Annotated in this window: 44 protein-coding genes and 1 pseudogene (2 of these 45 running past the window's edge); 28 read left to right on the forward strand and 17 right to left on the reverse strand. The window is 62.2% G+C overall.

Going from position 1 to position 57,671, the window contains the following annotated elements; genetic code table 11:
* Both BM438_RS11345 and BM438_RS11350 read left to right on the forward strand, forming a co-directional pair.
* A protein-coding gene (locus tag BM438_RS11345; RefSeq protein WP_093634363.1) for an HD domain-containing protein crosses the window boundary here: on the forward strand, nt 1-617 show its 3' portion. Its footprint begins 22 nt before the window's first position; only the last 617 of its 639 coding nucleotides appear in the window; its start codon lies beyond the left edge, outside the window; it ends in the stop codon at nt 615-617.
* A gap of 266 nt (nt 618-883) precedes the next feature.
* Nucleotides 884-1,177, forward strand: coding sequence for a hypothetical protein (locus tag BM438_RS11350; protein WP_093634364.1), 294 nt, complete (start codon nt 884-886; stop codon nt 1,175-1,177).
* 54 nt (nt 1,178-1,231) lie between these two features.
* Here the strand turns inward: BM438_RS11350 and BM438_RS11355 are convergent, their stop codons facing one another.
* Together BM438_RS11355 and BM438_RS11360 are read right to left on the reverse strand one after the other, a co-directional pair.
* On the reverse strand, nt 1,232-2,818 hold the full coding sequence (locus BM438_RS11355; protein WP_093634365.1) for a Na+/H+ antiporter: 1,587 nt from the start codon (nt 2,816-2,818) through the stop codon (nt 1,232-1,234).
* 971 nt (nt 2,819-3,789) lie between these two features.
* Entirely contained in the window at nt 3,790-4,515 is a 726-nt protein-coding gene (locus BM438_RS11360) for a GntR family transcriptional regulator (protein ID WP_093634366.1), read from the reverse strand.
* A 162-nt stretch (nt 4,516-4,677) separates the two neighbouring features.
* Between BM438_RS11360 and BM438_RS11365 the strand changes: the two genes are divergently transcribed.
* The 4 genes from BM438_RS11365 to BM438_RS11380 all read left to right on the forward strand — a co-directional run bounded on the left by BM438_RS11365 (nt 4,678) and on the right by BM438_RS11380 (nt 11,281).
* Nucleotides 4,678-5,898 carry a pyridoxal-phosphate-dependent aminotransferase family protein gene (locus BM438_RS11365; RefSeq protein WP_093634367.1) on the forward strand — a complete coding sequence of 407 codons (1,221 nt, stop codon included), beginning with the start codon at nt 4,678-4,680 and terminating at the stop codon, nt 5,896-5,898.
* A gap of 262 nt (nt 5,899-6,160) precedes the next feature.
* Nucleotides 6,161-7,447 carry an MFS transporter gene (locus BM438_RS11370; RefSeq protein WP_093634448.1) on the forward strand — a complete coding sequence of 429 codons (1,287 nt, stop codon included), beginning with the start codon at nt 6,161-6,163 and terminating at the stop codon, nt 7,445-7,447.
* 39 nt (nt 7,448-7,486) lie between these two features.
* Nucleotides 7,487-8,236, forward strand: a complete 750-nt coding sequence (locus BM438_RS11375) for a 2-keto-4-pentenoate hydratase (protein WP_093634368.1) — start codon at nt 7,487-7,489, stop codon at nt 8,234-8,236.
* A 24-nt stretch (nt 8,237-8,260) separates the two neighbouring features.
* Nucleotides 8,261-11,281 carry an FAD-binding and (Fe-S)-binding domain-containing protein gene (locus BM438_RS11380; RefSeq protein WP_093634369.1) on the forward strand — a complete coding sequence of 1,007 codons (3,021 nt, stop codon included), beginning with the start codon at nt 8,261-8,263 and terminating at the stop codon, nt 11,279-11,281.
* A gap of 27 nt (nt 11,282-11,308) precedes the next feature.
* On the opposite strand, the gene BM438_RS11385 is transcribed toward BM438_RS11380, so the two are convergent.
* On the reverse strand, nt 11,309-12,247 hold the full coding sequence (locus tag BM438_RS11385; RefSeq protein ID WP_408403270.1) for an AraC family transcriptional regulator: 939 nt from the start codon (nt 12,245-12,247) through the stop codon (nt 11,309-11,311).
* Between the two features lie 142 nt (nt 12,248-12,389).
* Between BM438_RS11385 and BM438_RS11390 the strand changes: the two genes are divergently transcribed.
* Nucleotides 12,390-13,289 carry a DMT family transporter gene (locus BM438_RS11390; RefSeq protein WP_093634371.1) on the forward strand — a complete coding sequence of 300 codons (900 nt, stop codon included), beginning with the start codon at nt 12,390-12,392 and terminating at the stop codon, nt 13,287-13,289.
* On the opposite strand, the gene BM438_RS11395 is transcribed toward BM438_RS11390, so the two are convergent.
* Complete coding sequence (locus BM438_RS11395) at nt 13,286-14,203, reverse strand: LysR substrate-binding domain-containing protein (RefSeq protein WP_093634372.1); 918 nt, start codon at nt 14,201-14,203, stop codon at nt 13,286-13,288. The genes BM438_RS11390 and BM438_RS11395 overlap by 4 nt on opposite strands.
* A 174-nt stretch (nt 14,204-14,377) precedes the next feature.
* On the opposite strand from BM438_RS11395, the gene BM438_RS11400 reads away from it, so the two are divergent.
* From BM438_RS11400 to scpB, 3 genes are all read left to right on the forward strand, one after another.
* Nucleotides 14,378-15,706 carry an MFS transporter gene (locus tag BM438_RS11400; RefSeq protein WP_093634373.1) on the forward strand — a complete coding sequence of 443 codons (1,329 nt, stop codon included), beginning with the start codon at nt 14,378-14,380 and terminating at the stop codon, nt 15,704-15,706.
* Nucleotides 15,707-15,820: 114 nt separating this feature from the next.
* Nucleotides 15,821-17,080 (forward strand): CaiB/BaiF CoA transferase family protein, encoded by a 1,260-nt coding sequence (locus BM438_RS11405; RefSeq protein ID WP_093634374.1) that lies wholly within the window; start codon nt 15,821-15,823, stop codon nt 17,078-17,080.
* 218 nt (nt 17,081-17,298) lie between these two features.
* Nucleotides 17,299-18,099, forward strand: coding sequence for a methylmalonyl-CoA decarboxylase (gene scpB / locus BM438_RS11410; RefSeq protein ID WP_093634375.1), 801 nt, complete (start codon nt 17,299-17,301; stop codon nt 18,097-18,099).
* A 519-nt stretch (nt 18,100-18,618) separates the two neighbouring features.
* Here scpB and BM438_RS11415 read toward each other — a convergent pair.
* Nucleotides 18,619-20,042: pseudogene (locus BM438_RS11415) on the reverse strand (MFS transporter).
* A gap of 127 nt (nt 20,043-20,169) precedes the next feature.
* Between BM438_RS11415 and BM438_RS11420 the strand changes: the two are divergent.
* Entirely contained in the window at nt 20,170-21,039 is an 870-nt protein-coding gene (locus BM438_RS11420; RefSeq protein WP_208620651.1) for a LysR family transcriptional regulator, read from the forward strand.
* 43 nt (nt 21,040-21,082) lie between these two features.
* Here the strand turns inward: BM438_RS11420 and BM438_RS11425 are convergent, their stop codons facing one another.
* Nucleotides 21,083-22,075, reverse strand: a complete 993-nt coding sequence (locus tag BM438_RS11425; protein WP_093634377.1) for a LysR family transcriptional regulator — start codon at nt 22,073-22,075, stop codon at nt 21,083-21,085.
* Nucleotides 22,072-23,499, reverse strand: coding sequence for an MFS transporter (locus BM438_RS11430; RefSeq protein ID WP_093634378.1), 1,428 nt, complete (start codon nt 23,497-23,499; stop codon nt 22,072-22,074). Before BM438_RS11430 ends, BM438_RS11425 begins: the two co-directional genes overlap by 4 nt.
* 86 nt (nt 23,500-23,585) lie before the next feature.
* On the opposite strand from BM438_RS11430, the gene BM438_RS11435 reads away from it, so the two are divergent.
* The 4 genes from BM438_RS11435 to BM438_RS11450 all read left to right on the forward strand — a co-directional run bounded on the left by BM438_RS11435 (nt 23,586) and on the right by BM438_RS11450 (nt 27,747).
* Nucleotides 23,586-24,251, forward strand: a complete 666-nt coding sequence (locus tag BM438_RS11435; protein ID WP_093634449.1) for a helix-turn-helix transcriptional regulator — start codon at nt 23,586-23,588, stop codon at nt 24,249-24,251.
* Between the two features lie 215 nt (nt 24,252-24,466).
* On the forward strand, nt 24,467-26,650 hold the full coding sequence (locus tag BM438_RS11440) for an NHL repeat-containing protein (RefSeq protein ID WP_093634379.1): 2,184 nt from the start codon (nt 24,467-24,469) through the stop codon (nt 26,648-26,650).
* Nucleotides 26,651-26,770: 120 nt separating this feature from the next.
* Nucleotides 26,771-27,028, forward strand: a complete 258-nt coding sequence (locus tag BM438_RS11445) for a hypothetical protein (RefSeq protein ID WP_093634450.1) — start codon at nt 26,771-26,773, stop codon at nt 27,026-27,028.
* 119 nt (nt 27,029-27,147) lie between these two features.
* Entirely contained in the window at nt 27,148-27,747 is a 600-nt protein-coding gene (locus BM438_RS11450) for a LysE family translocator (protein WP_093634380.1), read from the forward strand.
* 22 nt (nt 27,748-27,769) lie between these two features.
* On the opposite strand, the gene BM438_RS11455 is transcribed toward BM438_RS11450, so the two are convergent.
* The 5 genes from BM438_RS11455 to BM438_RS11475 all read right to left on the reverse strand — a co-directional run bounded on the left by BM438_RS11455 (nt 27,770) and on the right by BM438_RS11475 (nt 33,026).
* Complete coding sequence (locus BM438_RS11455; protein WP_093634451.1) at nt 27,770-28,993, reverse strand: winged helix-turn-helix domain-containing protein; 1,224 nt, start codon at nt 28,991-28,993, stop codon at nt 27,770-27,772.
* A gap of 179 nt (nt 28,994-29,172) precedes the next feature.
* Nucleotides 29,173-29,451, reverse strand: coding sequence for a hypothetical protein (locus BM438_RS11460; RefSeq protein ID WP_093634381.1), 279 nt, complete (start codon nt 29,449-29,451; stop codon nt 29,173-29,175).
* A 184-nt stretch (nt 29,452-29,635) separates the two neighbouring features.
* Complete coding sequence (locus BM438_RS11465) at nt 29,636-31,348, reverse strand: FAD-dependent oxidoreductase (protein ID WP_093634382.1); 1,713 nt, start codon at nt 31,346-31,348, stop codon at nt 29,636-29,638.
* Between the two features lie 93 nt (nt 31,349-31,441).
* A complete protein-coding gene (locus BM438_RS11470) occupies nt 31,442-32,437 on the reverse strand; it encodes a DedA family protein/thiosulfate sulfurtransferase GlpE (RefSeq protein ID WP_093634383.1) in 996 nt (331 codons plus the stop codon).
* Nucleotides 32,438-32,774: 337 nt separating this feature from the next.
* Entirely contained in the window at nt 32,775-33,026 is a 252-nt protein-coding gene (locus BM438_RS11475) for a hypothetical protein (RefSeq protein WP_035560791.1), read from the reverse strand.
* Nucleotides 33,027-33,736: 710 nt separating this feature from the next.
* Between BM438_RS11475 and BM438_RS11480 the strand changes: the two genes are divergently transcribed.
* Nucleotides 33,737-37,297 carry an ATP-binding protein gene (locus BM438_RS11480; protein ID WP_093634384.1) on the forward strand — a complete coding sequence of 1,187 codons (3,561 nt, stop codon included), beginning with the start codon at nt 33,737-33,739 and terminating at the stop codon, nt 37,295-37,297.
* A gap of 55 nt (nt 37,298-37,352) precedes the next feature.
* On the opposite strand, the gene BM438_RS11485 is transcribed toward BM438_RS11480, so the two are convergent.
* On the reverse strand, nt 37,353-37,754 hold the full coding sequence (locus BM438_RS11485; protein WP_093634385.1) for a RidA family protein: 402 nt from the start codon (nt 37,752-37,754) through the stop codon (nt 37,353-37,355).
* Nucleotides 37,755-37,936: 182 nt separating this feature from the next.
* The gene (locus tag BM438_RS11490; protein ID WP_054034747.1) at nt 37,937-39,337 is read right to left on the reverse strand and encodes a GntP family permease; all 1,401 of its coding nucleotides are present in this window, start codon (nt 39,335-39,337) and stop codon (nt 37,937-37,939) included.
* Between the two features lie 313 nt (nt 39,338-39,650).
* Between BM438_RS11490 and BM438_RS11495 the strand changes: the two genes are divergently transcribed.
* The 10 genes from BM438_RS11495 (at nt 39,651) to BM438_RS11540 (ending at nt 51,202) form a co-directional block, all read left to right on the forward strand.
* Complete coding sequence (locus tag BM438_RS11495; RefSeq protein WP_093634386.1) at nt 39,651-41,120, forward strand: sigma-54 interaction domain-containing protein; 1,470 nt, start codon at nt 39,651-39,653, stop codon at nt 41,118-41,120.
* Nucleotides 41,121-41,207: 87 nt separating this feature from the next.
* Complete coding sequence (locus BM438_RS11500; protein WP_093634387.1) at nt 41,208-41,468, forward strand: hypothetical protein; 261 nt, start codon at nt 41,208-41,210, stop codon at nt 41,466-41,468.
* Nucleotides 41,469-41,980: 512 nt separating this feature from the next.
* The gene (locus BM438_RS11505; protein WP_093634388.1) at nt 41,981-42,184 is read left to right on the forward strand and encodes a hypothetical protein; all 204 of its coding nucleotides are present in this window, start codon (nt 41,981-41,983) and stop codon (nt 42,182-42,184) included.
* Nucleotides 42,185-42,277: 93 nt separating this feature from the next.
* The gene (locus BM438_RS11510) at nt 42,278-43,477 is read left to right on the forward strand and encodes a serine hydrolase domain-containing protein (protein WP_093634389.1); all 1,200 of its coding nucleotides are present in this window, start codon (nt 42,278-42,280) and stop codon (nt 43,475-43,477) included.
* Between the two features lie 167 nt (nt 43,478-43,644).
* The gene (locus BM438_RS11515; RefSeq protein ID WP_054034751.1) at nt 43,645-43,935 is read left to right on the forward strand and encodes an H-NS histone family protein; all 291 of its coding nucleotides are present in this window, start codon (nt 43,645-43,647) and stop codon (nt 43,933-43,935) included.
* Between the two features lie 631 nt (nt 43,936-44,566).
* Entirely contained in the window at nt 44,567-45,091 is a 525-nt protein-coding gene (gene fae / locus BM438_RS11520) for a formaldehyde-activating enzyme (RefSeq protein ID WP_093634452.1), read from the forward strand.
* A gap of 82 nt (nt 45,092-45,173) precedes the next feature.
* Entirely contained in the window at nt 45,174-46,211 is a 1,038-nt protein-coding gene (locus BM438_RS11525; protein ID WP_093634390.1) for an aldo/keto reductase, read from the forward strand.
* Nucleotides 46,208-47,647, forward strand: a complete 1,440-nt coding sequence (locus tag BM438_RS11530) for an NAD-dependent succinate-semialdehyde dehydrogenase (RefSeq protein WP_093634391.1) — start codon at nt 46,208-46,210, stop codon at nt 47,645-47,647. Before BM438_RS11525 ends, BM438_RS11530 begins: the two co-directional genes overlap by 4 nt.
* 173 nt (nt 47,648-47,820) lie before the next feature.
* A complete protein-coding gene (locus BM438_RS11535) occupies nt 47,821-49,206 on the forward strand; it encodes an MFS transporter (RefSeq protein ID WP_093634392.1) in 1,386 nt (461 codons plus the stop codon).
* A gap of 394 nt (nt 49,207-49,600) precedes the next feature.
* On the forward strand, nt 49,601-51,202 hold the full coding sequence (locus BM438_RS11540) for a peptide chain release factor 3 (protein WP_093634393.1): 1,602 nt from the start codon (nt 49,601-49,603) through the stop codon (nt 51,200-51,202).
* 121 nt (nt 51,203-51,323) lie between these two features.
* Here the strand turns inward: BM438_RS11540 and BM438_RS11545 are convergent, their stop codons facing one another.
* Nucleotides 51,324-52,193, reverse strand: a complete 870-nt coding sequence (locus BM438_RS11545; protein ID WP_054034757.1) for a LysR substrate-binding domain-containing protein — start codon at nt 52,191-52,193, stop codon at nt 51,324-51,326.
* 362 nt (nt 52,194-52,555) lie between these two features.
* Between BM438_RS11545 and BM438_RS11550 the strand changes: the two genes are divergently transcribed.
* Nucleotides 52,556-55,051, forward strand: a complete 2,496-nt coding sequence (locus BM438_RS11550) for a bifunctional acetate--CoA ligase family protein/GNAT family N-acetyltransferase (RefSeq protein ID WP_093634453.1) — start codon at nt 52,556-52,558, stop codon at nt 55,049-55,051.
* A 106-nt stretch (nt 55,052-55,157) separates the two neighbouring features.
* Here the strand turns inward: BM438_RS11550 and BM438_RS11555 are convergent, their stop codons facing one another.
* The gene (locus BM438_RS11555; RefSeq protein ID WP_054034758.1) at nt 55,158-55,703 is read right to left on the reverse strand and encodes a hypothetical protein; all 546 of its coding nucleotides are present in this window, start codon (nt 55,701-55,703) and stop codon (nt 55,158-55,160) included.
* Between the two features lie 77 nt (nt 55,704-55,780).
* Nucleotides 55,781-56,569, reverse strand: coding sequence for an IclR family transcriptional regulator (locus BM438_RS11560; RefSeq protein ID WP_093634394.1), 789 nt, complete (start codon nt 56,567-56,569; stop codon nt 55,781-55,783).
* A 267-nt stretch (nt 56,570-56,836) separates the two neighbouring features.
* On the opposite strand from BM438_RS11560, the gene BM438_RS11565 reads away from it, so the two are divergent.
* Nucleotides 56,837-57,671, forward strand: the 5' portion of a protein-coding gene (locus BM438_RS11565; RefSeq protein WP_093634395.1) for a sugar ABC transporter substrate-binding protein. The gene runs 215 nt beyond the window's last position; 835 of the gene's 1,050 nt are visible here — the first part of the coding sequence; the start codon lies at nt 56,837-56,839; its stop codon lies off the right edge, out of view.

The raw sequence follows: 57,671 nt of genomic DNA on the forward strand, positions 1-57,671 counted from the left end.
AGATTCCCGACAGCATGATGGCGCGCGAAGCCACGCAGCTTGTGCGCGATACCGAAACCGAGTTGCTCTATCACCATTCGCGGCGCGTGTTCCTGTTCGGCTCGCTGGCCGGTGCGCGCAAGCAACTCAAGTATGACCCCGAGCTGTTGTACATTGGCGCGATGTTTCATGACATGGGGCTCGTCGCGCCGTATAGCAGCGAGCATGATCGCTTCGAGGTGGACGGCGCGAACGCGGCGCGTGATTTTCTGCAGCGCCACGGCATCGGCGAAGACGATATCGAGCAGGTGTGGAACTCGATAGCGCTGCACACCACGCCTGGGATTCCGCAATATATGAAGCCAGTGGTCGCGCTGGTGACCGCAGGCGTGGAGATGGATGTGCTGGGCCTCGCCTATGACGAATTCACCGAACACCAGCGCCATGAGGTAATCCACGCCCACCCGCGCGGCGCGCATTTCAAGGAAGGCATCATCGACGCATTCGCGCACGGCACGATCCACAAGCCGGAGACAACCTTCGGTAACGTGAAGGCGGACGTGCTGGCATTGAAGGACCCGCATTATCATCGCGAGAATTTCTGCACGATGATTTTGGGGTCGTCCTGGAAAGATTAATTAGTCGGCGTGTCGCGGCGAAAATGACAGCCGCGCAGAAGAAATATTATCGGCGCAATTTTCGTCCAGCATGTCATTTCCAGTCAGCGTTCGCGACTAAGCCCATGAAACACCCGGGCGATCGTGTGCAGCGGTCAGCCCAGGGTGTTGCATCCTCAGACCCGGTATGTGCAACGGATCGACCGCGGCAAGCCAGTCTGAGCACCTGAACGTCGCTTATGCAGCCCTTGTTGAAAGCGGGCTGCTCACGTAAGACTGGAGATGAAATGAAATCGATCCGAGCCGTACTGATGTGCGGATTGCTGCCGCTCGCGCTTGTAGCGGGTTCTGTGCAAGCACAGGGAATAGGACGCGCTGGCACTTATCTGATGCCGCCCGAGTACAGCATGATGATGGACAAGCTGACTCCTGAACAGCGTGCTCAGGCCATCGGCATCCAGCAAAAAATGATGCAGATGGACATGGAGTATCAGGACACGATGGCGCAGATGGAGATGAAGCACGCGCACGAGATGATGCAGATGCAAAATCAACTACTGGATATTTTCAAAGGCCATTGACGCCCACCGCGGTTCGACCGGTTCGCGTGTGGACTCACGTCAGGCGCGGCCCGGTCATCCCCTGCCATGCAACGCGGCGATCTCCTGCAAATCGAGATCCCGCTCCAGTTCGGTTAGCAGTTCATCGTGAATCATCCCCGACCGATGCATCCGCAACAACTCGCTGCGACCGGCCGCCACGGCGGCGAGCACAACGTCGTAATGCGCGACGCGAACGTCGGCGGGATATTCCGTCACGTGCTGGTAGGTGTCCGTCATCTGCGCCCGATAGCTGTATTGCTCCAGTAGGCGCGGATGAATTACTTGTCCATCGGCGTCGTGCACGAGTGGTTGGATGGCGGCGAATTGTGCCGCTTCGAGTCTCGCCCACGCCTGAGGCTCCGTCAAATGCTGTTCGTTGTGCTCCTTCACGCTATCCAGTTTGACCCAGCGAATCAGTGCACCGATCGTGGTCCCTTGTCCGAGCACGGTCACGAGAATCACCGCGAACGATGCCACCAGAATCAGATCGCGCCCCGGCATTGCCTCGGGCAACGAGAGCGCGATTGCCAGCGTCACCACGCCACGCATGCCGGCCCAACTCGTCACCGTCGACGAACGCCAGTCGAGCGCAATGTTTGCGCTCCGCGTCACCTTGCACACGAGTCCCTTCAACCATTCGACGGCAAACACCCATACGAAGCGCGACAGCACGACGGCTGCGATCACTGCGCCGACAGCGGGTGCGAACGCGGTCCACGCATCTCCGACGCCGCCCAGCCGCACGATCACGCCGCGCAGCGACAGCCCGATCAGAAGGAACACGAGCGCTTCCATCAGGAAGATCAGGACCTGCCAGAAAGCCGTGCCGCGCATGCGCACCGAGGCAGAGAAAACTTCGTGCTGGTGCCAGCCCAGCACCATCCCGCAACTGACGGTCGCGATGACGCCCGAGACGTCCAGCATGTCTCCTGCGATGTAGCTGAGCCACGGGGAGAGGGCGGATGCGGTGATGATGAGGTAGACGTCGTCGAGGTAGCGCAGCAGCCTGACGACCACGAAGCCGATCGCGATGCCCACTGCCACGCCACCCAGGCCGAGCACCGCAAACCGCTCGACCGCGTGTTGAGCGTTGAACGTGCCGGTCAGCGCGGCCGCGACGGCGAAGCGGAACAGCACGATGCCGGCGGCGTCGTTGAGCAGGCTTTCGCCTTCGAGGAGCACCATCAACCGGCGCGGCAGCGCGACGCGTTCGAGTACTGCCTTCGCGGCGATGGCGTCGGGCGGCGAGACGACTGCGCCCAGAGCGAAGCACGCGCTCCATGGCAAGGACGGCACGACCCAATGCACGACCAGACCGACCGCGAGGGTCGTGAAGGCGACGGCGCCGATCGCGAGCAGCAGGATGCCGCCGAAATTGCGCTTGAATTCGTCCCATACGGAGAAGTAGGCGCCGTCCATGAGGAGCGGCGGCAGGAACACGACCAGGACCAGCTCGGGATCGAGGTTGATGCGAGGGAGTCCAGGCACGAAGGCCATCGCGGCGCCACCGACCAGAAGTGCCGCGGCCGGAGGGAGTCGTAGCCGCTTGGCGAGCAGTTGAAGACCGATCATCGCGCCGAGCGACAGCAGGACGAGTTTGAAGCCCATGACGGAGGACATGCGGGAGCCTCGGCGGGTGGCTGGGGATTACTTTTTATCACAGAGCAAGGTCGTTGCCTGCAGTCCATTGCCTGCAGTCGAGCCGACAGACGATACAGCTATTGCATCAAGCACTTGAGGTGACTGTGCGCAGCTTGTCCACAGGTTTGCCAACAATTTGTGGGGACAAGTTTTTTGGATGCTCGGCGCTTGTTTTGTCAGTGTTCTTCGCGCTTTGGCCTTTCCTTGAATTGTTAGTGGTCTATTCGTGTTGCCCCTGTGCGGGGCGGCACTTACTTTCTTTGCCGCCGCAAAGAAAGATAAGCAAAGAAAGCGGCTAGAAGCCCCTGCTAAGTGGGCACCGTGGTTTGCCTGGGGTAGTGGTGCGACTGGAATCCGTGTTCTCGCACATTCGGCGTTAGTGACAAAGGAGTCATCAGCTCCCACTCCGCACTACGTGCGTCGCGGACGGGTATGCAGGGGAAACCACGGGCTTCGGTTGAGGTTTGTGGGAGCCGTCGGCTTCGCCTCGGCGAGGCGCTCATGCATTCACCCGGAACCCGTACCTCAAATGATATGGCGGTGCCCCGCAATCACGGTCGCGGCACGGGTGCCGTTGCCGTTCCAATCGCAGTCGCGATGCCGGGGAAATGATGAGGCCACGATTTGATGACGAGACGCGAGCGCCAAAACGCAGCGATCGGTTTTATGAACGACTCTTCGGCGCGCGCAGCGCCGCCGGAAGTATGACGCCCTTGTCACTGGCGTATGCACGGGCACGAACACAGATTCCAGATGCACCACTACCCGTAGCAGACCACGGTGCCCACTTAGCAGGGGCTTCTAGCCGCTTTCTTTGCTTACCTTTCTTTGCGGCGGCAAAGAAAGTAAGTGCCGCCCCGCACAGGGGCAACGCTAATAGACCACTACCAAAACAAGGAAAGGCCAAAGCGCCAAGAACACGGACAACAAGCGCCGAGCATCCAAACACCTTATGCCTTCAACACCGAAGCCGCCACGTCCTCCCGCGACTGCACCTGCAAAACCGCATCCCGCTTATCGAGCAAATGCTGCCGCAGAATCGCGCTCAACTTCTTCCCATCTCGTGCCTCGAGCGCCTTCAACATCTCATCATGATCATGAATCGCGCTATCCCACTTGGGGATCTGAAAATTCGACCGGAATCGCAACGCCTGCAAACGTCGATTAACCGCGACATAAGTCTGCCGCAGTGCTGAATTCCTCGCCGCCTCATTGATCTTGTCGTGAATCGCCTGGTTGCGGCTGTAGTACCCAGCCAGATCGTTCTGCGTCCGGCAAGCCAGCATCGCGTAATGCAACGCCTTGATCTCGGCGAGTTCCGCAGCCGTCATCCGCTCCGCCGCCAGTTCGCCGGAAAAAGCTTCAAGACCGCTCATCAGTTCGAAGGTCTCGCGCAACTCCGCTTCCGACATTTTCGACACCGACGCACCGCGATTCGGCGAAATCTCGATCAGCCCTTCGGCAGCCAGAACCTTCAGCGCCTCCCGCAACGGCGTGCGCGAAATCCCAAGCGTCTCGCACAACTCGCGCTCGTTCAGTTTCTTGCCCGGCTCGAGCACCCCTTCGACGATAAAGCGGCGAATGTGCTCCACCACCGTGTCGTGCAAACGCTGACGCTCAACCTTCGGCATCAGCGGAGAAGCGACCACACCCGCATCGAAATCCGAATTTTGCATACAAAAGCCCTCAACATCGTGTTAGGTACGATTTTATCGGAACCATGCAGATTAGTTAATAGCACGGGTAAACACCGGTATCAGCAGGCAATTTTCGCCTTGGGATCGTCACGGATCATCTGATATAGTTTTTTGCATGCAAAATTCAATCGGAGGAGCCCAATGCTCAAGCTAGACTTTCATCCCGCTGGCCGTCACTTTCTGCAGATTCCGGGTCCGAGCCCGGTGCCCGATCGCATTCTCCGTGCGATGAGCTACCCGACCATCGATCACCGCGGCCCCGAGTTCGGCGAACTCGGTCTGAAGGTGCTCGAAGGCATCAAGAAAATCTTCAAGACGCAGCAACCGGTGGTGATCTATCCGGCCTCTGGCACCGGCGCGTGGGAAGCGGCGCTATCGAACACGCTGAGCCCGGGCGACAACGTGCTGATGTTCGAAACCGGCCACTTCGCGACGCTGTGGAAAAAGATGGCGGAAAGCCTCGGGCTGAAGCCTGAGTTCCTCGGCCTGCCTGGTATTGAAGGCTGGCGGCGCGGGGTTCAGCCGGACATGATCGAAGAGCGTCTGCGCGCCGACACGCAACACGCGATCAAGGCCGTGTGTGTCGTCCATAACGAAACCTCGACGGGCGTCACCTCGGACATCGCCGCCGTGCGCCGCGCGATCGACGCAGCCGGTCACCCGGCACTGCTGCTGGTCGACACGATCTCGGGTCTCGCCTGCGCCGACTATCGCCATGACGAATGGGGCGTCGACGTCACTGTGTCAGGCTCGCAAAAGGGTTTGATGCTGCCGCCGGGTATCAGCTTCAATGCGATCTCGCCGAAGGCATTGGCCGCCAGCAAGCAGGCCAAATTGCCGCGCAGCTTCTGGGACTGGACCGACATCGTCGAGATGAACAAGACCGGTTACTGGCCGTACACGCCGAACACGAACCTGTTGTATGGGCTTCATGAGGCGCTGGAGATGATTCTCGGCGAAGGGCTCGACAACGTGTTCGCCCGTCACGAGCGTCTCGCCGAAGCCACCCGCCGCGCGGTCCGCGCGTGGGGTCTGGAGATTCAGTGCGCGGATCCCGCTGTGTATAGCCCGGTGCTGACCGGCGTGATGATGCCCGAAGGCATCGATGCCGACGCCGTGCGCAAGCTCATCTACGAACGTTTCGACATGTCGCTCGGTACGGGCCTCGGCAAGATGAAAGGCCGCATGTTCCGCATCGGCCACCTTGGCGACTGCAACGACCTGATGCTGCTGGCGACGCTGGCCGGTTGCGAAATGGGACTGCGGCTCGCGGGTGTGCCCCTCAAGGAAAGCGGCTTGCCTGCCGCTATGGAGTGGTTGAGCCAGCAGACCAAAGCCTCGGGGCTGAAAGCCGCGGCTTAAGCGATGGAGCGCCACGCGCATCGGTGCTCACCACATCGGTGCGTCAGCGCCTCTGCCTGACAGGCAGCAAATAGCAAGCAGCAAGCAGCAAGCAACAGGCATCTCGCAGCAAGGGAAGGCGGGGGCACTTCCCTTACGAAGCCGCACATAGAACGCGGCTCATGGACAACATGCGATGGACCCACAGCGCATGCCGCTGGCGGGCGACGACGCAGCGCGCCATTCCAGGCGCGCCGTCGATAGACTGCAATGGAGAGAGACGATGAAGCGGTTTCGTGTGAGCAGTGCGACCAGTATCGTTCTAGTGATGCTATGCATCATGTACTTCATCACTTACCTCGACCGCGTCAACGTCAGCACCGCGGCCGCAGGATTCGGCAAGGAATTCGGCCTCTCGCATACGGAAGTGGGCCTGGTGTTTTCGGCCTTCGCTTATCCGTATCTGATTTTCCAGATCATCGGCGGCTGGGTTAGTGACCGCTTCGGTGCAAAACGCACGCTGATTTTCTGCGGCGCTATCTGGGGCGTGGCGACGTTGCTGACCGGTTTCGCCGGTGGTCTCGTCTCGTTGCTGGCCGCACGCGTGTTGCTCGGTTTCGGCGAAGGCGCCACGTTTCCTGCTGCGACGTCCGCGATGGCGCGTTGGGTCGCGAAAGAAAAACGCGGCTTTGCGCAGGGCATCACCCACGCGGCATCGCGTATCGGCAATGCGGTTGCGCCTGGCTTGATCGTGCTGGTGATGGCGACCTGGGGCTGGCGCGAATCGTTCTATATCTGCGGCGTGTTCAGCTTGCTGTGGGTGGCGGTGTGGGCGTTCACGTTCACCGAACATCCGAAAGACCATCCGCGTATCACGACCGAGGAACTCGAAGTCCTCCCCGCGCCGAAGCCGAAAGCGGCCCGCGTGCCGTGGGGCAAACTGTTTCGCCGCATGTGGCCGGTCACGATCGTGTACTTCTGCTACGGCTGGACCTTGTGGCTGTTCCTCAGCTGGATTCCGCAGTACTTCCTGCACAGCTATCACCTGCAACTGCAAAAGTCGGCGATCTTCGCCTCGGTCGTGTTCTTTGCCGGCGTACTCGGCGACACGCTCGGCGGCATCGTGACCGACTGGATCTTCACGCGGACCCGCAGCCTGAAGCGCGCCCGGAGCTGGATGGTGTCGGTGTGCATGTTCTTTTGTCTGCTCTCGCTGATCCCGTTGATGTTCACGCACGATCTGTATCTGTCGATGGCGTGTCTCGCTTCGGGCTTCTTCTTCGCCGAAATGACGATCGGCCCGATGTGGGCGATTCCGATGGACATCGCGCCGGAATACTCGGGCACCGCGAGCGGCATGATGAACACCGGCTCGGCATTGGCCGCGATCATCTCGCCGGTGGTCGGCGGATTTCTGATCGACTACTTCGGCAGCTGGGAGTTGCCGTTCGTCGGCAGCATGCTGTTGATGGCGATCGGCGTGGTGCTCGCGTTCCGCATGCAGCCGGAAAGCAAGTTCGCGCTCAATGCGGCCGATGAAGCACACGCCACCACGGGCGTGGGTGCATAAGCAGACCGCGCACCGTTCCCTCTCTTCGCATTCAAAGCAATGACAACATCACTGAGTCAACGTCTCGCCGACGCGCGCCGCAATCACCTGACGCTCGATGCGTTGCCGCCTGAGCAAACGCCCGCCGACGGCACCGCCGCCTACGCGATCCAGCACGAGATCCTGCGCGTACTGGACGCACCCATCGGTGGTTGGAAGATCGGCGCGAAGTCCGACAGCGGCCCGATCCAGGGCGCACCGTTACCGGCGAATGATTTGCACGCCGACGGCGCACGATTACCGCGTGAAGCCTTCGCGCCACTAGGACTCGAACTGGAGATCGCATTCCGCTTCGGCCGCCGCTTCGAGCCGTCGACAACACCCTATAGCGAAGCCGACGTGCACGCAGGTATTGGCTCGATCGGCGCGACCATCGAGATTGTGGCGAGCCGTTACGCTGACTGGCCCAAGGTCGACAAGCTTGCGCAGCTCGCGGATTTGCAGAATCACGGTGCGTTGATCGTCGGCGAATTCACGCCGTATCGCGAGGATTTTCCGTTTGTGACGCCGTCGCTGCAGTTCAGCTTTGACGGGAGTGACGTGGTGGCGACGACACCCGCCAATCCGGCCGGCGATCCGCGGCGCCTGCTGACATGGCTCGTCAATCACGCCACCTCGCGCGGTATCGCGATCACGCCGGAGATGGTCGTCACCACCGGTTCGTACACCGGCATGTTTTTTCCGCAGAGCGCGGGCACAGCGAGCGGGCGTATTGAAGGGCTCGCGCCGATCAGCCTGACGCTGTACTAGCCCGCTTTCCTATAGGCCGACGATATGACGAACCCCACTTCCGCTTTACTCGTCAAGCCGATCCATCTGGTGCCGTCCGCCGCACGGTTGACGTCGCCGCTCGCGCAGCATCTGCGTAAGTCTTTGCGCGGCGACGTGTTGTTCGATGCGGCGAGCCGCGGCCGTTATTCGACCGATGCGTCCATCTATCAGATCACGCCGATCGGCGTGGTGGTGCCACGCAATCAGGACGATCTGCGCATCGCACTGGAAATTGCACGCAGCGAGAAAGTGCCGTTGCTCGCGCGTGGCGCGGGCACGAGCCAATGCGGCCAGACCGTTGGCGAGGCGCTGGTGATCGACACCAGCAAGTGGCTGAACAACATCGTCGAATTCGATGCCGACGCGCGCACAGTGACCGTCGAGCCGGGCGTCGTGCTGGATCATCTGAACGCATGGTTGAAGCCGCATGGCCTATGGTTTCCGGTCGATGTTTCGACGGCTGCGCAGTGCACGATTGGGGGAATGGCCGGCAATAACTCGTGCGGCTCGCGCTCGATCGAATACGGCAATATGGTGCACAACGTCGAAGCGATCGACGCCATTCTCGCCGACGGCAGCGAAGCGCGTTTCGCTTCATTGCGTGAGGCGCCGCAAGGCGCGCGTTTGCAGCAGATCGTCGAAGGTGTGAAGCGAATTGCTGAGCGGGAGCATGCTGAAATTGTCGAACGCGTGCCGAAAGTCTTACGTCGCGTTGCGGGCTACAACATCGACGTGTTCGATTGCCAGAACCCGCGCGCCTATACCGACGACGGCATCGCGAATCTCGCGCATCTGCTGGTCGGTTCGGAAGGCACGCTTGCGTTTAGCCGGCAACTGACGCTGAAGCTCGCGCCACTGCCGACACATAAGACACTGGGCGTGGTCAACTTCCCGACCTTCTGGCAGTCGATGGATCTCACGCAGCACATCGTCAAGCTGAAGCCGGTGGCCGTGGAGCTGGTCGATCGCACGATGATCGATCTGGCGATGAGCAATCCCGCTTTCCGTCCGGTGATCGAGAAAGCGCTGGTCGGCGAGCCGCAGGCCATTCTGCTGGTGGAGTTCGCGGGCGAGGACCGCGATCAGCAACTCGCGTCGCTCAAACAACTCACCGAACTGATGGCCGACTTGGGCTTGCCCGATTCGGTCGTCGAGATGCCTGCCGCGAACGAACAGAAAGCGCTGTGGGAAGTCCGCAAAGCCGGACTGAACATCATGATGAGCATGAAGGGCGACGGCAAACCGGTCTCCTTCATTGAAGATTGCGCGGTGCCGCTCGAACACCTGGCGGAATACACAAGCCGTTTGACTGAAGTCTTTCATCGCAACGGCACCGAAGGCACCTGGTATGCACATGCGAGTGTCGGCACGCTGCACGTGCGGCCGATTCTCGACATGCGGCGCGACGGCGCGGTGAAGATGCGCGCGATCGCCGAAGAGGCGGCGGCCCTGGTGCGCGAATACAAAGGCGCATATTCCGGCGAGCACGGCGACGGTTTGTGCCGTGGCGAATGGGTAGCGTGGCAATACGGGCCGCGTCTGAATCAGGCATTCACGGAGATCAAGGCGCTGTTCGATCCGGACAACCGCTTCAATCCTGACAAGATCGTGCGTCCGCCGAAGATGGACGACGCACGCAACTTCCGCTTCGCGCCAGGCTACGAAGCGCAGCGGATCGATACCGCGCTCGACTGGTCCGTATGGAACGTTGAACGCGATCCGCTGACGGGGCGGGAGACGCTGCCGGGCAGCGGCAACGACCTGTCGGGCGGTCTCGCGAAGGCCGTCGAGATGTGCAATAACAACGGCCATTGCCGCAAGTTCGATGCGGGCACCATGTGCCCGAGTTATCGCGTGACGAAAGATGAGCAACATGTGACGCGAGGACGTGCGAATACACTGCGTCTCGCGATCTCCGGGCAACTCGGCGAAGCAGGACTCGCTAGCGACGACGTCAAGGACACGCTCGACCTGTGCGTTTCGTGCAAGGGATGCAAGCGCGATTGCCCGACGGGCGTCGACATGGCGAAGTTCAAGATCGAAGCGCGGGCGGCGCGTGTCAAACGGCATGGGCTGCGTCTGCGTGACAGGTTGGTCGCCTTCATGCCGCGCTATGCGGCAACGGCGAGTCGCTTGCCAGGATTGATGGCATTGGCCGACAACGTGCCGGTGTTGTCGGCGTGGTTCAAACGCTCGGTCGGCTTTGCGCCTGAACGTACGTTGCCGCGTTTCAAGAAATCGTTCCTGGCGAGCGCGTCGGCGGCCAAACCACCTCAAGGTGGCGCGCTGAAAGAAGTGCTGTTGTTCGTCGATACATTCAACAACAACATGGAGCCGGAAAACGCGCGCGCCGCGCAGCAGGTGTTGGAAGCTGCGGGTTACACGGTGCACTTCAATGCGCGCCAGGGCGAGCGCCCGGTGTGTTGCGGCCGCACTTTCCTCGCGGCTGGTTTGGTCGATGAAGCGAAGCAGGAAGCGCGACGCATGCTCGATCTGTTCAAGCCGTTCGTGGAGCGTGGCGTGCCGATCGTCGGGTTGGAGCCGTCGTGTTTGCTGTCGTTGCGCGACGAGTTTCTGCACTACGGTTTCGGTGACGAAGCGCAACGTCTTTCGAAGCAGGCGTTTCTATTCGAAGAGTTTCTGGTGCGCGAGGAAAAGGCCGGGCGCTTGCAACTTGCGTTGAAGCCGTTGGCGAAAGAGCAGGCGCTTGTACACGGCCACTGCCATCAAAAGGCCTTCGACGCGTTCACGCCGGTGCAAACCGTACTGAACTGGATTCCTGAGTTGAAGGTGTCGACGGTCGAGTCGTCGTGCTGCGGTATGGCGGGTAGCTTCGGCTACGAAGCCGAGCATTACGCGACATCGCAGGCGATGGCGGAGCTGTCACTGCTGCCCGCGGTGCGCAAGATCGACGGCAATACGGTGATGGTCGCGGACGGCACGAGTTGCCGGCATCAGATTCATGATGGCACAGGCATCGACGCAATCCATGTGGCGCGTGTATTGGCGATGGCGTTGCAGTGAGGGAGGGTGGTTGGCCGCGGTTGGCCCTTATGCCGCGCCCACCACCTGCCGATACACCGTCGGCGCCACACCGACGCTCTCACGAAAACGATGGCTGAAATGGCTGGCGTTCGCATAGCCGCATTGTTCGGCGACCTGTGCGAGCGGCAGCCTGGTCGTGCGCAGCAGTGTGCGTGCACGTTCGAGCCGTTGCTGCGCGATCCAGGCAGCAGGCGGTAGTCCGAACGACGTGCGGAACATGCGCGCAAGATGAAACTCCGAGAGCGCCGCGACACCGGCAAGCTCACCGAGCGTGAGCGTTTGCTCGAGATGGTTTTCGATGTAGTCGCGCAAGCGCCGCCGGGTCGCAACCGACAGACCGCCCTTGAGCGACGTATCCGTGCGACGCACGCCTTGTGCGCGCAGCAGCAGACTCAACACCTCGTGCGCCGTCTCATTGGTCCGCAGCAGGCCATCAGGATCCTGCCAGTCTTCATTCGCGAGCGACTGACACAGGTGCGCGATGCGGGCGTCTTCGAAATAGGTGCGATCAGCCAGCGTCAGTTCGCGTGGCTCGCGATCGAGTTCCTGCACAGCGCGCTGCGTGAAGTGTTCGGGCAGGAAGTAAAGATGCATGAAATGCATATGGCCGCGCACCCACCAGCGCGACTCATGCTCGCCGGGCAACGCGCAAAGCCGCGACGGCGCGCCGTAGCGCCCGGGCATTTTCTGACGTTCGGTGCGATAGCCGCCGTCCAGATAGCACGACAGAGTGTGATGGCCGGGGCGGTCATAGACGGTCTCGGCTTCCTCCGTGTCGCGGGTCCAGACGGCAATGGCGAGCCGGTCGCCGAGCCACGCGAAGCGTTCGAGATTCGCGTTGGCGCTCTGCAGCGTGTGACAGACCGACTGAAGGCCGAACGGCGTTTCGGTGGATTCGATCACAGTGGCGGGCGGTCTGACGTTCACGGAACGAGCGGGATGCATTCGATGACAGGGTAAGCGTCAGTATAGGGCGAGCGATTGCCGGCCGCTCACGCCTCCGAAAAAGTGCGCAATCCTGGACAAGTGCCGCCGCCGCCGCTGCAGCATAGTTGGGTTTCCGCTTTTTGCTGCTGCAGGCGCTGCCATGAACCTTTCGCTCTATGCCGTCACCGTGCTGATCTGGGGCACCACTTGGATCGCCATCAAATGGCAACTGGGCGCGGTGCCGCCGCCAGTGTCGATTGCGTGGCGTTTCTGGATCGCGGCGCTGGTGCTGTTCGCGCTGCTGCGCATCATGCGCCGGCCTATCTGGCCGCCGCGTGCCGCGTGGCGCTTCCTCGCCGCGCAAGGCCTAGCGCTCTTCTGTCTGAACTTTCTGTGCTTCTACTATGCCGAGCAGGTGGTGCCGAGTGGCCTTGTCGCGGTGGTGTTTTCCACCGCGCCGCTGCTGAATTCGATCAACGGCCGGCTTTTCATGGGACGTCCTCTGCAACCGTCGGCGATTGCCGGGGCGGCGTTGGGGCTCGTCGGCATCGTGTGCCTGTTCGTGCAGCAGATGGCAGGACACCTGGGCGACCACACGGTATGGTTGGGACTCGCGATCGCGTTCCTTGGCACCTTGTGCTTTTCAGCGGGCAATCTGCTGTCGAGCCGGATGCAATCGATGGGCTTGCACCCGTTCGCCACCAATAGCTGGGCCATGCTGATCGGCGCCGGCGTCCTGACGGTGGGAAGCGCGCTGGCCGGCTTTTCGTTCTCTATCGAACCCGACGCGCGTTATCTCGGCGCGCTCGCTTATCTGGCGATCTTCGGCTCGGTGATTGGCTTTACCGCGTACCTGATGCTGGTTGGGCGCATCGGGCCAGAGCGAGCCGCTTACTGCACCGTGCTGTTTCCGATTGTTGCGCTGGCGGCGTCGACGGTATTCGAAGGCTACCGATGGTCCGCGTTGGCGGTGCTCGGCCTCCTGCTGGTGGTGGCGGGGAATCTGGTGGCGTTCGATCTCACACGGCGGCTCTTTGTGCGGCGGGTGAGGACATCCTAATCCGCGGCGGCCCACTCCGGCCGCTTTCCCATGCTGTCGAACAGTTCGAGTATCGTCGCTTTGACCTTCTGCACGGCGTTGCTGAGCAAGGCCGTGTCGTGCCAGCAGAGTGACAGATCGCGCGAGAACAACCGGTGATCGACCTTGGCAAGCTTGAGCTTGTGTTCATCGAGTTCGACGTGTGCAGCCGTCCACGGCAGGATCGTCACGCCTAGTTTTGCCATCACCGCCGCGAACAACAACGCGGTGGAACTGGCCTCGAACAGAATCTCGCACGGCAGCCCGGCTTCGCGCAGCGCCCACTCGACGCGGCTGCGAATCGTATTCGGCGCGCTCGGCAGGATCAGCGGCATGCGCGCGAGTTCGGCGATCGACACCGGCTCACGCGGCATCTGAAATTCCGGCCACGCAATCAGATAGAGCGCCTCGGTGAGCAACCTCTGCGCGGCCACCCCGCGAGTTTCGACTGCATCCACCACGACGGCCAGATCCACCCTCCCGCTACCGATCAGGCTGCCGAGCTCCGCGCTCGGTGCTTCGAGCAACTCCAGCGCGATGCCGGGGTAACGGTCGCGGATTGTGCGAGCAAGCGGGATCGCCATCATCCGCGCCGTGCTCGACGGCATGGCGACCGACACTCGGCCCTGCGGCAGCTCGGCGTCCTGGCGCAGGAGTTCGCGCGTGCTGTCGGCCTGGCGCAGCAACTCGACCGCGTGTCGGTAAAGCGTTTGCCCGGCGGCGGTGGGCGCCACGCCTTGCACGCTGCGCTCGAGCAACTGCATCCCCAGATCGCGCTCCAGATTGCGCATCTGCTGGCTGATTGCGGGCTGCGCGATATGCAGCGCCTCGCTCGCGCGGGTCACGTTCCCGCACTCCACCACTTTGACGAAATACCGCAGTTGCCGCAGGTCCATGCGCGTCGCTCGCTCCTTCATCCCATAACGAAATCCGATTGAGCTAGAGAAATATCATATTTTTCGATTATCGAGCGCATTCTTATACTCAAACCACAAAAACCGAAGCGTGCCCAGCGTGAGTTGTCTGGCGCCGCTTCAAAACGGCCGGCTGCTGCTGGTCAGGAGACGAGCATGTCGAAAGTGATCGATGCATCGACGCCCGGGCTCAAGCCCGGCCGCACGCCCCTCACCCGCGAGCAGATCGGCGGCTTCTGGGCGGTTTACTCGGGATGGGTGCTGGATGGTGTGGATTCCGTGATCTACGCGTTGGTGCTGATTCCGGCGCTCACCGAGTTGCTGCCCGTCTCGGGCATTGCCGCGACGCCCGGCAATCTCGGCATGTACGGCTCGATCCTGTTCGCGCTGTTTCTGATCGGCTGGGGGCTGTCGTTCATCTGGGGGCCGCTCGCCGACCGCTTCGGGCGGGTCAAGACGCTGGCCGCGAGCATCCTCATCTACTCGGTGTTTACCGGCGCCGCTGCGTTCGCGCACAACGTCTGGGAGCTGGCTGCGTTCCGGCTGATTGCCGGCATCGGCGTGGGCGGCGAATGGGCGCTGGCAGGTACCTATGTCGCCGAAAGCTGGCCGGAGGATCGTCGCAAGATGGGCGCGGGCTATCTGCAGACCGGCTACTACGTCGGATTCTTCCTTGCCGCTTTGCTGAACTACACGGTCGGCGCGACGTACGGCTGGCGCGCGATGTTCCTGTGCGGTCTCGCACCCGCGTTGCTGGCGATTTTCACGGTGCTCAAGGTGAAGGAGCCGGGGCAGTGGCGCAAGGCCACGCATGGCGTCGGTCAGACGAACGTCGCGGCGGTGACCAGGCGCCGTCCGCTGATGGAGATATTCGCGCCGGCTTATCGACGTCGCACGTTGACGAGTGCGAGCCTTGTGGGCGTCGCGATCATCGGCTTGTGGGCCGGGTCAGTCTACGAAGCGAGCGCGGTCGTGACACTGGCGACGCGCGCCGGCATCGACCGCGTCGGCGCTGTACGCCTTGCGTCGATCGGGGCGGCGGTGCTGTCGGTCGGGACGATCCTCGGTTGTCTTGCGGCGCCGTGGCTGGCGGAACGGCTGGGGCGGCGCACGGCGCTCGGGGTGTATTTCGCCGGCATGGCCGTGTCGATCGTGTTGGCTTTCGGCTGGGTCTTCTATTTGCCGAACGGACTCAACCTTTTCATGGTGTCGCTGCTATTCCTCGGCTTCTTCGGCGGTAATTTCGCGATCTTCTCGCTGTGGCTGCCGGAGCAATACCCGACGCGGATACGCGCTACCGCGTTTGCCTTCAATGCGTCGGTGGGCCGCCTGCTCGGCGCCGGTGTGAACTTCCTGCTGGCTGCCGCGATTCATTGGCAGGGTTCGCTCGGGCTGCCGATTGCGTGGACAGCGGCGGCTTTTGTGGTCGGCCTGCTGATCTTGCCGTTCGCTGTCGAGACCCGTCATCAGACCTTGCCGGAATAGTGCTGCGTTGAACGCATCGCTCGCGTTGCTGCCGTCTTTCGTTGGACGCGGCGGGTATGGCGCAAGCGCGTCACTTGGTTGTCCGCAACCGTCGTTAATTCGCTGGAGAAATGAATGCAAGCGTTACAAGGAATCAAGGTCGTTGAACTGAGCCGTGCGCTGTCGGGGCCGTTCTGCTCGATGGTGCTGGCCGATCTCGGCGCGGACGTCATCAAAGTCGAACCAGGCCCGGGTGGCGATATGAGCCGAACCTGGGGGCCGTTCGACCGGGGCGTGAGTACCTACTATCTCTCCTGCAACCGCAACAAGCGCGGCGTGTGCATCGACTTCCGCAATCCGGAAGGACTGGCCGCGATCCACCGGCTGATCGACGATGCCGACGTGGTGATCGAGAACTTCAAGCCTGGAACCATCGAGAGCATGGGACTCGGCTATGACGTGCTCAGCGCGCGCAATCCGCGGTTGGTGATGGGCAGCATCAACGCGTTTGGCGCCGATGGTCCGATGAGCGGCTGGCCCGGTTTCGACCAGATCGCGCAGGGTTATTCCGGCATGATGAGCCTGACCGGTTTCGCCGACGGCGATCCCACGCGCACCGGCACCGCGATCGGCGATCTGAGTTCGGGCATGTGGCTCGCGATGGCGATACTGTCCGCGTTACTGGAGCGCGAGCGAACCGGGCGCGGCCAACACGTGAGCACATCATTACTTGCGAGTCTGGTGGGCCTCTTGAGCGTGCATGGCCAGCGCTACCTGAGCCTTGGCGACATTCCGCGCCGTACCGGCAACGCGCATTCGGTGATCGCACCGTATGGCGTATTCGAAACCGCCGATGGTCCGCTCAACATTGCGCCGATTACGTCCGACATGTGGTTGCGCTTGTGCCAATTGCTCGATTTGCCCGCATTGCCGGACGACCCGCGCTTCGCGACGAATGAGGCGCGCGTCGCGCATCGCGATGAATTGAAGGCTGCGCTGGAAGCGCGTTTGAAGACGCGCGGCAAACGGGAGTGGACAGAGTTGTTCATCGGCGTGGGATTGCCTGCCGGCCCGATCAATACCTTGGACGAAGTGTTCGACGACCCGCAAGTCCAGCATTGCCGGCTGGTGGAAACGGTCGAGCATCCGACCCTCGGCGCATTGCGCCAGGTCGTGACGCCGGTGTCGAGTTCAGCGGTACAGGGCGATTCTTCGCATCACGTCAGCCGCCATGCGCCGCCGGGCCTTGGCGAACATACTGTCGACGTATTGCGCGAGGCGGGTTTCGACGAGGTCTCGATTGAGGCGTTGATTGCTGCGAAAGCGGTGCATCAACAGGGTGGCTATTGTTTGCCGGAGAAGGTATCGGCACGTATGGCAGGGGCTACACAATGAGTCTGATGCAAAACTCAGATCATCCGGTGGAAGTCACGCAATGAACACGCCTAAAAACTTCGAACTCGCGGCGCGAGCCACGCTGTGAATCCGACGCAAAATTCGGAACAGGGCTGTTAGAGTCGCGCAATAAGCATGCCGAAAAAGCTTGAAATACGCTGCGGGAGTTACGCGATGAGCAGGCCGAAAACTTTGGAACACGCTGCAGAGGCCATACGATGAACACACCGAACACATCGCCGTTTACGGTAACGGTCGATATCGTAGATGAACGGATCGCACGCTTGACGTTCAGTCATCCTACCCGCAGGAATGCCCTCAGCGCGGAGTTGCTGCACGCGCTCGACGCACACCTTGTCGATCTCGCGACACAGCGCATACCGGTCGTGATACTTGGCAGCGGCATCGGGCAGGATGTCTGGAGCGCGGGCCACGACCTTGGAGAGCTAGCGGATGATCGCGATCCGATTGCCTACGGCAAGCCGTTGGAGCGGACGTTGCGCCGCGTGCGCGCTTACCCGGGCGTAGTGATCGCGATGGTGTCGGGCTCAGCATGGGGCGGCGCCGTCGATCTGGCGATGAGTTGCGACCTCGTTATCGCCGACGAAAGCGCGCGCTTCGCGATGACGCCGGCGAACATCGGCTTGCCCTATACGACAAGCGGCCTGCTTCGTTTCTTCAACAACTTGCCGATTCACGTATTGAAGGAAATGTTCTTCAGCGCGTTGCCACTCGATGCCGCGCGCGCCGAGCGCTTCGGCGTCATCAACCGCCTGGTCGACAGCGACAAACTGGAAGCAACGGCGCTTGAAATGGCGCGCGGAATCGCAAGCAAGGCGCCCTTGGCGATCCAGGCCGTGAAGGAACAACTTCGGATACTGGAAGACTTGCAACCGATGCCTGTGCAAGCGATGGAACAGATTGCAGAACTGCGTCGGCAAGCATGCGAAAGCGCGGATTTCAGCGAGGGGCTAGCGGCGTTTTCAGAAAGACGTCCACCGGTGTTCAAGGGCAAATGAACACGACGTTCACCTGAGCGAATGACGTTGTTCGAGGGGAGTGGTTCAAGCAACGGTGATGTCCTGAGCGATCGCGCTTGCACCGCCAGCGTTAAAGGTGAGTCTTTCCGGGAGCGAAGAAATAAACGAAAAACACCATTGGTGAGCTTTTCCGGGAGCGAGAAAAGCGCGAAGCGCGTACCCGCAAGCACTTCGCGACAACCCACATGCGCCAAAACGTAGCGATCGGTTTTATGAACGGCTCTTCGGCGCGCGCAGCGCCGCCGGAAGTATGACGCCCTTGTCGCAAGAGCATGTAGTGGCACGAACACAGATTCCAGATGCACCACTACCGGTAGCAAGCTGCGGGACCCACTTAGCAGGGGCTTCTAGCCGCTTTCTTTGCTTATCTTTCTTTGCGGCGGCAAAGAAAGTAAGTGCCGCCCCGCACAGGGGCAACGCTAATAGACCACTACCAAAACAAGGAAAGGCACCAAAGCCAGATCAAGGAAAAGCACCAACCCCAGCCAAAAGAAAAGCTCAACGTCGCAGACGTACAGCCACACCCACAGGCGCACAAGCCGCCAACCCCGCCGCCCCGGCATAAGTCACCAACCCCATCGCAGCAACCCACCACAACGCAATCGAAACATGCGGCGCCAAAATCGTCGCCGCACCGGCAATGGCGACGCCAACGAGCCCTCCGGCCTGCCGCAACGCGTTCAGCAATCCAGAGGCCACGCCAGCCAATTCACCAGGCACCTGTTCCAACACAGTAGAAATCATCGGCGGCACCGACAACGCTGTCCCACCTCCAAACATCACCATCGCCGCATAAGTAAAAAACCAGGGCGCCCGCCATTCCAGACTAACAGAGCCATAGCCGGCACGGCAACAGCAGCCAACACGAGCCCCGTAGTCATAAACTGCGTCGCAGTAAACCGCCCATGCAACCTACCCACCACCACATTCCCGATCGACAAACTCCCCGCCAGCGGCAACAACGTAAGCCCAATCTCCCGCGCGTTAAACCCAAACTCACCATGCAGATAAAGACTCAACTCAAACAACAATCCAAAGTAGCCAACATAAACAAGCGTCCCCATAGCATTCATCGTCACGAACATCCGATTGCGAAACCACTCAACCGGCACCATCGGATGCTGCGCACGCCGCTCGACAACAACATGCGTCAGCGCAGCTAACACGGCAAGCAACGCCGCCCCCCACACCTCTCGCGCAGCAATCCCCCGCGACGGCAACTCAATCGCCGCATAGCAGAGCGCGCCCAATGCGACGATGCTCGCCAACTGCCCACCCCAATCGAAATGACGCCCAACGCTGCGCGTCGAGTGACGCACCACGACCCAAGCTCCCGCGAACGCAACGAGACCGGTCGGCACATTGATCAAAAACGCACTGCGCCAGCCGAACCCTTGCACAAGGAGGCCGCCCAACACCGGCCCAATCGCCGCCGCGACCGAGGCAATCCCTGCCCACGTCGCGATGGCGCGCCCGCGCTCGACGGGGTCGTCGAAGGTGCTGCGCACAATGGCGAGCGACGCCGGCAGAAATAACGCCGCACCGCTGCCCTGCACGAAACGCGCGACCACCAGCGCACCGACGCTCGGCGCCAGCCCGCAAGCCGCCGAGGCCGCGACGAACAACGCCAGGCCCCACAGATACACCGCCTTCGCGCCGAAACGGTCGGACGCGACGCCGCCCGCGAGGATCAACGCGGCGAAGCTCAGCGTGTAGGCATCGACGATCCACGCGAGACCGCCCACGGACGCGCCGAGGCTAACGTGCATCGCGGGCAGGGCGACGTTGACGATGGTGGTGTCGAGCACGGCCATGAACATGCCGCTCGCCACCAGCGCGAGCGTCAGGCGCGGACGCCGGGCGGCCCGCTCCGAGTCGGCTAGCTTGGTAGGCAGCGGTTGTTCAGCGGTGCATTCGGTCATTACACATCCTCGGGCTAAAACTGCAATTGAATCGATCGACGAAGTCTAGTCACATACGCGAATGCAATAAAGCAGTGATTGCGCATGTGTATGATGCAAATATGCATGACGGACAGCGCAGCCAATGATCAACTGGGACAACGCACGATTTTTTCTCGCCGTGGCGCGTACGGGCACGCTGCGCGGCGCGGCGGCGCAACTCGATGTCGATCAGGCAACGGTCGGCCGACGGATCGCGGCGCTCGAAGAAACGCTTTCGACGACGCTGTTTCTGCGCACCCCCGCCTTGTTCGTGCTGACGCCTGCCGGCGAAGCCCTGCTCGGGGCGGCCGAGACAATGGAGCAGGCTGCCTTGTCGATCGAACGGCGAATCGCCGGACTCGACGATCAGCTGGCCGGCACGATCCGCGTCGCCACAACGGATTCGCTCGGCAAACGCTTCGTCGTGCCGGCCATCGCCAAGGTACGGCGGGCCCATCCGGGCATCGAGATCATCTGCGTGACGTCCGCGCAGATCGCCAATCTGACGCGGCGCGAAGCCGACGTGGCGATCCGCACGTTGCGGCCCGACGCACCCGACCTGATCGCGCGTAAGCTCGCGCAACTGCAGGCCGGTATTTACGCGTCACGCGAATACGTTGCGGCACGCGGCGAGCCGCGCGAAGGCGAGGCGTTCGATGGGCACGATCTGGTGATGTATCAACAGCCGGCCTCGCCGTCGATGCGGGCGGCGTTGTGCGGTGAGCCGACTTCGCGCGGACGTCTCGTGTTCCAGACGCAATCGACTGCGATGCTGTTCGAGGCTGTCCTTGCCGGCTTCGGTATCGCCGAGCTGGCATGTTTTCGCGCCGACTACGAACCGGAGCTGGTGCGCGTGATGCCGCATCGCGCGGAGCCCTTCGGTGTCTGGGTGGTCGCGCACGCCGATCTCTACAAGAGCGCGCGGATGCAGGTGCTGATTGCGGCAGTGGCAGAAGAATTCGCGCAGGCGGGTTGAGGCGCGTTAATGTGCTTCAAGACGTATTCGCACGTCGAAGGGTTTAGTGTGACGCCGTATTGAAGTCGTTTAGACGCTGCGTATCCAGCACCGGCCACAACGGCGGATCGGCCAGCGGCGGCGCTGCCTTGACCATTCCTGGCGCGTTGTCGAATACATCGGCGAGCCAGTCGACAAAGGCTCGCACGCGCGGCGAAATCTGCCGGCTTTTCACATACGTCACCGAGACGGCGACCGGCGTCGGCTTGCATTTCGGCAGGATCTCGACCAACTGTCCGGATGCAAGGTGCGGCTCGGCGGCGGCGCGTCCAGGCTGAATCAGTCCCAGGCCTTCTAGCCCGCACGCGAGATACGTGTGTTCGTCGTTCACCTGAATGAAGCCGTCCACTTTGACCTTGCTCGTCCGCGCCGCCACGCTGAAGTCGAAGTCCACGCGCCGGCCGGTTTGCGTCGACAGCCAGTTCACCGCGACGTGATCTGAGAGATCGTCCAGGTGACGCGGCTCGCCGTGCCGCGCGAGATACGCCGGGCTCGCGCAGGTGACGCGTTCGAGCAGCCCGAGGCGGCGCGCAAGCAGCCGGGAATCGGGCAACTCGCCCAGCTCGATGCTGCAATCCACGCTCTCGCCGACCAGATCGAGCGTGCGCTGACCCACGCCGAGCGCCAACTCGACATGCGGATGCAGCGCACGGAACGACGCCAGAGCAGGCACCACGATCGACGCGGCGATCATGCCCGGCATCGCGACGCGTAAGCGGCCGCGCAGATTCTCCGGACGGTTGAACAGGCCCGATTCGACTTCTTCAATCGCGGCGAGAATCTGCGCGCAGCGTTCGTAATACGCGGCGCCTTCCGCGGTCAGCGTGACCTTGCGCGTCGTGCGCACCAGCAACTGCACGCCGAGCAGGGATTCAAGCGCCTGCACGGTGGTCGTCGCGGTGGCGCGCGGAATTTCGAGCGATTCGGCGGCGCGCGTAAAGCTGCTGGCATCGACGATCCGCACGAAGATTCGCATGGCTTGCACTCGATCTATCACGATGCTTCTCCGGTAAGACGCGGGTTGTGGCGAGTCAACCCGGCTGCGAGCAGGGGCGCGAACGCGAACGTCGCGAACAGCCAGAGCGCGGTGTGTTGCGCGCCGGGTAGCGGGGCGAGGGTCGTGAGACCGGCGCCGTTCGCGACGAGTCCCGCGAGCGCCGAGCCGAACGCCATCGCGAACAGTTGAATGGTGGTGATCGAGAGGGAAGCCAGATTCTCTTCGCCCGGCCGCGCGGCGGTAAACACTCGAGTGAGCAGATGCGGCCAGCCGATCCCGACACCCAGCCCAACGCTCGCAAGCGCCGCGCACAATGCGGCCGTGCCCGGCAAATCGTCGAACAAACCTGCTATCGGCATCAGCCATGCGAGTGCTGCGAGTCCAAGTGCAGCCACCACCGGGCCCGCGCGACTCAAGCGCTGAGCAGCGATGGCGGAACATCCGGCGCTGAGCATCGAACCGACCGACCAGCCGGCCGCCATTAACGCGGTCAGATAACCGGCGGCGAGCGGCGAACGTCCGTGGATCGTCTGCAAGAAATACGGCACGAAGATCTCACTGGTCACGCCGATGCCGAGCAGACTCATGCAGGCGTAGATGCGGCCGATCCGCGTGCGAATCGAAAACGACCCGCTCGGCAACAAGCGCGTGTGGGCGTCGCTGCGTTCGAGTCTTGCGAGCAGCCAGACGAAGCCGAGGCCGGCGATAACGCCGAGTACGTTCAAGCGCATGTCGTCGGTTAATGCGGCGAGCGAAATCACCAGCACTGAGGCGCCGAGCAAACTGACCTTGAGTAACGGAATCGGTTGAGCCGCTTCACCGTGGGCGCGTTTGTCGTCGACCTCGCGATGCACGATCACGGCGAGCAGCAGCACGACCGGCAGCAACACCCAGAACGCCAGCCGCCAGTCGCCGAGCTGGGCGAAGATGCCGCCGACCGCCGGCCCGCATAACGTCGCAACGCCCCACATGCCCGACACCAATCCCATCGCACGCGGCCACAGGCGCTCTTCGAACACCACGCGAATCAGCGCGTAACTGAGCGCGAGCAGAATGCCGCCGCCGAAACCTTGCAGCGTGCGGCCGGCGAGCATCCACAGCATCGACGGCGCAGTCGCGCACACGACGGTGCCGAGCGCGAACACCGCCAGTGCGCTGAAATATGCGGAGCGCGCGCCGAGCACCGCGAGCAGGCGCACCGACAACACCGAGCCGAGAATCGACGCGACCACGAACAAGGTGGTGTTCCACGCATACAGTTCGAGCCCGCCGATGTCATGCACGACCGACGGCAGGATCGTCGTCGCCACATACACATTGGTGGCATGCAGCGCGACGCCGCCCGCGAGACCCAACGCCCGCCAGCCGTTACTGCCGCTAAGCAGATCGCTCCATGCCGGCACATCCGATTGCAGATTTTTCATGTCATGGACAGCCGTGCGAGGCTGGCTTATTATGCAAGTATTGGCTTGGATAATAATGCGCTCCGATGAGATATGCAAATGAAAGCTTGGAAAATTCACCGGCCGTTACGCAGGCCGCGTCAGCGGCTGCGCCGGTGGATCGCATCCTGAATCTGTTGAAGACGCAGGGGTCTTTGTCGACGGCATCGATCGCGGGCGAACTCGGCATCACGGTTGAGGCCGCGCGGCAGCAGATACAGAAGCTGCTGACAGGTGGCTTGATCGAGGGGCGCCAGGCGTCGCAGGCGGGGCCAGGGCGGCCGAGTCAAAGCTGGGGTTTGACGGAAGCGGGCAACGCGCGCTTTCCGGATACCCATCCGCAATTGACCGTGCAATTGCTCGGCTCGATCCGTCAGCTATTCGGCGAAGAGGGGCTCGACAAATTGATCGATCAGCGCGCAGTCGAAACGCGCGCGAACTATCTCGCGGCGCTCAAGCCGATCAAGAGCCTCAAGGCGCGGCTGACCAGGCTCGCTGAAATTCGCAGCGCCGAAGGCTATATGGCCGAGTTGCAGAAAGACGGACGCGACTGGCTGCTGCTCGAGAACCACTGCCCGATCTGCGCGGCGGCGCGCACCTGCCAGGGCTTTTGCCGCACAGAGTTGCAGTTGTTCGCGGAGATTGTCGGTGAGGAAGGATCGATTGAACGCGAGGAGCATGTGCTCGCCGGCGCGCGGCGCTGTACCTATCGCGTGAAGCTCAAGAGCAAATAGCGCTGCATTACAGCGCATGTTTATGCGCTTCGAATTGTTTAGGCGATTAACTGCTTACCGCGAATTTTTTGCGAATAAATTTCCGCTTTTTCCATGCGAGGATAAAACGCCAACAACGTTCATGTATGTGCGATAGCTAGTCGATCCGCATACAGGCGATAGCGCGCCGCACACGCCGGCCGTGCGCGCTTCGCATCTCGCAAGGAAAACCCGTCGTGAAATTCTCGTCTCGCCTTGGCGTGGCAGTTCTTGTCGTCCATAGTCTCCTTCCTCTCAGTGCATCCGCGCAATCGCAACTCACCTACACCACGTCGTGGATCGGCAATAGCTTTGGTTTCGGCGATGGCAAGTGGATGCAGCAGGACATTCAGGCGATCAGCGTCGGCGCCGACGGCACCGTTTATACCAACGCCCCCTGGGATGAAAGCGGTAGCGAAATCGCCGCATACCGTGCGGGCGACAAGATCGCCGTGGCCGGTTCGACGCATGGCTGGGGCGCCGCCGGCGGCGATGCGGTCGCGACGAACCATACCTACCTGTACGCGGCGATGTCGATCGGCAATGAGAGCAATGGATTGGTCGGCGCCGACTATCCACCGGCGAACCAGACATGGTTCGGTGTGACGCGCCGCACGCTTGCCAATCTGGCAACGGGCGCGCCTTTCACGGGTGGCATCGGCAATAGCGCCAACGCGACGAAGAACAGCTTCCTGCTGCTGAACACGGTGACGACTGGTACCGATGCGGGCATTCGCGGCATGGCGGCCACCGATACCGAACTGTATGTCGCGGATACCATCAACAGCCGCATCCTCGTGTTCGACGCGGCTTCGATGCAGCGTTTGCGATCTTGGAACGTGCCTTCGCCGGGACGCATCGCAATCGACACGGATTCAACACTGTGGGTGATGAGCGGTGTTTCATCCGGAAACCTAAGCATTCTTCACTACGCCGCCAACGGCACTGCGCTCTCAGGCACCTTGACGTTGCCCGCCGGCGCAGTGCCAACCGACATTGCGATTACACCTTCCGGACAAATCCTCGTCGCCGACAACGGACCGTCGCAGCAGATTCTCGTCTACAACAAAAATGCTAGCGGTCAGCCGCAAGCGGGCGCATCGATCGGCACCCGTAACGGCATCTTCCACGCGCTCAAGGGCGTGCCAGGCAACTGGCGCTTCAACGGCATCACGGGTATCGGTCTCGATCCGGCGGGCAATCTGTATGTCGCGCAGAATGGTGAAGGGCCGCGGCCGCTCGGCTCGGCATCGGTGGGGCAAGGTGCGGTGCTCGAGAGCTATGGGTATAGGACGCATGCTCTCAACTGGCGCCTGTACGGGCTGACTTTCGTCGATAGCGCCGCGTTCGATCCGGCAACGCCGAATTCCGTCTACACGGGTTCGAAGCGTTTCACGCTCGATTACAGCCAACCGGTCGGCCACGAATGGTCGTATGCGGGCTTCACGCTCGACCGCCTCGATTATCCGGACGACCCCGCTTTTCACGAGCCGCGCGGTGTGCGCGGTGAGCCGATGGTGCGGCGAATCAACGGCCTGCCGTTTCTCTATACGCTCGATCCTGGCGCGCATTATCTGAACGTTTATCGCTTCGACGCAGCACACGCGGAAATGGCGATTCCGTCCGGCTTGCTGGCGCAAAATCCGCTGCCAGGCACGTGGCCCGCAGCGCAGCCTACCTACGGCGAATGGTTATGGCGCGACAGCAATGGCAACGGCACTGTCGACGCCAGCGAGATCAGCAGCAATCCGTCGACGGGCAGCACGGTCGGCAACGGCTTCTGGTGGGTCGACACGCCCGGCAACGTGTGGCTCGCCACACCGACGAGCGGCATCCGCGAGATGCCGCTGCAAGGTCTCGACTCGGCCGGCAATCCGATCTACACGTACGCGAGCGCGAAGATGTTCGCGATGCCGCAACCGTTCACACGGATCGCGCGGATCGCCTACATCGCCGAGACCGACACGATGTACATATCGGGCTTTACGAGTGCGATCCCGTGGGATTCGACGCACTGGAAAGAGGCCGGTCCGGTGCTCGCGCGCTATGACAACTGGAGCTCCGGAACACCGACGCAGCAATACACCGTCTCCTTGCCATGGAACACGCAAACCAGTCCACAGACGACAACGGTCGGCGTCGCGGTGGCGGGCAATTATGTCTTTATCGCCGAGTTGTACACCGCGAAGGTGGACGTGTACGACGCGCGCACGGGCCAGGCGGTCGGTTATATGACGCCGGGCGCGAGCGTCGGCAACACCAGCGGCTGGGTGGATGTCTATCTCGGCATCAGCGCGGTGCAGCGCGCCAATGGCGAATACGTCGTCCTGCTGGAAGACGATGCGCGCGCGAAAATCCTGATGTATCGGTGGACGCCTTGACGTGAATCGTGTGAATCGCACTGAGTCCGAGCACGAATAGACGTCAGCGCACGATCGGTATATAACAACGTGAAAGGATGGCTTTGTTCACTGATGCATCAACCTGAGAGAAGTTTCATCATGACGCAAGACGTAACGCCTCAGCCGCCCACGGGCGACCGGCCCGACCTTGAACACCTCGATGCAGCGCTGAGTCACGTGGATCAGCAGGTGTCGTCCGGCAGCATTGCTTCCGGTGCCGCAAAGGGCATTCTGTATAGCCTGATCGAAACGCTCGGCGCATTCGTCGGTGATCCGGATCTGCCGGAGCACGCGCGTTCGGGTTACGAGGGGCTGCTGGAAGCCGCTCGCGAATTGCGTGCGAAACTGGACCACTGAAGGCGAAGGGCGCGCCGCCTATGGGCGGCGTGGTTCGCCCTTACGAATCGCCGTTGTAATTCGGCGGCGCGGTTCACTGTGATAAAAAGGCGCATTGTTTCCAACATTGCGCCTTTTTTATGCTTTCCACGTCCGCTATCGCGTTGCTGGCCATCGGCATTATCGTCGTGCTGATTACGCCGGGTCCGACCAATACGCTGCTTGCGGCTGCTGGTTTGCGTCAGGGCGTGCGCCGTTCTTTGCCGCTGATCGTCGCTGAACTCGCCGGCTATCTTCTGTCGATTTCAGTGTGGGGGCATTTTCTCGCGCAAGCCGCGCACGCGCTGCCGTGGTTGCCGTCGCTGCTACGCGTGGCGGCCGGTGCGTACATCGCGTATCTCGCCGTCGATATGTGGCGCGCGGCGGTGGCTTTGCCCGATTCGACGCAGCGGGCGAGCGGCATGCGCACGCTATTCGTGGCGACGCTGCTCAATCCGAAAGGCTTGTTGTTCGCCGGTACGATCTTTCCCGCAGTCGCGTTCGCGCATCTGCCCGCGTATGGCACGGCAATGCTGATGTTCGCCTGCCTGCTGGTGCCGATCGCGCTTGCATGGATCGCGTTCGGCGCGGCGCTCGGCAGCGGCAAACTCACGTGGTTGAATCCGGTGAAGATGCAGCGCGGCGCGTCGATCGTGCTGGGCGTGTTTTCCTTGTCACTTGCGTGGGCGGCGCTGCATTAATTCCGCCTCTTGTGCCGCGAGCTTAAGCTTCCATCCTGCTGTCTACGCTCAACGCCTCGAGCCATTCCGGCGGCGCGGATGCGATTTCCAATTGCGGCGTGCCATGCCAGTCCGCACAGCGTTGCAGAGCGCGGCGCAGATCGCCCGCTAGCCTCGCACTAAGCCGCACGCCGGGTTCGATGTGCAGCGATTTCAGTTCGAACACGCCGGTGGTCCGATGCGCTTTCGCATCCACGCGGCCGACCAGGCGCCCCCGGCTCAAAAGCGGCAACACAAAATAACCGTACTTGCGCTTCGCGGCCGGTGTGTAGCATTCGATCGCATAGTCGAAGTCGAATAGCGCGGCAGCGCGCTTGCGATCCCACACCACCGGATCGAACGGCGACAGCACCGTGGTGACGGTTGAAGCGAGCTTGCCGTTCGCTGCTTCGTCGATCATCGGCGCGAATTCGTGATGGACGAAGGTGTCCTGCTTCCAGCCTTCCACCTGAACCGGGATCAGCTCACCGCGATCGGCGAGCGCATGCAATTCGTCGCGATAGGGGCGGCGTGGCAGCCGGTAGTAATCGGCCACCCAATCGGCGCGCACGACGCCGAGTGCGCGGCAGGTGCGTCGCAACGCTTCCTCGGTGACGGTTTCCCGCGGCGGCAGGTCGCGCGCGTCGTCCCAATCCGGCAACACGCGCTCGGTCAGATCGTAGACGCGGTGAAAATTGCGCCGCTCGGCCACCATCAATTGCCCGATCGCGAACAGCACTTCCAGGTGGCGCTTCTCCGGCTTCCAGTCCCACCAACCGTTGCCCTTGCCCGCCTCGCGCGCGAAGTCCGCTGAGCGCACGGGACCTGTCGCACGGATATGCGCGAGCAGCTTCTCGATGTCTTTGCGGTACTTCTTGTGCCATTCCGCCGCGTATTTCCAGCCCATATCGCTCGGGTCGAGCATGCGATGGCGCAGCAGGCCATAGTCTTCGATCGGGACGAAACAGGCTTCGTGCGACCAGTATTCGAACAGCTTGCCTTCGGCGAGATGCTCGTCGAGCCATTGCTGCGGGTACGCGCCGAGCCGGCTGAACAGCACGAGATACGGACTGCGCGCGACGACGTGGATCGTGTCGATCTGCAATTGCGCCATGCGGCGAATCGCGTCGAGCACGTCGGTTTTGACGGCCTTGCGGCGTGGCGGTGTCAACAAACCTTGCGCGGCCAGATGCAGGGTGCGGGCGGCAGATAGCGGAAGAGTCTTCACGCGGGCGTTGGTCACGGGATTAGGAGCGGACGCAAGGTCCGGCCTGGATCAGCAGCCGCTACTTTAGCGCGAATACGGCAGACGAATCGGCGTGGTGCGCAACCAGAGCATGGCGCCGTGGGAGGCACGGTAAGCCCAATGACAACGGCGCCGCAACTCCGCACCGTGGCCGACGGACATTACCAGTCGCGTCTGTGGTGCTTATCCCAGCCGCGATGGCGGCCATGGTCATGCCGCTCGCGATACCCGCGGTAGTAATCGCCGCGATACCCATAGCCATAGGCCGGCTGCACCGGCGCATAAACGACCGGAGGCGGCGCATAAACTACGGGCGGCTGGGCATAAATGGGGCCGGGGGTGTTGACGAACACGCCGACGTCTACCCGAGCCAAGGCAGAGGTCGATGCGCAGGCGGCAGCCAGGCTGATGGCGGCGAAAACGATCGCACGTTGGATCATGCTTGTCTCCTGTGTCGACCAGAGTTCGCGCGCTTGAGAGCACTTACTCCGGTCCCATGCAAGATTGCGGTCTAAAGAGTCAGCCATTCGCTGTCGAATGGCTGACAACAATCTTACGAGACAGAAAGAAAAGCAGGTGCAACCAGTTGAAGGCGTGTGTAACAGCAGATTACCCCGGGGGCGTTCAGGCCCCCAAAGCGACCGCTTCCCCCGCCGAAACAGCCAGCAGCTGGTGGATCTGCGCGACCACCGCCGCACCTTCTCCAACCGCCGCCGCGACGCGTTTCGTCGATCCGGCGCGCGCATCGCCGATCGCATATACGCCTTCGACCGTTGTAGCGAGATCGCAGACGGAGGCGCCGTCCACGCCGGCACCGGTCAGCACGAAGCCCTTGTCGTCCAGCTCCACGCCGCAGGTGCGCAGCCAGTCGGTATTCGGATCAGCGCCGGTGAACAGAAACAGATGGCGCGTATCGAGGCTTGCGGTGCCGTCCGGTAGCGGCTTCTTCAGCACGACCGATGACAACCCGATGTCGTCCGCCTCGAGCCGGCCGACCTCCGAATGCGGATGCACGAACACATTCGGCAACGAACGGATGCGGTCGATCAGATAGCGCGACATGGTGGCTTCAAAGCCGCCCCGGCGGATCAGCACATGGACCTTGGCCGCGTGGGTCGCCAGATAGACGATTGCCTGGCCCGCCGAATTGCCGCCGCCCACCAGCACGATCTCCTGGCGTTTGCACAGCTTGGCCTCGACTGGCGACGCCCAGTAATACACGCCGCGGCCATCGAAACGGTCGAGCCCTTCGAGCGCAGGGCGCCGATAGACCGCGCCGCTCGCGATCACGATGGTGCGGGCCGTGATCTTGCCGCCGCACTTGAGTTCCAGCCGGTACGGCGACTCCGCGCAATGCAGCGCCTTAACGTGGACCGGAATCGCCACGTGCGCGCCGAATTTCTGCGCCTGCACGAACGCGCGGCCCGCCAGCGCCTGGCCGGAGATACCGGTCGGAAAGCCGAGATAGTTTTCGATCCGCGAACTGGCGCCTGCCTGGCCGCCTGGCGCACGGCTGTCGAGCACGATAACCGAGAGGCCTTCGGACGCCGCGTACACGGCCGTGGCGAGGCCGGCCGGCCCGGCGCCGACGATCGCGACATCGTACACATGCGAATCATCGAGATCGGGCAGCAAGCCGAGGCAGGTGGCGAGTTCAGGCATGCTCGGATGACGCAGCACTGTGCCGTCCGGGCAGATCACCAGCGGCATGTCTTCTTTCTGCGCGGCGAATTGCTCGATCAGACGCAGCGCGTCTTCGTCGCGCTCGTCGATGACTGAGTGAGGGTGGCCGTTGCGCGACAGGAAGCCTTGCAGCATGACGAGCCGTGCGTCGCTGCTGTTGCCGATCAGGATCGGGCCGCCCGCGCCCTTTTCGATCAACGACACGCGCCGCAGGATCAACGCCCGCATGATGCGCTCGCCCAGTTCGGCCTCGGCGACGATCAACGCGCGCAGCTTGTCCGGCGGAATCAGCAAAGCGTCGACCGGGGTGACGGCCATGCCGTTCACCAGCGCGGGCCGCCCGGACAGCTGACCGACTTCCGCGAGAAAATGCTTGGCGCCATGTTCCGCAATCAAAACCTCGCGCCCAATGCCATCGCGCTGATAAACCTTCACGCGCCCTTCCAGCAGCACGAACATGCCGGGACCGGTGTAGCCGGTCTCGAACAGCAGCTCACCGGCTTCCCAGTGGCCCACTTCGCCGAACCGGCGCAGACGATCGATTTCTGCGCACGTGAGTTCGGGGAACATCTGATGCATGCGCGTCGCAAGCGACGAAAACGGCGCGTCGGCGACGACGGCCTGTTGCCCTTCAACTTCTTGAGTCGACAGCATTGAACCGCTCCTTCTGTGTTCATCCTGAATGATCGACACGGGGGGCGAAGCGGCGCGGGCGCACAAGGGCGCCGATATGAATGCGCTGCTGCGCTACACGGCCTTTGGCGCGATTTCGTCGCCGACCGCCACGTCGGGCGGCGGCATGCCGGGCAGCGCGTCCACCGCTTTGCCCGAGTCGCGCCAGGCTTCCATACCACCGCGTAACGGCAGCACGTCGGCGAAGCCGGCTTCGTTCATCTGTTTGGCCATCCATGCCGCGGATATTTCATTCGGGCACGAACAGTAAATCACCACCTTCTGATCGTGCGGGTATGTTGCGACGATCTCCTCGAGCTGCCGCTCGTCGGCGAATTGCGAACCTGGAATCACGAACGGGTCGAGCGCACGCTTTTCCTGCGAGCGAATATCGAACAGTACCGGCGTTTTGCCGGACGCGACCAGCGCCGCCAGCTCCTCGACTTCCATCCGCTGAGTTGCGAGCTTGGAAATCAGCTGACGCCGGCGAATCCAGCGATAAGCCGCATACAGCAGCAGCAACGCGACGGCCACCAGCGCGGCCGTGCGCCCCAGGCGTCCGGCCATGGCGAACAGCATATCGATCTGCCGGGCGAACAGCGCGCCGATGATCAAACCGGTACCCGACCACAAGGCGGCGCCGATGCTGTCGTAGGTGAGAAACGTGCGGTAGCGCGTGCCCATCGCGCCGGCCATTGGAATCGACACGATCGACAGGCCCGGCACGAACTTCGCCACTGCCAGCACACGCACGCCCCAGCGGCCGAAAAAGCGTTCGGTCTTTTTTACACAGGTGTCGCGCGACAACGAAAGACGGCAGATCGTTTTCAGCGTATTGCCGCCATACATACGGCCGGCGAGATACCAGGCGCTGTCGCCGATCAGGGTGGCGAAGATCGACAACACGAGGACCGGCATCAGCTGCGTGCCCACCGACCCGGGATGCATGGCCGCCATCGCCCCGAACAGCACGAGCGACGGCATCGCCGGCACCGGCAGCCCGAGTGAGGCGGCCAGCACGTTGACGAAGACGAGCGCCGGTCCATATTGCTCGACGAGATCATGTAGCATCGGCTTACTTCCGCAGCCCTTTCGGGCACGGCGCAGGTAGGGAAAGCAACGGGGTATGTAAGGATTATGGACGCATTTTCAAGACGTGCAAATGTCCGGAAATGCGTCAGGTTATTAGCGCGTTAAATGCGCGAGTGTGGCTTGCCAGCGGGTTAAAGGCGCGGAATAGAAGCGCGAATGGAACAAAGCGAACGGATTGATGCTTTCGCGGCAAGCAAGTGACGAATAATGGCCTACGGATGCCCGTAGGCCATTATTGCTGTACGCAAACCAAAGGCGGCGGTGCAGAAACGGCGCACGGCATTCGCGCGTAAGCGCAATAGCATGCGTGACAGCTTTATTGACGATGATTGTGCTGTTCGCCCGGCAATTCCGCGCCATGCGCGCGAATGGCAGCAATCAGTTCGGCAGGCGTGATTTCGTAGCGCACTTCGCGGTGAATGCCTGGCTTGCGCTCATCGACCTCGACCAGAAGAATGCCTTTGCCGTCTTCTGTCGATTCGAGGCGCAGCGAGCGGAGTTCGCGCGCCGTTGCGTCGTCGTATTCGGTGAGCAGGGCCATTGACCCGGAGGACCCGGTAGTGCGCATCGAGGTTGTCCTTGTTCCGTTGTTGATCGAACCATTGTACGGGCAGGTGGGCGCGCCGTCTTTCGCACGGCGCTCACACTTGGGGAACCCGCCCGCCACCTATCTGCTTGCCGGTACGCCGCTCTGCCGCATTGGCCAATGGCTGGCGAGGCCCGCTGGGCAATGCGAGCCTTGACGCCCGACTGTGACAACCAGTTTAACGCGACTCTCCGCGTCGACGGCTGCATTTTTCGTGCCCCGTGACGGTGCAGCCCTTCTCTCCCCGGCTGTCACGGTGCTGACGCGCGCGTCGGTTATGGCGGGGCGATGAGAGAAACAGGCGGCGAAAAAAATAGCCCGTCCTTTGGGAGGACGGGCTGCTAAACGCCGTTGTTACTCGGGTCAGCCTGCCCTTGCAACTAATTGGGCGCTGACGTTTGCATCGTGATGCGTCAATTCAGGACTGTCGAGGTGGGAGTAACGCCGATCTATCAGATTAATGTCAAATCTTCCGCCGGCATTCGCCACTTCAACGACGGTCGACGACAGGCTGCGCGCTGCCTGGTCGAACGTTTGCCTGCGCTCCGAGTGGCCGTGAAAATCAGTGCCGGATGCTTCGCGTGCGGTTATCAAAAGCGCTACACTGCGCCGGTAAAGGGCTGCAGACCTGTTCCGTGCTCCTCCGAGCCGCAGCGGTCTGCGTGCGCGAACCACGCTAACTTTGCCAGCTGATGCAAAAGATCCTCGACCGTACGCAGGAATCACTGGCGCACGCATTCGCGTCGCTGGCTCATAGCGCCAAGCGCCAACAACGGTTGTACCTCGCGACGATCGCTTCGCTGATGCTGATTGTGGTGATCTTTGCGCTGCTGCTGGCCGTCCTTGCCGCGGACAAGCAACTCGAATACCGGCGAACGTTCGCGTCCCAGAGCGCGGCCGACCTCTCGCGGCTCCTGCATCGGCAGGAATCGTTCATGCGGCGGGCCGAATTCACGCTCGACTACTATCACGACACCGACAACGTGCTGCGCGTGCCGGCAAGCGTCGAGGATGCGGTGCGCGTGAGCGGCGTCGCACGCGGTACGGTGCCAAGGGTCAACGCGCAATTCGACCTGCTGGTCGGCGACGCCGCGCGCGCGGCATGGGGGCCGCAATTCGGCGCGAACCTGTGGCGTATCTACGAAGCGGCACAGTCGACGCTAGTGACGCAGCAGGCGTTCGAGCTGCCGCAACGGGCGATCCTGCTCGGGCTGACCGAAGACTACGCCGCGATTCTGCCTTCGCTCGCTCAACCGGTTGCCAATTCGGGTGCCGATAGCGGCGTAACGGCTGCGCCGCCTTTGCAGCCGGCGATCGTGAGCACGTTGCGTGAGACCCTCGAACAGGAATTGCAGACGCAAACCGGCACGCGTATGCCCGGCAAGGGCCAGCGGATCTGGCTCGGTCCCTATCGCGATACGCTGCAAGGCGTGCCGGTCATCTCCACGGTGAGCGCCTACTATGCCGGCGATACACCGACCACATTGATCGTAATGAGCATTCCGCTTGACGGGCTATTGGCGCACGTCGCGCGGCCCGACTACGACGGGACACAGTTGCTGATGACGGCGGATCGCCATGTGATTGTGTCGTCGCCGCCAGTCGATGCGCAGACTGCAGCCAGGCTGCAAGACGCCGTCGCGCATATGCCATCCGATGCGTACCGTTACACCCGCGACGGCGTGATTCTGAGTGAGCCCTTGATGCCCGGCTTTGGTTCGCTGGTCAGCTATCTGTCGTGGCGTGAGCTGATTGCCGCGCTCGGTTGGCAACTGGCCGCGCTTGTCGCCCTCGCGCTGCTGGTGTTGGCGGGGATCGCACTGGCGGCGCGATTCTGGGGGCTGCGCCTGATGCGCAGCACCTTCGCGGAAACGTCGCGCGCGCTGGAAAGCGAAACCATCAATCACGTATTGGTCAGCGCGACGCCGGTTGGTTTGTGCATTGTCCGGCAGAGCGATTATTCGATCATCATCGCCAACGCATTGGCCGACGAGTTGCTGCATATAGAAGCCGGCAGTAGTCGCTTGCCGCCGCATATCGTCGATGAGATTCGTGCACAAGCGCCGGATGGCCCTTCGATCACGGCATTCGCGAGGATCGCCGCTTTTGTCGCGCCTGCGCAGCCGGTGCAGCCGGAAGCGCATCCGCAGCCACGGCCGCCGTCACAACCGGCGCCCGACGAAAGCGCCGCGCCCCAAGTGCAGTTTCTGCAGTTCACCTACGCGCCGGCACGTTACGCCGACGAGGACGTGCTGTTCTGCGCGATCCTCGACGTCACCGCACAGCACGCGCTCGAACAGCAGTTGCGGCTCGCGCAGCAGACCGCCGAGATCACGATGCGGACTCGCTCGAATTTCTTCGCGTCGATGAGCCATGAAATCCGTACGCCGCTGAACGCGCTGCTTGGCAACCTCGAATTGTTCGCCCGTACGCCTGGACTCGAAGCGCACGCGCAGCGACTCACGGCGTTGAATGTCGCGGCCGATGCGCTGCGCCGTATCGTCAATGACATCCTCGATTTTTCGAAGATCGATGCCGGCGAGATGAAGCTCGTGAGCGAGTCGTTCCGCCCGCTGGACGATTTCGAGAATATCGCGCTCTCCTACGCGCCCATGACGGCGGATCGCGCGATTCGTTTTTACGCACATCTGTCGCCGACGCTCGACCAGGTGCTGCGTGGCGACCGCACGCGCATCGCGCAGATCGTCAACAACCTGTTGAGCAATGCGTTCAAATTCACCTCGTGCGGCAAGATCACGCTGAATGCCGAAGTGAAAGACGATCTGCAAGGACGTCCGATTCTGATCTGCCGGGTTTGCGATTCGGGGATCGGCATGGATCAGGCGCTGGTTGCGCGCATCTTCAGTCCGTTTGTGCAGGGCGAGGCAAGCACGTCGAGCCGCTATGGCGGCACTGGCCTCGGTTTGTCGATCTGCGCGCGGTTGTGCGAGTTGATGGGCGGCGATATTTCGGTCGAGAGCGTGCTGGGAGTCGGCAGCGCGTTCAGCGTGTCGATCCCGCTCGCTTCGTCCCCAGATGAGTTGCGCGAACCGCTTGTCGAGCCGGCTCGGCGTGGCAGTGTGCTGGTGGTGTCGCAGGAACGCGAGTCGGGGCAGATCATCGACAGCGGTTTGCATCTGGTGGGGTGGTCTGTTCATACCGTGGTATCGATGCGTAGTGCAGAAGCGTGGTTGCGCGTGAACCGGCCGGAGGCGATGGTGGTCACCGGCGAATACGATCTCGACGCGATTGCCGCGTTGCGTGCGGTGCACCCGGCCGGCGTAGTGTGGATCACGCGCACCGGACCGCATCGTCCCGCTCCGTGTGGAGACGGCGTCCTCGAAGTGACGGAGTTCAGCCGCAAGGCGATTCTGGCCGCGGTCGATCTCGCGGCCGCGGGTGCCACCGGTGCCGCAGCGACGCTGCCGCCGACCTCTGCCGCATTGCCGCCCCCCGAAGCCAATCCGGCTTTGCAAGGCTTGACGGTGCTGGTCGCCGAAGACAATCCGCTGATCCAAAGCTTGATCGTCGAGCAACTGGACGCGCTCGGCTGCCTGCCGACGATTGCCGGCGACGGGCGGCAAGCGCTGGCGGCATTCAAACAGGGGCATTTCGAAGTGGTGCTGACCGATATCCATATGCCCGTGATGGATGGATATACGTTGCTCGCGGAACTGCGTAAAGCGCATGCGGACTTGCCCGTGCTGGCTTTTAGCGCAGTCACCGACAACCAGCAGCAGGAAGGCTGGCGCGAGCGGGGTTTTACCGGGTATGTCGGGAAGCCGGCGTCGCTGGGAGAGTTGGAGGCGGCGCTGCTTGCGGTGACTTCCGCGGAGCCGGGATCGACGACAGCAGCGACACTGGCCCCGGCTTCAACAACAGCCGCGCAAACGGCTGCAACGACTCCAGCGGCAGCCACCGCAGCCACCGCAGCCACCGACCTGGCGAACGCGCTCAGCGCGGACGACAAGTCGCGTTACACGGCCATGCTCAAGGAGCATCTTCAAAACGACCTGCCGAGACTGCTGGCGATTGTCGAACAGGAAGACCGGAAAGCATTGGGCGGCTGGGCGCACAGCGCGGCCGGCGGGTTCCTGGTTGTGCAGGAGCAGCGCTTCGCGCAGCAATGCCGCGAACTGCAACGGCTATGCGAGAACGGCGAACCGTGGACGACCGAGCTGGACGAACGCGCGATCTCGCTGCATGAGGCGATATGCGATCACTTCGGGCTGGATGAAGCGTCGACGCATTGATTGGCGTTTCTGCCATCGCCGATGCCATCGTCATCGGCGTTTCAGTCGCGGCCAGTCAATCCGGGCGTTTCGCGATGAAGTCGATCTCGACCAGCGCGTCGCGTGCGAGCGCAGTGACGCCGATGCAGGTTCTCGCCGGCAGTTTGTCCGCGGGAAAGTAGGCGCGGTAGGTCTCGTTCATCACCGCATAGTCGCGCTTGAACTCGGTCAGGAAAATGCGCACGGCGACCACGTGTTGCAGCGTCAGACCGACGCCTTGCAGCACGAGTATGAGGTTGTCCATCACGCGTTGAGTCTGCGCGACGACGCCGTCCGGAAGCGGCGCGCTGTCGTCGGTGGGCGAGGTCGGCATCTGACCTGTGAGGAACACCCAGCCGTCGGTTTCGGTGGCATGGGAGAAGGGGCCGACAGGCGTCGGGGCGGACGGGATCATCCAGAAGGCGGGGGTAGGGCTCATGAGGGCAGTCGGCGTCGAGTGTCGGCCGGCCTAAGTTACCCGAACAAAATTTTTGACGTCGGCGGTTTTTCCTTATTGCCGCCTGTGTTAACCGCTTGCCGGTACTCAAGTACTCAAATGGTCGAGCTTGCGGAGATTACGCCGCACTGTGCGGCGTGATCTCCGCGCCGTCTGCCGCGCCGTTAAACCAACCCAGTCATGTAATACACGGCGATCACAAAGAACACCGCCAGTGTCTTGATCACCGTCACCGCGAAGATATCGCGATACGACTGACGGTGCGTCAAACCCGTCACGGCCAGCAGCGTGATCACCGCGCCGTTATGCGGCAGCGTGTCCATACCGCCGCTCGCCATCGCGACGACCCGGTGCAGCACTTCCATCGGAATATGCGCCGCTTCCGCGCCCTTGATGAACGTATCGGACATAGCCGCGAGCGCGATGCTCATGCCACCCGATGCCGAGCCCGTGATACCCGCCAGCGAGCTCACCGAAACCGCGGCATTGACGAGCGGATTCGGAATGCTCTTCAGCGCATCACTGACCACCAGGAAACCCGGCAAAGCCGCGATCACGCCACCGAAACCATACTCCGACGCCGTATTCAACGAAGCCAGCAGTGCGCCTGCCACCGCCGCCTTGGTGCCGACCGCGAAGCGTTCGCGCACGCGACCGAATGCCGTCACCACGACCATCACGATACCTAGCAGCAGTGCGCCTTCCACAGCCCAGATCGCAACGACGCTTTTGATGGTCGTCGTGACCGGCGCATGGATGCCAGGCAGGATGTCCGGTGCGATGGTGTACGTCGCACCGTACCAGTTCGGAATCCAGCGGGTCAGCAGAAAGTTCGCCACGCCAACGAGCACCAGCGGTGCGACTGCCAGCAGCGGATGCGGCAGTTGCTTCGATTCGACGCGTTCCGGTTCGTTGACGAGTTCCGTGCCGTAGCCTTCGCCCGTCGCCATTGCCGCGCGGCGGCGCCATTCCAGATAGGTGAGGCCAACCACGATGATGAACAGCGAGCCGATCACGCCAAGCGTGGGCGCGGCCCAGGACGTCGTCTTGAAGAAGGTGGTCGGGATGATGTTCTGGATCTGCGGCGTGCCCGGCAGCGAATCCATGGTGAACGAGAACGCGCCGAGCGCGATCGCGCCAGGCATCAGGCGTTTCGGAATATTGCTCTGGCGGTACAGCTCGGCGGCGAACGGATACACCGCGAACACCACCACGAACAGCGAGACGCCGCCGTAGGTGAGCAGCGCGCACACCGCGACGATCACCGCATTCGCACGCGAGCGGCCGATATAACGGATGGCCGCGGCCACGATCGACTCAGAAAAACCGGACAGTTCGATGACTTTACCGAACACCGCGCCCAGCAGAAAGACGGGGAAGTAAAGCTTCACGAAGCCGACCATCTTCTCCATGAAGATGCCGGAGAAGACCGGCGCGACGGCGCCCGGATCGGTCAGCAGCACCGCGCCGAGGGCGGCGATCGGCGCGAACAGAATGACGCTGTAGCCGCGATACGCGGCAAACATCAGAAACGCCAGCGCGGCGAGGACGATAACAAAGGACATTGAGTCTCCAAAGCTTGGTTGTTCTACGTGTACGCCGTCCCGATGAGTGCGACGGCCCGGCGCCCGCAAATGCAGATTCCATGCCACGCACGCCGCAACGGCCTGTCCGTTGATTTCACAGGCCGAAGTTCGAAACGTGATGCGGCCGATTGTACCCAAACGTCTCCAAATCGGGACGCAGATCAGCTGAATACAGGCCGAACCGAGGTTAAACCCTTATGGAGTAGGCTTGCTGGCGATCTCGCTGATGAGATAAGCTTGTCCACGAAATGAGATATGCATAAATAGAACGATAGCCGGAGACAGCGACACCATGATGAACGACTGGGCGGGCCTTCCTGCTACCTACGGCGACGTACTCCGCCGGGCGATGGACTCGCTCTTCCGCACGTTCGAAAACTTCAGCGAAGGCACCTTCATCGTCGACGCCGAGGCGCGCGTTGTCTGGATCAACAAGCGCTACGCGGCGCGCTTTGGTTTTTCGGACCCGGAGCAGGCGATTGGCCGGGATTGCGAGGAGGTGATTCCCAACAGCCTGATGCGCGAGGTCGTGAAAACCGGCAAGCCGATTCTGCTCGACATCCTCGAAACGGGCCGCGAGCCGCTTGTCGTAACGCGGCTGCCGTTGAAAGACGATGCGGGTGAAACGGTCGGCGCGGTGGGTTTCGCGTTGTTCGACGAACTGAAGGCGCTCACGCCGCTCTTTTCCCACTACTCGCGCGTGCAGGAAGAGTTGATCGCGACGCGCCAGTCGCTCGCGCAGGCAAGACGGGCGAAGTACACGTTCGGCAGTTTCGTCGGTACGAGTGCGGCCAGTCTCGAAGTGAAGCGCCAGGCGCGCCGCGCCGCGCAACTTGAGTCGCCGGTGCTGTTGCTCGGCGAAACCGGCACGGGCAAGGAACTGCTGGCGCATGCCATTCACGGCGGATCGGCGCGGGCGAACTGGCCACTCGTGACCGTCAACGTGGCGGCGATTCCGGACACCTTGCTCGAAGTCGAATTCTTCGGCGCCGCGCCCGGCGCCTATACCGGCGCTGACCGGAAAGGACGGGTCGGCAAATTCGAGCTTGCGAACGGCGGCACGCTGTTTCTCGACGAAATCGGCGACATGCCGCTGCCTTTGCAGGGCAAGCTGTTGCGCGTGCTGCAGGACAAGGAGTTCGAGCCGCTTGGCTCGAACCGGATCGTGCGCGCGGACGTGCGGATCATCGCCGCGACCTCAGCCGATTTGCCAGCGCTGGTCGCGGCCGGGCGTTTCCGCGCGGACCTGTTCTATCGGCTGAACGTATTGACGATCCAGGCGCCGGCGCTGCGCGAGCGTTCGTCCGATATCGAGGCGCTTGCCTACGCCATGCTCGAGGACCTGTCGGCGCAAGCGCCGGGCGCCAGCCACTTCGAATTGCAGGACGATGCCTTGCGGCTGCTGTGTTCGTATGGGTGGCCCGGCAATGTGCGCGAGCTCCGCAACACATTGGAGCGGGCAGTGGTGCTCTCGGACAGCGAGCGCATCGATGCGCGTGCGCTAGCGCCGTTCATCGGTCCAGCACGCAGCGGACATCGTCCGCTTGTTTCCGCGGGCTCTGAAGCGCACGCTTCAGATGCCACCTCGGAGGCGCCTGACGTGACGTCGTCATGGAGCGAAGCCATGGCCGCGTTCGAAAAGCGCTTCCTGGGCGATGCCTTGCGCGCCAACGGCGGTCGCGTGATCGAGACGGCCATGCAGATCGGCATGGGCCGCGCGACGCTCTATAAGAAGATCGCTGCATACGGCATCGAGGTGTGACGAAGTCCCGCTACATCGCGTGGCGAAGTGTAATTGCCGCGTGGCACAATCGCGTGATCGAAAAACAAGACGTGATCGGGGTTTCAAATGAAACGCAGTCTTTCCTCTTTCGCGCGCGGTGCCTGTGCCGCGCTGGCGCTTCCCGCAATCGCCATGCTGAGCAGTTGTAGCAGTAGCGCACCGCTGTTTCTGTCGGACGGCCGACCAACTACGCTGGTCCAGTGTTCGGTCGGATCCGACTCCTGCTCGCAGCAGGCAAACGCAGCGTGCGGCGGCGCCTTCGACGTCGTGCGCCAGTCCAGCGACAACGGCACTCTCAGTCTGATTTACGCCTGCCGGGCGAAATGACGCCACGCCGGCCAATGGCTGGTGTGATGCGTGTGATTGACACTTTCCTTCCTTGATCCCGCCGCTCGGCCATGACGGCGGGCTGTCTCCCTCTCTTCGCAGTTTCCGCTTAACCGGACCAAACCGGCCATATGGCGAGCGGTGTCATGCGGAAAGCATATGACCGTCATAAATATCTGGCTCTAATGTGCGTTCGCCAAAACGGTTACGATGCGCAATGAATATCGATCGAATTGCTTCGAGTTTATTACCTTAATTATTTGCTCTGACAAAAAGCGCTCGGTTTTCGCTGTCAGGCCGAGTCGGTGCGGCATCTAACGGAACGCGAAGTTTCGCCGCAGTATCCTCATCTGGCCGGCTCACAATCAAAAACAATGTGCAGGTTTTGCCGGTTTTTCGGCGGTCCGAATTATCCGCTTCAGAAAAATCTTCCGTTTTAACCGAGCTTCTGGAGTAATCAGGGCACGCTTTATGCTTTTAAACTGGCTCAATGAGTAATTCCGGGGAAAGCAATGAATCACCTCCAACTCGAAAAAGATATCCAACACCTTGAAAATGTAATCACGCATATTTCCGCTGAAGACCGCATCCCGCTGTCGTATTGGCGCAATCGCATTAACTCGGTGTCCGGAGCGGCACTGATGCCGGCACAGGCTAATCGCGTCAAACGGCTCAATGCGGCCCTCGCTGCATTGGAGGACCGGCAGAAAGCGTAACTGTCCATGGTTGGAGGGTGACGTGTACCGTCTGATCGGGTAACGTTTCCGGCAGAAATTAGGGAACGTAACACCTAAGAATTCAGGAGGAGCATGCAACCAGCAGGATTTTCAGCCGCCCGGCTGACGGCGCTGACGAACGCCATGCAAGGCTATGTGGAACGCGGCGAAGTGACGGGGGTCGTTTCGCTGGTCTGGCGGCGCGGTGAAATCGGCTACTTCGGGCCGCTCGGCCTGCGCGACGAAGCGGCCCAATTGCCCATGGAGCGCGACACGCTGTTTCGCATCGCGTCGATGACCAAACCGGTGACGAGCGCGGCGATCCTGATGCTGATCGAGGAGGATCGGTTCGCGCTCGACACGCCAATCTCATTGTGGTTGCCGGAGCTGGCAGCGCCATCCGTGTTGCGCGACCCCACCGGCCCGCTCGACGAAACCGACCCGGTCAGAGCGCCACTTACCGTGCTCGATCTGCTCACGCACCGCGCCGGCTTTGCTTATCACTTCACCGCCACCGGACCGTTGGCCGAAGCTTACGCGGCGGCCTTCAACGGCATTGAAGCGCGTGGGGATGCCAGCGCGTGGCTGGGGCGCATAGCCAGCTTGCCGTTGATGTTTCAGCCCGGCTCGCGCTGGCATTACGGTATCGCGACCGACGTCCTCGGCGTGCTGATCGAGCGCGTGAGCGGCATGCGGCTGGGTGACTTCTTCCGGACGCGGATTTTCGAACCGCTCGGCATGCGCGATACGGCGTTCTGGGTGCCCGACGCGCAACTCACACGTTTGGCGACGGCCTATGGCGTCGAGGCGGGCACGCGGCGGCGCGTGGTCGAAGATCATCCGTCGGCGAGCCGCTGGGCGAATCCCGATCGTTTCCAGAGCGGTGGCGGCGGACTTGTCTCGACAGCGCAGGACTATCTGCAGTTCGCGCAACTGTTGCTCGGGCGTGGACGTGTCGGCTCGATACGTCTGCTGTCGCATCGCTCGGTCGATTTGATGCGCTCGAATTTTCTGACCCGCGACCAGCGGCGTGTGCCGGCGTTCGGTCATGTGCTGTGGGCAGGCCAGGGCTTCGGCCTCGGCTTGTCGGTGGTCGACGATCCGGCGCAGCAGTTGCCGCTTGGCTATCGCTCGGTGGGTTCGTTCGGCTGGCCGGGTGCGTATGGCACGAGCTGGTTCGCCGATCCGGTGGAGGACCTGATCGGATTGATGCTGATTCAGCGGCGTGCTGTCGAACCCTTCCCAATGTCGGTTGATTTCGAGCGCCGCGTGTACGATGCAATTGACGATTGAGTGCGTGGCCTGCAGCAGTTGAGCGGGCGGTCTTGAACGGCGGACGGTTCACGGGCGCACTCTGAGCGGACCGCCCTGCGCGGGCCGCTCTATCCGGCACTTTATTCGTCTGATAGTGTCCGCAAGTGTCCGCACCGCAGTTCGTCAAATCGATCGGAGTACCCGCCATGGCCTCATATAAACAGTTGACTGCTCAGCTCGAGAAGCTCCATAAAGAAGTCGCGGTGGCGCGCGAAAAGGAAATCGCACAGGCGATTGCCGAGATCAAGCAGAAGGTTGCCGAGTACGATCTGACCGCGGAAGAGCTGGGTTTTACGAGCAAGCGTGCCGCGGTACGCAAAGCGCCTTCGGTAGCCAAGTACCGCAACCCGAAAACCGGCGAGACGTGGAGTGGCCGTGGTCGCTCGCCTGGCTGGCTCGCCGGCAAGAATCGGGAGCGCTTTCTGATCGAAGGCTAGAGTACGGTTCGACCGTGGCGCTTGCGCTCGCAACGCGCCGAATTTTTCTGAAGTGAAGTTGCGTCGGGTTTTTCTCGCACCGCTGAGAGGGTCCCGAAAACGCTCACCTTTCGCGTGAGCTTGCAACGCGCGCCGTGGGTTTCGCGAGGTACCTCGCACCAGGCTTCGTTGTTTCGGTGAGCCTGGTTTTGTCGGATGACGCACCTTGCGGTGCGATCACTCCGGCTGTCTCTCGCGGTGTCGCGACCTCCCTCGAAACCCGCGCCAGCCTTTGCTGGCGGGCGTTCCCTGGCTATGCGAAGAATCGCGTAATCCATCGTTCGATTCTCACGCGGTCTTTTCCGCGTGCTTCGCCTCGCTGCTGAACCTCGCGCCGCTGGTGCGTGCGCGGCCTTCTGTGCGCTCACCTTTCGTCTGGATTCGAGGCTCGCCATCGCGAGTCCCGAAAAGTCTCACCTTTGCGCTTGACCGTGCGCGCGACTCAACGCGCACATCCAACGTGCCACCTGATGCGCCCGGGGGCAAACCCGGAGATGAGTTCGCCTCATACCCCGGATCAAAACTCATCGATACATGGTCGCTGAGACCGCGCAGCACAATCGGTCATCCACTCAACCTCGACGGAAAGACCATGAGCGTATCGACGGACAAACAACTCTTTATCGGCGAAGGATTCGAAGGTCCTGGCGTCAATCTCGCGCATATCAACGTGCTGGTCGGCCCACGCAACGGCCCCGCAGGGCAGGCCTTCGCTACGGCATTGGCGACGCCTTCAGCGGGGCATGCACCGTTTGTCGTGATCGCGCGGCCGGGTGTGCCGACCAAGCCGCTGACGCTCTATGTGAACAAGGCGCAGATCGGCAGCGACTTCCACGGCAACGCGACGTGGGGTGCTTCGCAAGCCGGCATCGCGAAAGCGGTGGCCGAATCGCTGGAGAACGGCACGTTGCCGCCCGAAGCGGAGAACGATTGGGTGGTGGTATCCGCGAACTGGGTCAATCCGGCCACCGACGATCTCGACGCCGTCTTCGAGAACAACTACCGCGCGTGCAAGAACGCGATTCTCGCGGCGATGAAGGGCCTGCCGCATCGCGATGAAGTGTTTGCCGCCGCGCGCGACGTATCGAATCCGTTCTACACCCCCAAACAACGTTAATCACACGCAACGTGCTTCGCGCGCCGTGAGGGGCGTGCTGCTGCGTGCGCTACTGAATGTGACCAGGAAGGAGACAAGCACTATGGAATACATTCGCCTCGGCCACTCGGGCCTGAAGGTGTCGCGTTTGTGCCTCGGCACGATGAACATGGGCACGCCGCAATGGAAGCCGTGGATCTTCGACGAAGCGCAGAGCGAGCCGATCGTGCGTCACGCGCTGGAAGCCGGCGTCAATTTCATCGACCTCGCCGATTTCTATTCGACCGGCGTGGGCGAAGAAGTGGTGGGCCGTATTCTGAAGCGCATTGCGCGGCGTGAGGAAGTTGTCGTGACGACCAAGGTCGGCTACGACATGGGCGCGTATCAGAACGCCGGCGGCCATTCGCGCAAGCACATCATGGACGGTATCGACGCGTCGCTCACGCGCCTCGGTATGGATTACGTCGATATTTACATGCTGCATTTCTTCGACGTGAACACGCCGGTCGAGGAAACGCTGGGTGCGTTGAACGATATCGTGTGCGCGGGCAAGGCTCGTTATATCGGCGTATCGACGATGTACACGTGGCAGTTCGCGAAGATCATGCAGGTCTGCGAGCGCAATGGCTGGCACAAACCCATCAACATGCAACTGCAGTTGAACCTTGCGTACCGCGAGGAAGAGCGCGAAATGATTCCGTATTGCCAGGATCAGGGCGTCGGGGTGTCGGTGTTCAGTCCGCTGGCGCGTGGTCTGTTGACCTGCGATCCAAACTCGACGCGTAACCAGACCGATTTCTTCACGGCGCAGATGTACGGCGATACGGTATCTCGTGAGATTGCTGCTTCGGTGACGCGCGTGGCGGCGCGGCGTGGTGTGTCGGCCGCGCAGATCGCGCAGGCGTGGGTGCTGAATCATGGTGGTGTGGCGAGCATGCTGGTCGGGGCGGACACACCTGCGCAATTCGATAGCGCGTTGGCCGCTTTAGGCACGAAGCTCTCCGCCGACGAACTATTCGAACTCGAACGCAATTACACCCCGTGCGATCTGATCAACGACTACACCGCGGGCAAACGCATCGCTCGTGAAGCGCGGCTTGCGCAAGGCACGTTCGTCGAGAACCTGGAGAAGGCAGCATGAACGAGTTTCTCCGAACCGGACATTACATTGGCGGTGAGTGGTACGAAAGCGCAAGCACGTATCCCGTTCTGAATCCCGCGACGGGCGAGGTGATCGCTCAAGTCGCCAGGGGCGGCGCGGCGGAAACGACGCAGGCCGTTGCCGAGGCTGAACGCGCTTTTCCGGTGTGGCGCGCGTTGACCGCAAAAGAACGTGGCGCGCGTGTCAGACGCTGGGGCGAGTTGATGCTCGAGAACCGCGACGCGCTCGCTGAACTGTTGACGCGTGAGCAAGGCAAGCCGCTTGCCGAAGCACGCGGCGAAGTCGGCTACGCCGCGAGCTTCTTCGAATGGTTCGCTGAGGAAGCCAAGCGCAGTTATGGCGACGTGATCCCGAGCCCGAATCCGAACGCGAAGATCATCGTGACGCGCGAACCGGTCGGCGTAGTCGCGGCCATCACGCCGTGGAATTTCCCGCTCGCGATGATTACGCGCAAGGCCGGGCCGGCGCTCGCAGCGGGCTGCACGATGGTGCTGAAGCCTTCCGAAGAAACGCCGTTGTCCGCTTTGGCTCTGGCCGTACTGGCGGAGAAGGCCGGCATTCCACCAGGCGTATTCAACATCGTCTCCGGCGACGCAGTCGCGATCGGCGGCGTGCTGACTGAATCCGAGGTGGTGCGCAAGCTGTCGTTCACCGGCTCGACGCGCGTCGGCAAACTGCTCGCGAAGCAGTCGGCGGATACGCTGAAGAAGCTGTCTTTGGAGCTTGGCGGCAACGCGCCGTTCATCGTATTCGACGATGCGGATATCGACGCGGCAGTGCAAGGCGCGATGGCTTCGAAATTCCGCAACACGGGGCAGACCTGTGTGTGCGTGAATCGCTTCTACGTTCAGGACGGCATCTACGATGCGTTCACGCAGGCACTGACGCAAGCCGTGCGGAAGATGCGTGTCGGCAATGCGCTGCAAGGCGAGGTCGAACAAGGTCCGCTGATCAATCAGGCGGCGCTGAAGAAGGTAGAAGCGCATGTCGCCGACGCGTTGAAGAAAGGCGCGAAGGTTTTAACGGGCGGCAAACCGCACGCGCTCCGCGGCACATTCTATGAGCCGACCGTGCTGATCGATGCATCAAAGTCGATGCTGATCGCGGCGGAAGAAACCTTCGGTCCGGTGGCCGCGTGCTTTCGCTTCAAGACGGAAGACGAAGCCATCGCGGCGGCCAACGATACCCCCTTCGGTCTCTCTGCCTATTTCTATACGCGTGACCTGGCGCGTGCATGGCGCGTCGCGGACGCACTGGAGAGCGGCATGGTCGGCATCAACGAAGGGATTCTTTCGACTGAAGTCGCGCCATTCGGCGGCGTCAAGCAATCGGGCCTCGGCCGCGAAGGCTCGAAGTACGGGCTCGATGAATACACGGAACTGAAGTACATGATGATGGGCGGGCTCGGCCGCTGATCTGCGTCTCACACGTTCGCCTGGCGCATCGCATGTCAAAGCATGCGGCGAGTAACGAGGCGAACGACGAGATGAACAGCGAAGCGAATCACGAGCCCAACTGCGCGGCTTGACGCGGCACCGGCATCACGCCGGCGCCGCGCCGGCCGCGCACGTACAAACAAGGAGACAGCGTGAGCACTCAGGATAGCCAGGCGGCCACTCTCGGCCTCGCCCCCACTTTGCCGTCCGCCGCAGCGGCGGCCGTGCGCGGCCCCGTTCCTCTGGATGACGTTCCGTTGAACGCGTTCCACGTCAAGATCGCCGGGTTGACGTTCGGCGCTCACTTTACTGAAGGGTTTGCACTCGGCACGATCGGCTATGCGCTGGCGTCGCTGAATCGCCAGATGCCGCTCGACGCGTTCTGGATGGGCATGATAGGCAGTTCCGCGCTGATGGGCATCTTTGTCGGCAGCCTCGTGTTTGGCTGGCTGTCGGATCGTCTGGGACGGCAGAAGATCTTTTTGCTGAGTTTTCTGATCATCACAGCAGCAGCGTTCGCGCAGTTTTACGTGAGTTCGCCGTTCGAGTTGTGTCTACTGCGGGTGTTGATCGGCTTCGGCATGGGCGGCGATTTTGCGGTCGGGCACGCGATTCTCGCCGAGTTCTCGCCACGCAAGCATCGCGGTACCTTGCTCGGCTCGTTCAGCGTGGTGTGGACGATCGGCTATGTGGTCGCCAACGTGCTCGGCATGCAGTACGCCGACGCGTCGCCGGATGCGTGGCGCTGGCTGCTTGCGTCCGCTGGCATTCCCGCGCTGATCGTGCTGATTTTGCGTATGGGCACGCCGGAATCGCCGCGTTGGTTGCACGGCAAGGGACGTGTTGCTGAAGCCAAGGCAATCGTGCTCAAGCACTTCGGCCCTAACGTAACGCTTGACGGCGGCGACGACGAACACGCGCAAGCTCGCGGCGGCTTCATGCGCCTGTTCAAGAAGGACCTGATCCGCAGAACGATCTTCAACTGTGCGTTCTTTGTGTGCCTCGTGATTCCGTACTTCGCGATCTACACGTTTCTGCCCACCATTCTTAAAGCGATCCATTTGAACGACGGATCGGGTGCGGATTTTCTGTTGAACGGCTTCCTCGTGCTTGGTGCGCTGATTGGTATCTGGCTCACCATTAAGTTATCGCGCCGTGCGTTTCTGATCGGCTCGTTCGCGGTGACGTGCATGTCGCTGATTGCGTTGAGCCTGCTGCCGGAGTCCGCAACGCTTGCGATGATCGTCGCGTTCGCGATCTTCACGCTGACGATGTCGGCGTTCTCGAACCTAGTCGGTGTGTTTCCGCCGGAGTGCTTTCCGACCGAGGTGCGTGCGTGTGGTGTCGGGCTGGCGATTGCGTGTAGCCGTCTCGGTTCGGCCGTCGGCACGTTTCTGTTGCCGCTCGGCATCCTCCACCTGGGTTTTCACGCGACGATGATGGTGCTTGCTGTTGTCCTGCTGATCGGTATGGTGGTGTCGATTGCATGGGCGCCTGAAACGAAGCACCTGACCTTGAACGAAGCTAGCGGCGCTTAGTCTGCGGTTAGCGCTGTTCAGAAACTCCCGCCGCATCGGCAACAATGCGGTGGGAGTTTTTCAATTACGTGGCCGCGAGCCGGCCGGAGACGCTCCAGGCATTTGTCGAACAGGTCCTAATCGCCGATCGCGCATCCGTCCCCCAAACCCCATTTCCATACGTCAGCCCCCATGACGTGTATCATTCGTTCCCTGCGCTGTTCTGTGCCGGCAATTCCCGTATTTCCAAACGCTCGTTCGTAACCTGGTTGGTTGTGACGCGGCGGAGTTGCCATCGTGACGCGGGTCTCAGATCCAACTCCCGCAGCTCGACGCCGCCGCGCCAGACGTGGCAGACCCGAGGCCACAAGCTTCGGGACACCGCCCGAACCTCTATCCGTGACCGCCAGACCCGATGTCAGTCTCCGAACTCAGACGCCGCCGCACGTTCGCGGTTATTTCCCACCCGGACGCGGGCAAAACCACGCTCACTGAAAAGCTGCTGCTGTTCTCGGGCGCGATTCAGATCGCCGGTACCGTGAAGGGCCGCAAGAGCAATCGCTACGCGACCTCGGACTGGATGGAGATCGAAAAGCAGCGCGGCATTTCCGTCGCCAGTTCGGTCATGCAGTTCGAGTACGGTGACGCCGTCATCAATCTGCTCGATACCCCGGGCCACGAGGACTTCTCGGAAGATACCTACCGCGTGCTGACGGCGGTCGACGCCGCCGTGATGGTGATCGACGGCGCCAACGGTGTGGAAGCGCAAACGCTGAAGCTGCTCGAAGTCTGCCGCAGCCGCAAGACGCCGATCGTCACCTTCATCAACAAGCTCGACCGCGAAGTGCGCGAGCCGCTCGAACTGCTCGATGAAATCGAGCAGCATTTGGGCGTCGCCGCCGTGCCGTTCACATGGCCGATCGGTATGGGCAAGGACTTCCAGGGCGTCTACGACATTCAGCATGACCAGGTGCGCCTGTTCCGGGCCGGGCAGGATAAGGCGGGCGGGGCGGTCGAAACGTTGCAAGCGCTCAGCGACGAAGAAGGCGAACGCCGCTTCGGCCATAGCTGGGTCAAGGCGAAAGAAGAGATTGATCTGATCACCGGCGCGTCGCCTGATTTCGATCGCGAGCAGTTCCTCGCAGGTCAGCAATCCCCGGTGCTGTTCGGGTCGGCGATTAATAACTTCGGCGTGAAGGAAATTCTCGATGCGCTGGTCGATCTGGCGCCGCCGCCGTCGATGCGCATGACCGTGCAACGTCCGGTGATGCCGGACGAGCCGAAGTTCACCGGCGTCGTCTTCAAGGTGCAGGCGAACATGGATCTCGCGCACCGTGACCGCGTGGCGTTCATTCGCGTGTGTTCGGGGCACTTCGAGCGCGGCATGGCGGTTAAGGTGACGCGCACGAACAAGACCTTCCGCGCGAATAACGTGGTGACGTTCCTGTCGCAGCGTCGTGAGACGGTGAGCGAGGCGTACCCGGGCGACATCATCGGTATCCCGAATCACGGCACGTTGAGCCTCGGCGATACGCTGACCGAAGGCGAGCTTCTGCAGTTCGTCGGCTTGCCGTTCTTCGCGCCGGAAATTTTCCAGACGGTGGAAGTGGTCGATCCGATGCGCGCCAAGCAACTCGGCGAAGCGCTGAAGCAACTCGGCGAGGAAGGCGCGATTCAGGTGTTCCGTCCGGAAGTCGGCGGTCTGATGATTCTCGGCGCGGTCGGTCAACTGCAGTTCGAAGTGGTGTCGCACCGCTTGTCGACGGAATACAAGGTCGATGTGCGGATGGCGCCGGCGCGCTATCGCATGTCGCGTTGGGTGACGTGTGACGATGCAGCCGAATTGCGCCGTTTTACGGATTCGTACGCGGCGCGGATCGCGCTCGATGCATCGGATGCGCCGACATACCTGGCCTCGCACGTGTCGGAGATTGAAGTCGCGCAGAAGGCGTGGCCGAAGATCGTGTTCAACGAATTGCGCGAGCATTCAGGCGCGCCGTTCAAGAAGGCGATGTAACGTCGTCCGGCCGCGAGCGCTCAGTGCTTGCGTCGTTAGACGAATAAAAAGCCGCGTCGAAAAAACGCGGCTTTTTTTCGCTCCTACTTTGCCGTTCGCAATGCAGAGCAGCCGCAGCGCCTCACTCCATCTTCAAAACCTCTTCCCTCATCCAACCGGCAAACGCTTGCACATGTTCAAGCGACGCATGGTGTTGCGCCACGTCGAGCCAGTAGCCGTACGGCCCGGCTACTTCAACATCGGAAAACCGCGCGAGACTCCCGTCCGCCAGTTCCTCGACGATCATGTTCCGATCGACCACCGCCAGCCCCGCGCCTTTGCGCGCGGCGCGGATCGCCTGCTCCAGCGTAGAAAACTCGATGCCGTTTTCCGCGTAGCGTGCGGGCAGGCCCGCTTTCGCCAGCCAGTTCGGCCATAGGTCCAGGCGGGCGTCGTTATGCAGGACGTGCAGCGCGGGCAAATGCTCGAGCAGCATGTCGAGTGATTCGCTGAGCAGACCCGGTGCGCCGACCAGTACGTGACGCTCGGTCATCAGCAATTCGGAATGTGCACCCGCCAGTGCGTTTCGGCCGAAGCGGATGACGCAGTGACAGTCTTCCGTGGGCGACGTGCGAACGGACAGTTCGACATCGGGCAATTCGTCTCCCAGCGAACCGAGCCGCGGCGAGAACCATTGGGTCGCAAAGGTGGGCGGCACGGCGACGACGAGACGCCGCCGCCCTTTGGCCGCAGTGATCTGACGAAAGCCGCGCTCGATGGTGTCGAAGGCCTCGGAGAGGCAAGGCAGGAACTGCAGCCCGGCCGGCGTCAGCCGGATACCCTTGTGATCGCGCTCAAACAGCTTCGCGCCGAGCGATTCCTCGAGCAGTTTGATCTGCCGGCTCACCGCGCCTTGGGTGACGCATAGCGCAGTGGCCGCGCGGTTAAAGCTCATGTGCCGGGCTGTTTCTTCAAAGAAGCGCAACGCGATCAGTGATGGCAAGCGCCGCATAAATCACCTTCTGTCTCTTTGTTCGTCCGGAGCGGGCGTGACGGTTGTCGCGTGCCTGCTCGCGGAATCCATGTTCGTGCCGCGCGTTGTCTCCGACGCGCCATGCCGCCATCAATCAGCCCGCACGTTTCAAAGGCAAACGGGCTGGTCGGGCATCCCTAGGATTGTCGCATTCAGGCTTGATATTTTGCCTGATCGCGCTAAAAAAATTCTGGCGTGCGTTGGTGCGGATCAAGTGGATTTCGTCCACGTCACGCCGTGTTTTCAGAACCGCCGCCGCGCAAGCTCTGGACTTCGCCTATCCTGACGAAGACGCGCGCCACCTGGCCGCCGTGCCTACTTCACACTCCGCTGGAGCGCCCGTGACCGTTCGCAACCTAGACGCCCTGTTCCGCCCTAAATCCGTCGCCGTGATCGGCGCTTCCGAGCGGCCGGGCAGCACCGGCGCAATGGTGTGGGCGCGTGTGCTGGAAGGCGGCTTCGAGGGCCCTGTCTGGCCGGTCAATCCGAAATACGAGACGCTCGGCGGACGTAAGGTGATTGGCGATGTCGGCGATTTGCCGCAAGCGCCTACCGTCGCGCTGATCTGCACGCCGCCCGATACGTGGCCCGGCATCATCCACAAGCTCGGCGGATTGGGCACGCGCGCGGCGATCATCGTCGGCGAGGTGCGGAGCGATGAGGACCGCATGCATCTCCGACATGCGCTCTCGGCGGCGCGGCCGCATTTGCTGCGCATCGTCGGGCCGGGCAGTCTCGGGGTGGTGTCGCCGGCGTTCCACGCGCATTTCGGTGCGCCGTCGTGCACGGTGAAGGCGGGTGGCGTGGCATGGGTGTCGCAATCGAATGCACTGACGAATGCCGTGCTCGGTTGGGCGCATGCGCGCGGCCTTGGCTTTTCGCACGCCGTGGCGCTGGGTGGCGAAGCCGACGTGGACGCCGGCGACGTGCTCGACTATCTGGCGAGCGATCCCGGCACGCGCGCGATCCTCCTGGAGTTGGATACGGTGCGCGCCGCGCGTAAATTCATGTCGGCGGCTCGCGCCGCGGCGCGCAACAAACCGGTACTGGCACTACGCTCAGGCCGCGCCGATCCGGCCGACGCGCTGTACACCGCTGCATTCCGCCGCGCGGGCATGGTGCGTGTCGACTCGCTCGACGATCTGCTCGATGAAATCGAAACGCTCGGCGTGGGCCGGGTGGCGGCAGGCGCGACCGCGACGCTGATCACCAGCGACAGCGGTCTCGCCACGCTCGCCTGCGACGCCTTTGCCGCCGCCGGGGACACGCTCGCGCCGTGGCCCGCCGAAGCGGACGCGGCGCTAAGCGAAGCGCTGCCGCACGCGGTGGCGGGCAATCCGCTACGACTCGGCGACGATGCGCGCCCCGAGCATTTCGGCACCGCGCTCAAACTGCTCGCCGAGCATCGCAGCACGGGCACGGCCTTCGTGGTCCACGCGTCGACGCATGGCGCGCCGGTCGGTGAGGTCGCGCAGGCATTGATCGCGAATCAGCGCTTCGCCTATCGTGGGCTGCTCGCATGCTTTTTCGGCGGCGTGGATGCGGCCACGCGCGATGCGCTGCATGCGCAAGGCATTCCGGTTCATACGACGCCGCAGCGATTGGCGCGCGCCTTTGCGCGTCTGGTCGACTACCGGATGGGCCGCGAGTTGCTGATGCAGACGCCGGAAGGTTTGCCGGCGCAGATACCCGAAGCAATCGACGCCGCTCGGGCGCAAGCCCGCGCCGCGCTTGCAGCAGGTGAGCACCAACTAACCGGGGCGGCAGCGGCACAGTTTCTTGAGCGTTTTGGGCTGAGCGTTGAAACGCAAGGGGGCGACCCGACGACGAAAGAAGCATTAGCGCAAGGCGCTACGCAAGGATCGACGCAAGTGCTATCCCAACAAGCCGCGCAGCAATCCGCCGCAGCGCCGGCACAAGCAGATTGCGAGGAACTGGTCGCCGCGCAGTCGCGCAAGCCGGTTGTCGCCCTCGCCGTCGAACTTCACGACGACGACAACTTCGGCCCCGTTTTCCGCTTCACCGCGCCGTCGACGGATGGCGTGTCCGAGCCGTTGCGCGTCTACGGCTTGCCGCCACTCAATCCGATGCTCGCACGCGACATGGTCACGCACTCGCGCTACGCGCGCCTGATCGATCCCGAGCCGGCATTAACCGCATTGACGGCGCTTTCGCAGGCGGTCTGCGACGTCAAGGAGATCGTCGGCCTCTCGCTGACGCTGCGAGTGTTTAAGGACCACGTGGTGGTAGTCGAGCCGACCCTCAGCCTGGCGGCGAAGCGCAGCCGGCTTGCGATCGTGCCCTATCCGCGCCGCTTCGAAGAGACGCTCGATTGGCAGGGTCTGCGTGTGACGATCCGGCCGATCCGTCCGGAAGACGAAGCCGCGCATCACGATTTCGTCGAAGCGATGACGCCGGAAGATTTACGTTTGCGTTTCTTCGGCGCAGTGGGCAGCTTTGATCATTCACAGCTCGCGCGCATGACGCAGATCGACTACGACCGCGAAATGGCGCTGATCGCGACGGTCACCAGCGAAGACGGTTTCACGCGCACGCTCGGCGTCGTGCGCGCCGTTGCTGATCCCGACAACGAGACAGCCGAGTTCGCCGTGGCAGTGCGCTCCGACCAGAAAGGCCGGCGCCTTGGACAATTGCTGATGGATCGGATCATCAAGTACGCGCGGGCGCGCGGCATCCACTGGCTGGTAGGCGAGGCGTTGCGGGAGAATGCGCCAATGATCGCGCTAGCCAGGTCCTGCGGCTTCACCATCACGCCGACGGAAGATCCTGGCGTGGTCGGCTTCAGGATGGCGCTGGATGAACCGGCGCAAGCTTAAGTTGGCGGGGACGGCGCTTGCCGAAGCTCACAGACACAAGGCCGCCTGCTATGACTGTGACGCCAGGCCGCGGCGATTCGCGACCCAGGCGTTGTGACTTCAGCAGTTAAGCCGGCAACTTCGCCGCTGCTTCGTCGACCTGCGTGCGGGTCACGGACAACTCTTCCAGCAGCGCTTCAGCGTACACAGCGCCGGTTTCGCGTTCCAGGCGCGCGATGGTCGCGGCGCAACGGTTCGCGTCCTTCAGCGTCGCGATGAACGACTTCACCGATTCACCCGCCTTGAAGGCGTCGAACAGCGGCACGCGGATGTCGTCCGGCAGCGGACGCGCCGTCCATTGATACGGCTTGCCGTTGAACGTGAACTGCGGCGGCAATACGCGCTCTTTCTTCGCAGCCGGAATCAGGCCGAAGGTGCGCGCGGCGTCGCCGATCTGCTCGGCCGAAAACAGCTCGTCCGGGCTGATGTCGAATTGCTGAATGAAGGTCTCGATGCTGTGCATCGCTGCAGCGCGGTCGTCACGGCGCTTTTGCGCATGAGCGACGATGTCGCGCAGTTCGTCGGCTTCTTCGGGCGTGATCGTGAAGCTCGACTGCTTCTGCTGAAGTTCGGAAAAACGCTGGAATTCGGAATCGGTCAGAAGTTTCGCCATTGCTTGATCGTTGAGCGCGCATGAGGAGACCCCTGCGGCGTGATTTTTGAAAGGGTCGCCATTCTAAACCATGTGCATTAAACAGCCTCTTCCCGAAACATCGAGAGCGCCTGCACCGTCTCACGCAGCAGCGCCGTTGCCGCCTCCAGCGTCGGCGCGACGTATTCGTCGATGCGCCGCAGGTACGGACACGTGAGCACCGCGATCGCCTGACCGGACGGCCCCTGAATCGGAAACGTGACGTCCGTGACACCGAAGGTCTGCTGACTGTCCTTCTGCGAAAAACCCGCCGCGCGAATCCGCTCGCATGCCTGTTCCAGGGCTTCGCGATCGATCGTGACTTCGCCTTTCACCTTGGTGTGTTCGGCCAGCATCTGGTCGCGTTGCTCGACGCTTTGAAACGCGAGCATCACGCGGCCCGAACCCGTATCGATCAGGCCGACCCGCGAGCCGAGCCGCACCGACATGCCCCACGTGCCCGGTCCGTCCACCTGCGCGATCACCAGCAGATTGCCGCGGTCGTACACCACGAGGTGACACGATTGCTCGGCAGCGTCGGCAAAACGCTGCATGAGCGGCAGCGCTTCGGAGATCAGGCGGTTCATCGGCGGATGACGATGCGCGAGCGCATACAGCTTCAGGCTCAGCGAATAACGGTCGCCCGCCGCCGAGCGCACCACGTACTGCCGTGCGACCAGTCGCTCCAGCATCCGGTACATCTCGCTCGCGTTGCGTCCCAGCCGCTTGGTGATTTCGGCGCGCGTCAGCCCTTCTTTCTGCTCGGCGAGCAGTTCCAGGATGTCGAGGCCCTTGTCCAACGCGGGGGCGCGGTAACGGTCGGCGTCGTCTTTGTCGTCTGCGTCCATGGTGAGCGAGGTTCCGTGTGTTGTTCTCATTATCTGGCGCGTGAGTGTAAGTGCGTGGGGAATCTCGTGCGAGGTGGCACGCGCCAGGGGAAACACCGAGGCATGATGCAGTGCACATCGCTTGACTTCGAAAAGTCCGTATATGAATAATACGTTCATTGGTGAATGAACGCACACCAATACTTCATAAGAAAGCGCAGGACCAAGTGCCCACCACTCGCATGGCGGGTTCACGCAGTTCCCACAACGCATCAGCAGGAGACAACCATGTCGTTCGCGAAAGGGCCGCACCCGGCTCGCCGTTTCTTCCAGAGTTCGTTGTTCGCCGTTGCGGCGGCAGCTTGCGTCGCCAGCCTCGCCGTCAGCGGTGCGGCACACGCCGCTGACGCCGGCAAGGTCGGCCTCGGTCTGCCGCTTCTCACGTCGCCGTTCTGGCAGTCGTACAACAACTATCTGCCCAAGTACGCGAAGGACATGGGCATCGATATCCTCGCGCCGGTCAATTCGAACGGCGATCCGGCCCAGCAGATCACCGACATGAACAACCTGCTGAACCTCGGTGCGAAAGGCATCGTGGTCGGCCCGCTGGATTCGGCGGCGATCAGTCGCGCGCTCGATGCGGCATCGGCGAAGAACGTGCCGGTGGTCGCCGTCGACGTCGCGCCGACGCAAGGCAAGGTGGCGATGGTGGTGCGCGCCGACAACCACGCCTACGGCGAGAAAGCGTGCAAGTACATCGGCGAGCACGTGAAGTCGGGCAAGGTTGTGCAGATCATGGGCGACCTGGCGTCGGTGAACGGACGCGACCGCTCCGAAGCGTTCCGCTCGTGTCTGAAGGGCTTCCCGGGTTTGTCGCTGCTGGAGATTCCGGCAAGTTGGAAGGGTGACGTCGCGGCTACCGCGCTCGACAGTCTGCTCACCGCGAATCCTGATGTGAAGGCAATCTACATGCAGGCCGGCGGCGTCTATCTGTCGCCCACGCTGCAAACGCTGCGCCGCAAGCAGATGCTGTTTCCGGCCGGCGATGCGAAGCACGTCGTGATTGTCAGTAACGACGGCATTCCGCAGGAGTTCGAGGCCATCCGTCGTGGTGATATCGACG

The sequence above is a fragment of the Paraburkholderia aspalathi genome, from assembly GCF_900116445.1.
Classification (GTDB): Bacteria; Pseudomonadota; Gammaproteobacteria; order Burkholderiales; family Burkholderiaceae; genus Paraburkholderia; species Paraburkholderia aspalathi.

What these genes read in the sequence shown, in the direction of transcription:
- BM438_RS11350 (WP_093634364.1), top strand. Translation starts at nt 884, where the DNA reads ATGAAATCGATCCGAGCCGTACTGATGTGCGGATTGCTGCCGCTCGCG.
- BM438_RS11355 (WP_093634365.1), bottom strand. Translation starts at nt 2,818, where the DNA reads ATGTCCTCCGTCATGGGCTTCAAACTCGTCCTGCTGTCGCTCGGCGCG.
- BM438_RS11360 (WP_093634366.1), bottom strand. Translation starts at nt 4,515, where the DNA reads ATGCAAAATTCGGATTTCGATGCGGGTGTGGTCGCTTCTCCGCTGATG.
- BM438_RS11365 (WP_093634367.1), top strand. Translation starts at nt 4,678, where the DNA reads ATGCTCAAGCTAGACTTTCATCCCGCTGGCCGTCACTTTCTGCAGATT.
- BM438_RS11370 (WP_093634448.1), top strand. Translation starts at nt 6,161, where the DNA reads ATGAAGCGGTTTCGTGTGAGCAGTGCGACCAGTATCGTTCTAGTGATG.
- BM438_RS11375 (WP_093634368.1), top strand. Translation starts at nt 7,487, where the DNA reads ATGACAACATCACTGAGTCAACGTCTCGCCGACGCGCGCCGCAATCAC.
- BM438_RS11380 (WP_093634369.1), top strand. Translation starts at nt 8,261, where the DNA reads ATGACGAACCCCACTTCCGCTTTACTCGTCAAGCCGATCCATCTGGTG.
- BM438_RS11385 (WP_408403270.1), bottom strand. Translation starts at nt 12,247, where the DNA reads ATGCATCCCGCTCGTTCCGTGAACGTCAGACCGCCCGCCACTGTGATC.
- BM438_RS11390 (WP_093634371.1), top strand. Translation starts at nt 12,390, where the DNA reads ATGAACCTTTCGCTCTATGCCGTCACCGTGCTGATCTGGGGCACCACT.
- BM438_RS11395 (WP_093634372.1), bottom strand. Translation starts at nt 14,203, where the DNA reads ATGGACCTGCGGCAACTGCGGTATTTCGTCAAAGTGGTGGAGTGCGGG.
- BM438_RS11400 (WP_093634373.1), top strand. Translation starts at nt 14,378, where the DNA reads ATGTCGAAAGTGATCGATGCATCGACGCCCGGGCTCAAGCCCGGCCGC.
- BM438_RS11405 (WP_093634374.1), top strand. Translation starts at nt 15,821, where the DNA reads ATGCAAGCGTTACAAGGAATCAAGGTCGTTGAACTGAGCCGTGCGCTG.
- scpB (WP_093634375.1), top strand. Translation starts at nt 17,299, where the DNA reads ATGAACACACCGAACACATCGCCGTTTACGGTAACGGTCGATATCGTA.
- BM438_RS11430 (WP_093634378.1), bottom strand. Translation starts at nt 23,499, where the DNA reads ATGAAAAATCTGCAATCGGATGTGCCGGCATGGAGCGATCTGCTTAGC.
- BM438_RS11445 (WP_093634450.1), top strand. Translation starts at nt 26,771, where the DNA reads ATGACGCAAGACGTAACGCCTCAGCCGCCCACGGGCGACCGGCCCGAC.
- BM438_RS11450 (WP_093634380.1), top strand. Translation starts at nt 27,148, where the DNA reads ATGCTTTCCACGTCCGCTATCGCGTTGCTGGCCATCGGCATTATCGTC.
- BM438_RS11460 (WP_093634381.1), bottom strand. Translation starts at nt 29,451, where the DNA reads ATGATCCAACGTGCGATCGTTTTCGCCGCCATCAGCCTGGCTGCCGCC.
- BM438_RS11465 (WP_093634382.1), bottom strand. Translation starts at nt 31,348, where the DNA reads ATGCTGTCGACTCAAGAAGTTGAAGGGCAACAGGCCGTCGTCGCCGAC.
- BM438_RS11470 (WP_093634383.1), bottom strand. Translation starts at nt 32,437, where the DNA reads ATGCTACATGATCTCGTCGAGCAATATGGACCGGCGCTCGTCTTCGTC.
- BM438_RS11475 (WP_035560791.1), bottom strand. Translation starts at nt 33,026, where the DNA reads ATGCGCACTACCGGGTCCTCCGGGTCAATGGCCCTGCTCACCGAATAC.
- BM438_RS11480 (WP_093634384.1), top strand. Translation starts at nt 33,737, where the DNA reads ATGCAAAAGATCCTCGACCGTACGCAGGAATCACTGGCGCACGCATTC.
- BM438_RS11485 (WP_093634385.1), bottom strand. Translation starts at nt 37,754, where the DNA reads ATGAGCCCTACCCCCGCCTTCTGGATGATCCCGTCCGCCCCGACGCCT.
- BM438_RS11490 (WP_054034747.1), bottom strand. Translation starts at nt 39,337, where the DNA reads ATGTCCTTTGTTATCGTCCTCGCCGCGCTGGCGTTTCTGATGTTTGCC.
- BM438_RS11495 (WP_093634386.1), top strand. Translation starts at nt 39,651, where the DNA reads ATGATGAACGACTGGGCGGGCCTTCCTGCTACCTACGGCGACGTACTC.
- BM438_RS11500 (WP_093634387.1), top strand. Translation starts at nt 41,208, where the DNA reads ATGAAACGCAGTCTTTCCTCTTTCGCGCGCGGTGCCTGTGCCGCGCTG.
- BM438_RS11505 (WP_093634388.1), top strand. Translation starts at nt 41,981, where the DNA reads ATGAATCACCTCCAACTCGAAAAAGATATCCAACACCTTGAAAATGTA.
- BM438_RS11510 (WP_093634389.1), top strand. Translation starts at nt 42,278, where the DNA reads ATGCAACCAGCAGGATTTTCAGCCGCCCGGCTGACGGCGCTGACGAAC.
- BM438_RS11515 (WP_054034751.1), top strand. Translation starts at nt 43,645, where the DNA reads ATGGCCTCATATAAACAGTTGACTGCTCAGCTCGAGAAGCTCCATAAA.
- fae (WP_093634452.1), top strand. Translation starts at nt 44,567, where the DNA reads ATGAGCGTATCGACGGACAAACAACTCTTTATCGGCGAAGGATTCGAA.
- BM438_RS11525 (WP_093634390.1), top strand. Translation starts at nt 45,174, where the DNA reads ATGGAATACATTCGCCTCGGCCACTCGGGCCTGAAGGTGTCGCGTTTG.
- BM438_RS11530 (WP_093634391.1), top strand. Translation starts at nt 46,208, where the DNA reads ATGAACGAGTTTCTCCGAACCGGACATTACATTGGCGGTGAGTGGTAC.
- BM438_RS11540 (WP_093634393.1), top strand. Translation starts at nt 49,601, where the DNA reads ATGTCAGTCTCCGAACTCAGACGCCGCCGCACGTTCGCGGTTATTTCC.
- BM438_RS11545 (WP_054034757.1), bottom strand. Translation starts at nt 52,193, where the DNA reads ATGCGGCGCTTGCCATCACTGATCGCGTTGCGCTTCTTTGAAGAAACA.
- BM438_RS11555 (WP_054034758.1), bottom strand. Translation starts at nt 55,703, where the DNA reads ATGGCGAAACTTCTGACCGATTCCGAATTCCAGCGTTTTTCCGAACTT.
- BM438_RS11560 (WP_093634394.1), bottom strand. Translation starts at nt 56,569, where the DNA reads ATGGACGCAGACGACAAAGACGACGCCGACCGTTACCGCGCCCCCGCG.